This window comes from Azospirillum sp. (assembly GCF_035627195.1).
Lineage (GTDB): Bacteria > Pseudomonadota > Alphaproteobacteria > Azospirillales > Azospirillaceae > Azospirillum.
On record NZ_DASPMG010000193.1, the window covers coordinates 1 to 57,671 of the forward strand.

Annotated in this window: 48 protein-coding genes (1 of these 48 running past the window's edge); 34 read left to right on the top strand and 14 right to left on the bottom strand. The window is 70.6% G+C overall.

Translation table 11 applies throughout. From position 1 onward, the window contains the following. Window positions 1-243, bottom strand: a 243-nt coding sequence (locus VED21_RS17635; protein WP_324884349.1) for a ParB N-terminal domain-containing protein, incomplete at its 3' end; no start/stop codon positions are given. A gap of 340 nt (window positions 244-583) precedes the next feature. Between VED21_RS17635 and VED21_RS17640 the strand changes: the two genes are divergently transcribed. From VED21_RS17640 to VED21_RS17675, 8 genes are all read left to right on the top strand, one after another. After that, window positions 584-1,084 (top strand): gamma-glutamylcyclotransferase family protein, encoded by a 501-nt coding sequence (locus tag VED21_RS17640; RefSeq protein ID WP_324884351.1) that lies wholly within the window; start codon window positions 584-586, stop codon window positions 1,082-1,084. Between the two features lie 124 nt (window positions 1,085-1,208). After that, window positions 1,209-2,111: an ABC transporter substrate-binding protein gene (locus VED21_RS17645; RefSeq protein ID WP_324884353.1), complete on the top strand. Its 903-nt coding sequence runs from the start codon at window positions 1,209-1,211 to the stop codon at window positions 2,109-2,111. Between the two features lie 95 nt (window positions 2,112-2,206). Beyond that, the gene (locus VED21_RS17650; protein WP_324884355.1) at window positions 2,207-2,962 is read left to right on the top strand and encodes an amino acid ABC transporter permease; all 756 of its coding nucleotides are present in this window, start codon (window positions 2,207-2,209) and stop codon (window positions 2,960-2,962) included. Window positions 2,963-2,968: 6 nt separating this feature from the next. Then, a complete protein-coding gene (locus tag VED21_RS17655) occupies window positions 2,969-3,748 on the top strand; it encodes an amino acid ABC transporter ATP-binding protein (RefSeq protein ID WP_324884357.1) in 780 nt (259 codons plus the stop codon). A 14-nt stretch (window positions 3,749-3,762) separates the two neighbouring features. Continuing rightward, complete coding sequence (locus tag VED21_RS17660) at window positions 3,763-4,443, top strand: GntR family transcriptional regulator (protein WP_324884359.1); 681 nt, start codon at window positions 3,763-3,765, stop codon at window positions 4,441-4,443. A 10-nt stretch (window positions 4,444-4,453) separates the two neighbouring features. Further along, on the top strand, window positions 4,454-4,744 hold the full coding sequence (locus VED21_RS17665) for a hypothetical protein (protein ID WP_324884361.1): 291 nt from the start codon (window positions 4,454-4,456) through the stop codon (window positions 4,742-4,744). Window positions 4,745-4,922: 178 nt separating this feature from the next. Beyond that, window positions 4,923-5,813, top strand: coding sequence for a DMT family transporter (locus tag VED21_RS17670; RefSeq protein ID WP_324884363.1), 891 nt, complete (start codon window positions 4,923-4,925; stop codon window positions 5,811-5,813). Between the two features lie 66 nt (window positions 5,814-5,879). Further along, window positions 5,880-6,323: a VOC family protein gene (locus VED21_RS17675; protein ID WP_324884365.1), complete on the top strand. Its 444-nt coding sequence runs from the start codon at window positions 5,880-5,882 to the stop codon at window positions 6,321-6,323. Between the two features lie 12 nt (window positions 6,324-6,335). Here the strand turns inward: VED21_RS17675 and VED21_RS17680 are convergent, their stop codons facing one another. Further along, window positions 6,336-6,983 carry a GntR family transcriptional regulator gene (locus VED21_RS17680; RefSeq protein ID WP_324884367.1) on the bottom strand — a complete coding sequence of 216 codons (648 nt, stop codon included), beginning with the start codon at window positions 6,981-6,983 and terminating at the stop codon, window positions 6,336-6,338. Between the two features lie 338 nt (window positions 6,984-7,321). Here VED21_RS17680 and VED21_RS17685 point away from each other — a divergent pair, with 338 nt between their 5' ends. The 4 genes from VED21_RS17685 to VED21_RS17700 all read left to right on the top strand — a co-directional run bounded on the left by VED21_RS17685 (window position 7,322) and on the right by VED21_RS17700 (window position 13,929). After that, window positions 7,322-8,581: a Glu/Leu/Phe/Val dehydrogenase gene (locus VED21_RS17685; RefSeq protein ID WP_324884369.1), complete on the top strand. Its 1,260-nt coding sequence runs from the start codon at window positions 7,322-7,324 to the stop codon at window positions 8,579-8,581. Between the two features lie 17 nt (window positions 8,582-8,598). Continuing rightward, a complete protein-coding gene (gene proC, locus VED21_RS17690; protein ID WP_324884371.1) occupies window positions 8,599-9,432 on the top strand; it encodes a pyrroline-5-carboxylate reductase in 834 nt (277 codons plus the stop codon). Then, complete coding sequence (gene putA / locus VED21_RS17695; RefSeq protein ID WP_324884373.1) at window positions 9,429-13,157, top strand: trifunctional transcriptional regulator/proline dehydrogenase/L-glutamate gamma-semialdehyde dehydrogenase; 3,729 nt, start codon at window positions 9,429-9,431, stop codon at window positions 13,155-13,157. The genes proC and putA overlap by 4 nt, the downstream gene beginning before the upstream one ends. Before the next feature lie 115 nt (window positions 13,158-13,272). Further along, complete coding sequence (locus VED21_RS17700) at window positions 13,273-13,929, top strand: MarC family protein (RefSeq protein WP_324884375.1); 657 nt, start codon at window positions 13,273-13,275, stop codon at window positions 13,927-13,929. A 7-nt stretch (window positions 13,930-13,936) separates the two neighbouring features. Here VED21_RS17700 and VED21_RS17705 read toward each other — a convergent pair whose 3' ends face one another. Both VED21_RS17705 and VED21_RS17710 read right to left on the bottom strand, forming a co-directional pair. Next, window positions 13,937-15,907, bottom strand: a complete 1,971-nt coding sequence (locus VED21_RS17705) for a methyl-accepting chemotaxis protein (RefSeq protein WP_324884377.1) — start codon at window positions 15,905-15,907, stop codon at window positions 13,937-13,939. A gap of 423 nt (window positions 15,908-16,330) precedes the next feature. Beyond that, window positions 16,331-18,004: a long-chain fatty acid--CoA ligase gene (locus tag VED21_RS17710; protein WP_324884379.1), complete on the bottom strand. Its 1,674-nt coding sequence runs from the start codon at window positions 18,002-18,004 to the stop codon at window positions 16,331-16,333. Between the two features lie 622 nt (window positions 18,005-18,626). Between VED21_RS17710 and VED21_RS17715 the strand changes: the two genes are divergently transcribed. From VED21_RS17715 to VED21_RS17740, 6 genes are all read left to right on the top strand, one after another. Beyond that, a complete protein-coding gene (locus VED21_RS17715) occupies window positions 18,627-20,480 on the top strand; it encodes a DUF1302 domain-containing protein (RefSeq protein WP_324884381.1) in 1,854 nt (617 codons plus the stop codon). A gap of 14 nt (window positions 20,481-20,494) precedes the next feature. After that, window positions 20,495-21,847, top strand: a complete 1,353-nt coding sequence (locus VED21_RS17720) for a DUF1329 domain-containing protein (protein ID WP_324884382.1) — start codon at window positions 20,495-20,497, stop codon at window positions 21,845-21,847. Between the two features lie 76 nt (window positions 21,848-21,923). Next, on the top strand, window positions 21,924-23,048 hold the full coding sequence (locus tag VED21_RS17725; RefSeq protein WP_324884384.1) for a WD40/YVTN/BNR-like repeat-containing protein: 1,125 nt from the start codon (window positions 21,924-21,926) through the stop codon (window positions 23,046-23,048). A gap of 16 nt (window positions 23,049-23,064) precedes the next feature. Further along, window positions 23,065-25,488, top strand: a complete 2,424-nt coding sequence (locus tag VED21_RS17730) for an efflux RND transporter permease subunit (RefSeq protein WP_324884386.1) — start codon at window positions 23,065-23,067, stop codon at window positions 25,486-25,488. 40 nt (window positions 25,489-25,528) lie between these two features. Next, window positions 25,529-26,959, top strand: coding sequence for an NAD-dependent succinate-semialdehyde dehydrogenase (locus VED21_RS17735; protein ID WP_324884388.1), 1,431 nt, complete (start codon window positions 25,529-25,531; stop codon window positions 26,957-26,959). 15 nt (window positions 26,960-26,974) lie between these two features. Further along, on the top strand, window positions 26,975-28,594 hold the full coding sequence (locus tag VED21_RS17740) for a GMC family oxidoreductase (protein ID WP_324884390.1): 1,620 nt from the start codon (window positions 26,975-26,977) through the stop codon (window positions 28,592-28,594). A 51-nt stretch (window positions 28,595-28,645) separates the two neighbouring features. Here the strand turns inward: VED21_RS17740 and VED21_RS17745 are convergent, their stop codons facing one another. Continuing rightward, window positions 28,646-29,959 (bottom strand): replication initiation protein, encoded by a 1,314-nt coding sequence (locus VED21_RS17745; RefSeq protein ID WP_324884392.1) that lies wholly within the window; start codon window positions 29,957-29,959, stop codon window positions 28,646-28,648. A 694-nt stretch (window positions 29,960-30,653) separates the two neighbouring features. Beyond that, complete coding sequence (locus tag VED21_RS17750; protein WP_324884394.1) at window positions 30,654-31,607, bottom strand: LysR family transcriptional regulator; 954 nt, start codon at window positions 31,605-31,607, stop codon at window positions 30,654-30,656. Window positions 31,608-31,709: 102 nt separating this feature from the next. Between VED21_RS17750 and VED21_RS17755 the strand changes: the two genes are divergently transcribed. Continuing rightward, the gene (locus VED21_RS17755) at window positions 31,710-32,711 is read left to right on the top strand and encodes an aldo/keto reductase (RefSeq protein WP_324884396.1); all 1,002 of its coding nucleotides are present in this window, start codon (window positions 31,710-31,712) and stop codon (window positions 32,709-32,711) included. A gap of 7 nt (window positions 32,712-32,718) precedes the next feature. Here VED21_RS17755 and VED21_RS17760 read toward each other — a convergent pair whose 3' ends face one another. From VED21_RS17760 to VED21_RS17770, 3 genes are read right to left on the bottom strand one after another with little or no spacing between them, the layout of a single operon-like run. Next, window positions 32,719-32,904 (bottom strand): hypothetical protein, encoded by a 186-nt coding sequence (locus VED21_RS17760; RefSeq protein WP_324884398.1) that lies wholly within the window; start codon window positions 32,902-32,904, stop codon window positions 32,719-32,721. A gap of 3 nt (window positions 32,905-32,907) precedes the next feature. Further along, window positions 32,908-34,815 carry a ferrous iron transport protein B gene (feoB, locus tag VED21_RS17765; protein ID WP_324884400.1) on the bottom strand — a complete coding sequence of 636 codons (1,908 nt, stop codon included), beginning with the start codon at window positions 34,813-34,815 and terminating at the stop codon, window positions 32,908-32,910. A 29-nt stretch (window positions 34,816-34,844) separates the two neighbouring features. Next, entirely contained in the window at window positions 34,845-35,126 is a 282-nt protein-coding gene (locus VED21_RS17770) for a FeoA family protein (RefSeq protein WP_324884402.1), read from the bottom strand. Window positions 35,127-35,351: 225 nt separating this feature from the next. On the opposite strand from VED21_RS17770, the gene VED21_RS17775 reads away from it, so the two are divergent. The 9 genes from VED21_RS17775 (at window position 35,352) to VED21_RS17815 (ending at window position 45,298) form a co-directional block, all read left to right on the top strand. Then, on the top strand, window positions 35,352-36,110 hold the full coding sequence (locus VED21_RS17775; RefSeq protein ID WP_324884405.1) for an IclR family transcriptional regulator: 759 nt from the start codon (window positions 35,352-35,354) through the stop codon (window positions 36,108-36,110). Between the two features lie 119 nt (window positions 36,111-36,229). Beyond that, the gene (locus VED21_RS17780) at window positions 36,230-36,796 is read left to right on the top strand and encodes a TRAP transporter small permease (RefSeq protein ID WP_324884407.1); all 567 of its coding nucleotides are present in this window, start codon (window positions 36,230-36,232) and stop codon (window positions 36,794-36,796) included. Further along, window positions 36,796-38,085, top strand: coding sequence for a TRAP transporter large permease (locus VED21_RS17785; RefSeq protein ID WP_324884409.1), 1,290 nt, complete (start codon window positions 36,796-36,798; stop codon window positions 38,083-38,085). Before VED21_RS17780 ends, VED21_RS17785 begins: the two co-directional genes overlap by 1 nt. A gap of 26 nt (window positions 38,086-38,111) precedes the next feature. Further along, on the top strand, window positions 38,112-39,134 hold the full coding sequence (gene dctP, locus VED21_RS17790) for a TRAP transporter substrate-binding protein DctP (protein WP_324884410.1): 1,023 nt from the start codon (window positions 38,112-38,114) through the stop codon (window positions 39,132-39,134). 169 nt (window positions 39,135-39,303) lie between these two features. After that, window positions 39,304-40,491, top strand: a complete 1,188-nt coding sequence (locus VED21_RS17795) for a CoA transferase (RefSeq protein WP_324884412.1) — start codon at window positions 39,304-39,306, stop codon at window positions 40,489-40,491. Beyond that, window positions 40,488-41,690, top strand: coding sequence for a CoA transferase (locus VED21_RS17800; protein WP_324884414.1), 1,203 nt, complete (start codon window positions 40,488-40,490; stop codon window positions 41,688-41,690). The genes VED21_RS17795 and VED21_RS17800 overlap by 4 nt, the downstream gene beginning before the upstream one ends. Beyond that, window positions 41,690-42,856 carry an acyl-CoA dehydrogenase family protein gene (locus VED21_RS17805; protein ID WP_324884416.1) on the top strand — a complete coding sequence of 389 codons (1,167 nt, stop codon included), beginning with the start codon at window positions 41,690-41,692 and terminating at the stop codon, window positions 42,854-42,856. The genes VED21_RS17800 and VED21_RS17805 overlap by 1 nt, the downstream gene beginning before the upstream one ends. 10 nt (window positions 42,857-42,866) lie before the next feature. Further along, window positions 42,867-44,132 carry an MFS transporter gene (locus VED21_RS17810; RefSeq protein WP_324884418.1) on the top strand — a complete coding sequence of 422 codons (1,266 nt, stop codon included), beginning with the start codon at window positions 42,867-42,869 and terminating at the stop codon, window positions 44,130-44,132. Window positions 44,133-44,137: 5 nt separating this feature from the next. Beyond that, the gene (locus VED21_RS17815) at window positions 44,138-45,298 is read left to right on the top strand and encodes an acyl-CoA dehydrogenase family protein (protein ID WP_324884420.1); all 1,161 of its coding nucleotides are present in this window, start codon (window positions 44,138-44,140) and stop codon (window positions 45,296-45,298) included. A gap of 211 nt (window positions 45,299-45,509) precedes the next feature. Here VED21_RS17815 and VED21_RS17820 read toward each other — a convergent pair whose 3' ends face one another. From VED21_RS17820 to VED21_RS17830, 3 genes are all read right to left on the bottom strand, one after another. Further along, window positions 45,510-46,334, bottom strand: coding sequence for an IclR family transcriptional regulator (locus VED21_RS17820; RefSeq protein WP_324884447.1), 825 nt, complete (start codon window positions 46,332-46,334; stop codon window positions 45,510-45,512). Between the two features lie 175 nt (window positions 46,335-46,509). Next, on the bottom strand, window positions 46,510-47,622 hold the full coding sequence (locus VED21_RS17825) for a lipoate--protein ligase family protein (RefSeq protein WP_324884422.1): 1,113 nt from the start codon (window positions 47,620-47,622) through the stop codon (window positions 46,510-46,512). A 5-nt stretch (window positions 47,623-47,627) separates the two neighbouring features. Continuing rightward, window positions 47,628-48,800 carry a phenylacetate--CoA ligase family protein gene (locus tag VED21_RS17830; RefSeq protein WP_324884424.1) on the bottom strand — a complete coding sequence of 391 codons (1,173 nt, stop codon included), beginning with the start codon at window positions 48,798-48,800 and terminating at the stop codon, window positions 47,628-47,630. A gap of 413 nt (window positions 48,801-49,213) precedes the next feature. On the opposite strand from VED21_RS17830, the gene VED21_RS17835 reads away from it, so the two are divergent. The 6 genes from VED21_RS17835 to VED21_RS17860 all read left to right on the top strand — a co-directional run bounded on the left by VED21_RS17835 (window position 49,214) and on the right by VED21_RS17860 (window position 55,503). After that, complete coding sequence (locus VED21_RS17835) at window positions 49,214-50,410, top strand: ABC transporter substrate-binding protein (RefSeq protein WP_324884426.1); 1,197 nt, start codon at window positions 49,214-49,216, stop codon at window positions 50,408-50,410. Window positions 50,411-50,483: 73 nt separating this feature from the next. Continuing rightward, window positions 50,484-51,236 carry a 3-oxoacyl-ACP reductase FabG gene (locus VED21_RS17840; RefSeq protein WP_324884428.1) on the top strand — a complete coding sequence of 251 codons (753 nt, stop codon included), beginning with the start codon at window positions 50,484-50,486 and terminating at the stop codon, window positions 51,234-51,236. Between the two features lie 35 nt (window positions 51,237-51,271). Then, entirely contained in the window at window positions 51,272-52,153 is an 882-nt protein-coding gene (locus VED21_RS17845; protein ID WP_324884430.1) for a branched-chain amino acid ABC transporter permease, read from the top strand. After that, on the top strand, window positions 52,150-53,166 hold the full coding sequence (locus VED21_RS17850) for a branched-chain amino acid ABC transporter permease (protein WP_324884433.1): 1,017 nt from the start codon (window positions 52,150-52,152) through the stop codon (window positions 53,164-53,166). The genes VED21_RS17845 and VED21_RS17850 overlap by 4 nt, the downstream gene beginning before the upstream one ends. 14 nt (window positions 53,167-53,180) lie before the next feature. After that, entirely contained in the window at window positions 53,181-54,377 is a 1,197-nt protein-coding gene (locus tag VED21_RS17855; protein ID WP_324884435.1) for an acetyl-CoA C-acetyltransferase, read from the top strand. A 4-nt stretch (window positions 54,378-54,381) separates the two neighbouring features. Then, the gene (locus tag VED21_RS17860; RefSeq protein WP_324884437.1) at window positions 54,382-55,503 is read left to right on the top strand and encodes a lipoyl protein ligase domain-containing protein; all 1,122 of its coding nucleotides are present in this window, start codon (window positions 54,382-54,384) and stop codon (window positions 55,501-55,503) included. Between the two features lie 48 nt (window positions 55,504-55,551). On the opposite strand, the gene VED21_RS17865 is transcribed toward VED21_RS17860, so the two are convergent. Together VED21_RS17865 and VED21_RS17870 are read right to left on the bottom strand one after the other, a co-directional pair. Then, window positions 55,552-56,748 (bottom strand): ABC transporter substrate-binding protein, encoded by a 1,197-nt coding sequence (locus tag VED21_RS17865; protein ID WP_324884439.1) that lies wholly within the window; start codon window positions 56,746-56,748, stop codon window positions 55,552-55,554. Between the two features lie 84 nt (window positions 56,749-56,832). Then, window positions 56,833-57,671, bottom strand: partial view of an alcohol dehydrogenase gene (locus VED21_RS17870; RefSeq protein WP_324884441.1) — the 3' portion only. It continues 223 nt past the right edge of the window; 839 of the gene's 1,062 nt are visible here — the last part of the coding sequence; its start codon lies off the right edge, out of view; the stop codon is at window positions 56,833-56,835.

Genomic DNA, 57,671 nt, shown 5'->3' on the forward strand with positions numbered 1-57,671 from the left:
GTGGCCCAGGTGCTGGAAGGCCAGCAGCCGGCGCTCGCCGGCCAGCAGCTCGTAGCGCTGGCGGGCGGTCCGGCGCACCACGATGGGCTGGAGCAGCCCGAATTCCCGGATGGAAGTGGTGAGCGCCTCCAGCTCCGGCTCATAGACGCGGCGGCGCGGCCGGCCGTAGGCGGGCTCGATCTCGATGAGCGGGAGCAGGGCGACGTCGGGCAGCGCCACAAGCCCGTCGGCGGTGGTCATCATGGCTGGCTCGTGTGCAGGGGAGGGGAGGGGAGGCGCGGGCGCACTTCGCCCGCGATCGCCGCCAGGATGCCAGTCGATAGGAATATTGTCAATATCGCCGGCGCGCGCCCCGTTTCCACGCTGCGCCACCCGCCCGCGGATTTTCCTTTGCAGCCATATGCAGCGTCGTATATGGTCGTGTATACGAACTGGCCGGCACCGTGTGGAGCCGCCGGCCGGGAACGAAGCGCCGGGCAGGGACCGCGCCGACATGGACCGGTGCGGGCCGCGCCGGCCCCCGCCCGGACCGCGACACCCGAAGACACACGTCGAAAGACAGCACACCCCAACAGAGGACGACATGTATTATTTCGGATATTGCACGTGGCTGAACCCGCCGGAGCTGCACCGGTACTTCCCGGAAGCCAAGGTGATCACCAAGGGCTACGTCGCCAACCACAAGCTGGAGTTCCACGCCGCCGCCGGGCGCGAGGACCGCGGCTGGTGCCACCTGTCCAACACCGGCCGGGCATGGGGCAACAACGCGCTGGGCATCATCGTCCAGCACCCCGAGCACCACTTCGAAGAGGACTACGACGACTTCGAGCGCTGCTTCGTCACGGCGCGCGGCAACGACGGCAAGGTCTACGACTGCTGGACCTACCGCATGACCAACCCCGGCATCGCGATGCGCCCGCCCAACTTCTATTGGGATCACATCCCCGCCGGCCTGAAGCACTGGGAGTTCCCGGAAGACTACGTCCGCTCCGTCCTGGAGATGTACGAGGCGGCGGCGCCGTGCCCGCGCGCCGACCGGCCGAACCCGTCGGCCAAGCCCGGCCGCTCGGCCGACACGCGCTGATCCGGTGACGCGGCGCGGGGGTCCGCCGGCAATCCGTCCGGGGGGAACGGGGCTCCGCGCCGTGGACGGCGCCACTTTTCAAAACCGCGACCTACAATAAAAGACCGAACAGAGGAGACTTTCGATGCGCCTGCTCCGTAGCGCCACCCGTGGCGCCATGCGCGGTCCGCTCGCGGCCGTGGCCGCCTGCGTGCTCTCCCTTTCGCTGGCCGGCGCCGCCCGGGCGCAGACCGACGCGGCCGCCGCCGCCCTGGTGCCGAAGCCGGTCCGCGACGCCGGCACCCTGCGCGTCGGCTCCCAGCAGACCTTCCCGCCGGTCGAATTCCGCATGGACGGCAAGACCGAACCGGTGGGCGTCAGCGTCGACCTGCTGAACGAGATCGGCAAGCGCCTGGGCCTGACCATCACCTTCGTGCACGGCGAGTACGCCGCCCTCATCCCCGGCCTGGAGGCCGGCCGCTTCGACGTCGCGTCCGGCGGCATCAGCGACACGGAGGAGCGCGAGCAGAAGGTCGACTTCGTCAACTACATGGTATCGGGCGGCAGCATCCTGGTGCGCGCGGCCGACGCGCCGAAGTACTCCACGCTGGCCGATTTCTGCGGCAAGTCTGTGGCCACGCTGCTGGGCAGCCGCGTCATCATGGCCGCGGTAGAGAAGGCGTCGGAGGCCTGCACCGCCGGCGGCAAGGGCGCCATCACCGCCAACCAGCTGCCGGCCGCCCCGGACGCCCGCATGCAGCTCGACCTCGGCCGGGTCGACGGCTACCTGGGCGACTTTCCGGCGCTGGTCTACATGAAGAGCCAGATGCCCGGCAAATACGCCATCGCCGGTGAGAACCACATCCTGACGCCCTATATCACCTCCTGGGGTTTCCCGAAGACCTCGACGCTGAAGGACGCCGTCCAGAAGGCGGCGCAGGGGATGCTGGCCGACGGCAGCTACAAGGCCATCCTGGCCAAATGGAACCTGGAGGGCGGCGCCCTGCCGGAGATCACCATCAACCTGCCCGCCAGCAAGAGGAAGTGACGGTGGTCGCGAGCGCCATGGCCGAACCGCGGGCTGTTCGAGTTGTGCACCGGTGGCGTTGGGGAGCCTGGCTCCTCAGCGCGATCGTCCTCCTGATGGTGTCGCTGATCCTCGCCGCCGCGATCCGCGCGAAGATCATGAACCTGGAGGTGTTCTTCACCTACCTGACCAGCGAGCAGGTGCTGATCGGCGCCCGCAACGCCCTCGTCCTCGGCACGCTGGCGCTGGCGGTGGCCAGCGTCATCGGCCTGATCGTCGCCCTGATGCGGGTCAGCGGCAACCCCATCCTGGCGGCGCTGTCGGCGACCTACGTCTATTTCTTCCGCGGCACGCCGATGCTGATCCAGCTGCTGTTCTGGTTCAACGCCGTGCCCACCATGTTCCAGCGCGTGCACCTGGCGATCCCCTTCACCGACGTGGTGCTGGTGGACGCGCCGACCACGGCGGTGATCACGCCGTTCGTGGCGGCGCTGGCCGGCCTCGGCCTCGCCGAAGGGGCCTACATGGCGGAGATCATCCGCGCCGGCATCCTGGCGGTGGACAAGGGCCAGCGCGCCGCCGCCCGCGCCATCGGCATGACGGAATACCAGGTGCTGCGCCACATCGTCATCCCGCAGGCCGGGCGCATCATCATCCCGGCCGGCGGCAACCAGTACATCATGCTTCTGAAGTCCACTTCGCTGGCGTCTGCAATCGGCTTCCTGGAGCTGCTGCGCATCGCCACGGACATCTACTCGTCCAACTTCATGGTGGTCGAGCTGCTGGCCGTGGCCGCGTTCTGGTACCTGGTGATGACGGCCTTCGCCACCGCCGTGCAGACCACGCTCGAAAAAACCTTCCCGCAGAGGTGATCGCCGATGGGCACCCACGTTAAGGCTGCGGCCGTCGTTCTCGACGCGGTGTCGAAGTCCTACGGCAAGGTCGAGATCCTGAAGAACGTCTCGCTGTCGATCACGCCGGGGGAGGTGGTCACCCTTCTCGGCCCCTCGGGCGCGGGCAAGTCCACCCTGCTGCGCTGCGTCAACCACCTGGAGACGATCAGCGCCGGGCGCATCTACGTGCACGGCAAGCTGATCGGCTACCGCGAGGAGGGCGACGCGCTGCACGAGCTGTCCGACCGCGAGATCAGCGCCCAGCGCCGCTCCATCGGCATGGTGTTCCAAAGCTTCAACCTGTTCCGCCACATGACGGTGCTGCAGAACGTCATGTCCGGCCCCATCCACGTGCTGCGCCAGCCCAAGGGGCAGGCGGAGGACCTGGCGCGCGAGCTGCTGGCCAAGGTCGGCCTGCCCGACAAGGCCGACCGCTACCCGTCGGAGCTGTCGGGCGGGCAGCAGCAGCGCGTCGCCATCGCCCGGGCACTCGCGCTGTCGCCCAGCGTCATGCTGCTGGACGAGCCGACCAGCGCCCTCGACCCCGAGTTGTCGCAGGAGGTGATCCTGACCATCCGCGCCCTGGCGGAGCAGGGGTACACCATGCTCATCGCCACGCACGAGATGGCCATCGCCAAGGAGTTCGCCGACCGCGTGATCTTCATGGTGCATGGCGAGGTGGTGGAGGACGTGCCGGCGCGCACCTTCTTCGCCTCCCCCCGGCACGAGCGCAGCCGGCAGTTCGTCGCCCGGCACGCCGGCTGACAAGGGGGGCGGGCATGCTCGACGACCTCGAACAGACGGGCGCCGGCCGCGCCCGGAAGCGGGTCGGCACCGACCTGCTGGCGGCCGACGTCCACGCGCGGCTGCGCAGCCGGATCCTGACCTTCGAGATCAAGCCCGGCACGCGGCTGGTGGAGGACGAGATCTCCGCCGCCATGAACGTCGGCCGCACCCCGGTGCGCGAGGCGCTGCTGCGCCTGCAGGGCGAGGGGCTGGTCAGCCGGGAGCGTGGCTGGGTGGTGGAGAGCACCGACGCGGCGACCATCGACCGCGTCTTCGAAAGCCGCGTGGCGATCGAAGGCTACGCCACCCGCGTCGCCGCCGGCCGCGCCGGACCGGACGACGTGCGGGAGCTGCAAGGGCTGGTCGACGCCATGGACGGCTTCGAGAGCATGAGCCGCACGGCGCTGAACCAGCTGAACCGGCGCTTCCACGAACGCATCGTCGGCCTGTCCGGCAACCCCTTCTTCGTGGAGATGCACGAGCGCACGCAGTTCCATTACTGGAACATGCGCCTGCCCGTGCTCTTCACGCGCGAGCAGGCGCAGCTGACCAACGACCAGCACCGCCGCATCCTGGCGGCGCTCGCCGCCGGCGACGCCGACGCGGCCGAACGCCATGCGCGCGCGCACATCGAGACGACCCACCGGATCGTCCGCGACGCCCTGGAAGAATGAAGCGGGAAGGATGACGGCACCGCTCACCCTCGACGCGGCCGGCACGCACCTCTACCCGGGGGCGCGCGGCACGGTCCGCGACGGCCTGCCGCCAGAGGCGGTGGGTGCGCCGCTGCCCTGCATGGTCGTGTTCACGGACGGGGCCTTCGCCTTGGGAACCCTGGCGTGGCGCGGCGATGGATGGGAGCTGGCGGCGGGGGCCTACGCCACCGCCCGCGGCACGGCCATCCCGGCGAAGCGCTGGCGCATCGGGTTCGACGGCGCGGCGTTCCGGGTCGGGGCGCGGCTGCCGGGCGGTTGAAGAGGGCGCGCCGGACGCCCCCTCCCGGCTTCGCTTGTGCTCAGCCACCCTCCCCCTCTTCGAGGTGGAGGGTTGGTCGGCTGACGGCGGCAGTCCCCTCCACCGCGCAGCGGGGGAGGGTTAGGGAGGGGGCAAGAGTCTGCCGCGGCGAACACTCCCACACACGAAGGACACCCCCATGCCGCGCCCCGCGCACGCCTCCGCCGGGTGGGGCATCGCCCTGATCGTCGGGTCGATGCTGCTGTTCACCCTGTCCGACGTCTTCGCCAAGCAGCTGGCGCACGCCATGCACCCGGTCCAGGTGGCGTGGCTGCGCTGCCTGGGCGCGGTCCTGCTGCTGGCGCCCGTCGCCGGCGCGCGCCCGGCCCTGCTGCGCACGGCGAAGCCGCGCCTCCAGATCCTGCGCGGACTGTGCCTGCTGGCGTCGACGACGCTGCTGGTGGCAGCCCTGCGCACGCTGGGGCTGGCGGAGGCGACGGTGCTGGTCTTCATGTCGCCGTTCTTCCTGACGGTGCTGTCGGCGCTGCTGTTCGGCGACCGGGTGTCGCGCGGCCACTGGGCGGCGGTGGCGGTCGGCTTCGCCGGGGTGGCGGTGGTAGTGCGGCCGGGCGCGGAGGGGCTTGGAGATGAAAGGCTGGGCCTTGCCGTGCTGCTGCCGATCCTGTCGTCGCTGTGCTGGGCGGCCGGCATGATCTGCACGCGCCGCATCGGCAGCGGGGAGTCCCCGGTGACGACGCTGGTCTGGTCGGTCGTCGCCGGCTTCGCCGCCGCCAGCCTCGCCATGCCGTTCCACTTCAGCGCGCTGGACACCGCCCAGTTGGGCGTGGCCGCCGGCATGGCCGTGGCCTGGACGGCGGCGCACTTCTGCATCGTGGTGGCCTACCGCGCCTATCCGGCGTGGCAGCTGGCGCCCTTCTCCTACTCGCAGGTCGTCTGGTCGGTGATCCTCGGCTATGCCGTGTTCGCCGAGCTGCCGGACGCGGCGACCTTCGTCGGCTCCGCCCTGATCCTGTCGGGCGGCCTGCTCGCCGCCATCCCGCGCCGCACGGCGCGGCAGCGCGAAGCCTGATGGACTTCGTATATGAAGTCATATACGATAAATCACACAACAACGAGACCCCTTAAGGGACAAGCGATGCCAAGCATCTTCAACACCCTGCATCACGTCTGCATCGTCGTGCACGATCTGGAAAAGGCGGTCGCCGCCTATGAGGCGCTGGGCGTCGGCCCCTGGTACGACTACCCGAAGGCCGGCCCGTACGTGGAGTTCGAGGTGCCGAACGAGGCCGCCTCCAAGGCCATGCGCTACAAGTGCGTCGACCTCGCCAACGTCCAAATCCAGCTGTGCGATCCCGGCCCGCTGGACTCGCCCCAGCGCCGTTTCCTGGACGCGTTCGGGGAGGGCGTCTACCACCTGGGATTCGAGGTGCCGGACCGCGACGCGGCCGAGGCCGAGGGCCGCGGCCTGGGCCTGGGCGTCATCGCGCGCGGGCGCCGCGCCGACGGGTCGGGCTTCTGCTATTTCGACACGCGCAAGGACACCGGCGTGGTGCTGGAGATCCGCAAGTCGGCGCCGTGAGCCCGACCGGCTTCAGAACCCTTCCAGCGCGTCCCTGACGATGGCGAAGGTGGTGCGGACGTGCTCGCGCGCGGCCTCCTCCGCCTCCGCCTCGCGGCGGGCGGTGAGGGCCGTCAGGATCACCTTGTGCTGTTCGTTCGCCGCCTGTGTCTGCTCCTTCGTGAAGATGACGGGCAGGCGCATGTTCCAATAGTGAAACAGCGTCTTCTCATGCATGTCCACGAACAGCGGGTTGCCGGACATCTCGATGATCCGGCGGTGGAAGGCGCGGTTGAGCTGGTTCAGCTGGGCGCGGTTCATCGCCTCGAACCGATCCATTTCGGCCACCAGCGCCTCCAGTTCCGTCACGTCCGCCGATGTCACGCGCGTGGCGGCGAGGCGGGTGGCGTAGCCCTCGATGGCGATGCGGCTTTCGAAGATGGCCTGCATGTTGGACGGGTCGGTGCTCTCCACCACCCAGCCCTTCTCCCGGCTGACCAACCCCTCGCCCTGCAGGCGCAGCAGCGCCTCGCGCACCGGCGTGCGGCCGACGTTCATGGTGGCGGAGATCTCGTCCTCCACCAGCCGCGAGCCCGGCTTGATCTCGAACGACAGGATCCTGGCGCGCAGCCGCGCGTGGACGTCGGCCGCCAGGAGATCCGTGCCAACCCGCTTGGTCATGAATCCCGTTCCTCCCCTCAGCATTTCCCTTGAAGCATAAAGACCGCGCGCTTGGCAAACCCTCACGCGGCCTGCGGCGTCCCGCCGCCCGCCGCCGGTCCCACGCCGCACCGACCCTGCATCGCAGTGAAGTGACGGCCGATTGCTCGCCAGTCCGGTACTTCCACGGCCAACAGGCCGGATAGCCGGAAGAACTGCGGCGAAATCCAGAATTCGTCTATGGAACCACGCCCGCCTTCCCCATAGGCTGAGAACACCGGCCGGGAAAGAAAACGCCAAGTCAAAACGCGCGGCCACGGCGGACGATCCAAGAAACCATACGATACAAGGGAGCCAGAGTGACCATCTACACGGGACCCGTGTTCGAGATGTGCCGGCAACAGTTCACGGCCATCGCGGACCACCTCGCCATTCCGGAAGACGAGCGCGACCGGCTGCTGTACCCGAAGCGGGCCATCACCATCTCCTGCCCGATCCACCGGGATGACGGGTCGGTGGCCGTCTTCCAGGGCTACCGGGTGCAGCACCACCTGTCGCTGGGGCCGACGAAGGGCGGCACGCGCTTCTCCACCAGCGTCGACATCGGCGAGGTGGCGGCGCTGGCCGTCTGGATGAGCTGGAAATGCGCGCTGGCCGGCCTGCCCTACGGCGGCGCCAAGGGCGGCGTGACCGTCGATCCGGCAGCGCTCTCCCGGCGTGAGCTGGAGGCGCTGTCGCGCCGCTACATGCAGGAGATGATCCCCTTCGTCGGCCCGCACACCGACGTGATGGCGCCCGACATGGGCACGAACGAGCAGGTGATGGCCTGGTTCATGGACACCTATTCCATGTACCAGGGCCGCACGGTGACGGAGATCGTCACCGGCAAGCCGGTCGCCACCGGCGGCACCGAGGGCCGGCGCGAGGCCACCGGTCTGGGCGTCGTGCATCTGGTCGGCAGCGCGCTGGAAAAACTGGGCATCAGCCCGGCGCGGGCGACCGCCATCGTGCAGGGCTTCGGCAACGTCGGCAGCGTCGCGGCCGAGGCGCTGTACGCCCGCGGCGTGCGGGTGCTGGGCGTCAGCGACCACACCGCCGCCTATTACGACCCGAAGGGGCTGAACGTCCCCGCCCTGCTGCGCCATGTGGCGGAGCACGGCGTGCTGGCCGGCTTCTCGCGCGAGCTGGCCTGCGACCCGGACGAGCTGCTGTTCCAGCGCTGCGACATCCTGGTGCCGGCGGCCATGGAGCAGGTCATCACCGGCGCCAACGCCGCCCGCCTGCAGTGCCGCATCCTGGCCGAGGGCGCCAACGGCCCCACCACGCCGGAGGCCGACCACGTGCTGGCCGAGCGCGGCGACGAGGTGTTCGTCATCCCCGACATCCTGTGCAATTCGGGCGGCGTCATCGTCAGCTACTTCGAGTGGGTGCAGGACCTCCAGCAGTTCTTCTGGGGCCGGGACGAGGTGATCGGGCGCCTTTACGGCCACCTCGACCGCGTCTTCCACCAGGTCACCGAGCGCGCGGCGCGCGAGCGCGTGCCGAACCGCGTCGCCGCCATGGCGATCGGCGTCGCCAAGGTGCGCGACGCCCGCAAGACGCGCGGCCTCTTCCCCTGACCCGCAGCAGGCTTTCCATGACCACCACCCCCACTTCCGATGGCGCGATTCTCCTTCTCGGCGCCGGCCGCATGGGATCGGCGCTGCTGCACGGCTGGCTCGCGCAGGGGATCCCGGCCGATGCCGTCACCGTGCTCGACCCCAGTCCGGGGCCGGAGCTGCAGCGCCTTGCCGCCCAATCCGGCTTGCGCTTGAACCCGTCCGAAGCCGGGCGGGCCGACGTCCTCGTCGTCGCGGTGAAGCCGCAGGCGGTGGAGGCGGTGGCGCCCGGCATCCAGGCGTGGCTGGCGCCGGAAAGCCTCGTCGTCTCCATCATGGCTGGCAAGACGCTGGCCGACCTGCGGCGGCTGTTCCCGGCCGCCGGTTCCTTCGTGCGCGCCATGCCGAACCTGCCGGCGGCGGTGGGACGCGGGGCGACGGTGGCGGTCGCCGACCCGCTGTGCCCGCCGGCACACGCGGAGCGCGCCGGCCGCCTGCTGGGCGCCGTCGGCGCCCTGGAATGGCTGGCGGAGGAGGCGCTGATGGACGTGGCGACCGCCGTCTCCGGCTCCGGACCCGCCTACGTCTTCTATCTGGTGGAGTGCCTGACCCAGGTCGCCACCGAGGCCGGCCTGCCGCCCGACGTGGCGGAGCGGCTGTCGCGCGCCACGGTGGAGGGGGCGGGCGAGTTGATGCGCGCCACCGGCCTGCCGGCGGCCGAGCTGCGCGCCAACGTCACCTCGCCCGGCGGCACAACGGCGGCCGGCCTGTCGGTGCTGACGGGCGGCGGGCGCCTGCACGCGCTGCTGGCCGCCACCGTGCTCGCCGCCACCCGCCGCGCCCGCGAACTGGGCGGCGCTCCGCCCGCATGACCGCAAACGCCCACAGCCTCAGCGAACCCACAGGCCGAACCATGACGATTCTGAACGCCCAGCCCCATCCCTTCCGCGACTTCGCCGGGCCGGCGCGCACCCCGGCTGCGCTGCGCGCGGCCATCACGGCGGCCTATCGGCGGCCGGAGACGGAATGCCTGCCCGATCTGATCGCCCAGGCCACCCTGCCGCCGGACATCGCGGCGGCGGCCGAGGCGACGGCGCGCCAGCTGGTCGCCGCGCTGCGCGCCAAGCCGCTGGGGCGCGGCGTCGACGGCCTGATCCACGAGTTCGCCCTGTCCAGCCGCGAGGGCGTGGCGCTGATGTGCCTCGCCGAGGCGCTGCTGCGCATCCCCGACGCCGCCACGCGCGATGCGCTGATCCGCGACAAGATCGCCGGGGGCGACTGGCGCGCCCACCTGGGCAACAGCCCCTCCCTGTTCGTCAACGCCGCCACCTGGGGCCTGCTGATCACCGGCAAGCTGACGACGGCCGCCGGCGAGCAGGCGCTATCTTCCGCGCTCACCCGCCTGATCGCGCGCGGCGGCGAGCCGCTGATCCGGCGCGGCGTGGACTTCGCCATCCGGCTGATGGGCGAGCGTTTCGTCACCGGCCAGACGATCGCGGAAGCGCTCGCCAACAGCCGCAGGATGGAAGCGGAAGGCTTCCGCTATTCCTACGACATGCTGGGCGAGGCGGCGGTGACGGCCGAAGACGCCGCGCGCTACTTCGCCGACTACGAGCACGCCATCCACGCCATCGGCGCGGCGTCGGCCGGGCGCGGCATCCACGAGGGGCCGGGCATCTCCATCAAGCTGTCCGCCCTGCACCCCCGCTATTCCCGCGCCCAGGCCGAACGCGTGATGGCGGAGCTGCTGCCGCGCGTGAAGGCGCTGGCGGCGCTGGCCAGGCGCTACGACATCGGCCTCAACATCGACGCGGAGGAGGCGGACCGCCTGGAACTCTCCCTCGACCTGGTGGAGGCCTTGTGCTTCGACCCCGATCTGGCGGGGTGGGACGGCATCGGCTTCGTCGTGCAGGCCTACGGCAAGCGCTGCCCGGCGGTCATCGACTTTCTCGTCGATCTGGCGCGGCGCAGCGGCCACCGGCTGATGGTCCGCCTCGTCAAAGGCGCCTACTGGGACGCGGAGATCAAGCGCGCCCAGGTGGACGGGCTGGACGGCTTTCCCGTCTACACCCGCAAGGTCCACACCGACGTGTCCTACATCGCCTGCGCGCGCCGGCTGCTGGCCGCCCCGGACGCGGTGTTCCCGCAGTTCGCCACGCACAACGCGCAGACGCTGGCGACCATCTACCGCATGGCCGGTTCCGCCTTCCACGTCGGCCAGTACGAGTTCCAATGCCTGCACGGCATGGGGGAGCCGCTGTACGCCGAGGTGGTCGGCCCGCTGAAGCGCCCCTGCCGCATCTACGCCCCGGTCGGCACGCACGAGACGCTGCTGGCCTATCTGGTCCGCCGCCTGCTGGAGAACGGCGCCAACAGCTCCTTCGTCAACCGCATCGCCGACACGGCGGTGCCCGTCGACGACCTCGTCGCCGATCCGGTGGCGGTGGCCGGGAGCTTCTCGCCGGTGGGCGCGCCGCATCCGCTGATCGCGCTGCCGCGCGACCTGTTCGGGGCGGAGCGGCCGAACTCCGCCGGCATCGACCTGTCCAATGAGGATGAGCTGGCCGCGCTGTCGGCGGCGCTGGCGGAAAGCGTCCAGGTCGCCTGGACGGCCGCCCCGCTGCTGGCCGACGGGGAGCGCGCGGGCGCCGGGCAGCCCGTGCGCAACCCGGCCGACCGGCGCGTCGTGGTGGGCACCGTCATCGACGCCACGCCCGACGCCGTCGACGCCGCCTTCCGCCACGCCGTGGAGGAGGGGCCGGCCTGGGCCGCCACGCCCGCCCCGGTGCGCGCCGCCGCGCTGCTGCGCGCCGCCAACCTGATGGAAGCGCGCATGCCGGTGCTGATCGGCCTGATCGTGCGCGAGGCCGGCAAGTCGGCGCCCAACGCCATCGCCGAGGTGCGCGAGGCGGTCGACTTCCTGCGCTATTACGGCGCGCAGGTGCGCGACGGCTTCGACAACGCCACGCACCGCCCGCTGGGGCCGGTGGTGTGCATCAGCCCGTGGAACTTCCCGCTGGCGATCTTCACCGGGCAGGTCGCCGCCGCCCTCGCCGCCGGCAACCCGGTGCTGGCCAAGCCGGCGGAGGAGACGCCGCTGATCGCGGCGGAGGGCGTGCGCATCCTGCGCGCCGCCGGCATTCCGGCGGGTGCGCTGCAGCTGCTGCCCGGCGCCGGGGAGGTCGGGGCGGCACTGGCCGGCCATCCGGAGACGCGCGGCGTGATGTTCACCGGCTCCACCGAGGTGGCGCGGCTGATCCAGCGCCAGCTGGCCGGCCGGCTGTCGCCGGACGGCGCGCCGATCCCGCTGATCGCCGAGACCGGCGGGCAGAACGCCATGATCGTCGACTCCTCGGCCTTGGCCGAGCAGGTGGTGGGCGACGTGATCGCGTCGGCCTTCGACAGCGCGGGGCAGCGCTGCTCGGCCCTGCGCATCCTGTGTCTGCAGGACGACGTGGCGGAGCGCACGCTGGCCATGCTGAAGGGCGCCACGCGGGAGCTGCGCATCGGCAACCCCGACCGGCTGTCCACCGACATCGGCCCGGTCATCACCGCCGAGGCGCAGGCCGCCATCACCCGCCACGTGGAGGCGATGCGCGCCAAGGGCTGCCGGGTGGAGGCGCTGGACCTGCCGGCCGAGGCGCGGCACGGCACCTTCGTGGCGCCGACGCTGATCGAGATCGACCGCATCGACCAGCTGGAGCGCGAGGTGTTCGGCCCGGTGCTGCACGTGCTGCGCTTCCGCCGGGACGAGCTGGACGCGCTGGTGGACCGCGTCAACGCCACCGGCTACGGCCTGACCTTCGGCCTGCACACGCGCATCGACGCCACCGTCGCCCGGGTGACGGAGCGCGTCCGGGCGGGCAACGTCTACGTCAACCGCAACGTCATCGGCGCGGTGGTCGGCGTGCAGCCGTTCGGCGGCTCCGGCCTGTCGGGCACCGGGCCGAAGGCCGGGGGGCCGCTGTACCTCACCCGCCTGCTCGGCCGCCGTCCGCACGCGGTGCTGCCCGCCCGCGGGCCGGACGCCGAACGGGCACCGGCGCGCGCCTACGCCGACTGGCTGCGCGCGGCGGGCCGCGTGGCGGAGGGGCAGCGCTGCGACGCCTACATCCACCGCTCGGCCCTGGGGGCGTCCATGGAGCTGGCCGGCCCGGTGGGGGAGCGGAACCTCTACGCGCTGCACCGGCGCGGCACGCTGCTCCTGCTGCCGCGAACGGAGAGCGGGCTGCTGATCCAGCTGGGTGCCGTGTTCGCCACCGGCAACGACGCGGTGGTCGACGCGCCGGACGCGCTGACCGCCGTCCTGCGCACGCTGCCGCCCGCGCTGGCCGCGCGCGTGCGGGCCGGCGGCCGCTGGAACGCGGCGGAGCCCTTCGCCGGTGTCCTGGCCGAGGGCGACGGCGAGCGCCTGATCGCCGCCGGCCGCCGCGCAGCCGACCTGCCTGGCCCGATCGTCGCCGTCCAGGGCGCCACGCCCGAGGGCCTGGCCGCCGGCCGCGAGGACTACGTCCTCGAATGGCTGCTGGAGGAGCGCACGGTCAGCATCAACACCACCGCCGCCGGCGGCAACGCCAGCCTCGTGGCGCTGAGCTGAGCATGTTTAAGCCATCCCACCGGCGGGGCCGGGGGAGGGGGTTCCTGCGGGCTGGCCGCGCCGGTGGCGCTGACGCTATGGTGCACCCCATCGCCACGACGGACGGCCACAGCCCATGCTGGACAGCTTCCTGCTCGCCTTCACCGCCCTGTTCTCGATCGTCAACCCGGTCGCCATGGCGCTGATCTTCAGCCAGGTGACCGCCGGCCGCAGCCCGCGCGAGCGCGCGCAGCTCGCCGGGCTGGTCGGCGTCTATTCGGCGGTGGTGATGCTGACGGCGCTGTGGGCGGGGGCCTACGTGCTGAACTTCTTCGGCATCTCGCTGGCGGCGCTGCGGATCGCCGGCGGCTTCGTGGTGGCGGAACGCGCCTGGGCGCTGCTCTCCGCCCCCGAGGCGCACGAGGCCCGCAAGCAGGAGCAGGCGGCCCCGGCCGGCGACGTCCAGGAATCCGCCTTCTTCCCGCTGACCATCCCGTTCACCACCGGCCCGGGCACCATCTCCGTCGCCATCGCGCTGGGCGCCACGCGGCCGGCCGATGCCGCGGTGCTTGGCCCGTTCTTCCTGGGCGTGTCGGCGGCGGCGGTGGCCATCGCCGTGCTGGTGTGGCTGGCCTACCGCTCGGCCGACCGGCTGGTCGCGCTGCTGGGCCAGACGCGGGCGCGGGTGCTGACGCGGCTGTTCGCCTTCCTGCTGTTCTGCGTCGGCGTGCAGATCCTGCTGAACGGCGTGCTCGACGCGCTCGGGCCCCTGTTCGCCCAGCGCCCGCGCTGATCCGGCATCACACCGCCCGGATCTGGCCCAGGAAGCGCTCGACCTCCTGGCGCAGGCGGACGGACTGGTTCGACAGGTCGTCGGAGGCGTGCAGCACCCGGCCGGCCGCCGTGCCGGTTTCGCTGACCGCCACGGTCAGCGTGGCGCTGTGCGAAGACAAGCGGTTGGTGCCGGACGCCGCCTCCTGAATGTTCCTGGCGATCTCCTGCGTCGCCGCCCCCTGCTGCTCGACGGCGGCGGCGATGCTCTCGGCCACGCGGTCGACGTCGGACACCATGGCGGTGATGGCGGAAATGGCGTCCACCGTGCCGGCGGTGGCCTGCTGGATCTGGGCGATCTGCTGGGCGATCTCCTCGGTCGCGTGCGCCGTCTGGTTGGCGAGGTTCTTCACCTCGCTCGCCACCACGGCGAAGCCCTTGCCCGCCTCGCCCGCGCGCGCCGCCTCGATGGTGGCGTTCAGCGCCAGCAGGTTCGTCTGGTGGGCGACGCGGTTGATCAGGTCCACCACCTTGCCGATGGTCTGTGCCGAGTTGGACAGCGCCTGCACCATGTCGTTGGTGCGGCCGGCCTCGGCCACCGCGCGGCGCGCCATGGCGGTGGACTGGCCGACCTGCCGGCCGATCTCGCCGACGGACGCCGACAGCTGCTCCGCCGCCGCGGCCACCTGCTGCACGTTGTGCGCCGTGTGCTCCGAGGTGGAGGAGAAGGATTCCAGCCGGCGCGTCGCGTCCTCCGCCGTGCCGGCCATGCCGGTGGCGGCGGAGTGCAGTTCGACCGCGGAGGAGGAAACGGCGTCCACCACGTGCTGCACGCTGGCCTTGAAGCCGTCGGCCAGTTCGGCCATCAGGCGGCCCTTCTCGCGCTCGGCCTCGCGCTTGCCGCGCTCCTGCTCCTCCTGGATGCGCTCCATCGCCAGCGCGTTGTCCTTGAAGACCTGTACGGCGCGCGCCATGGCGCCGATCTCGTCACGGGCGGCCAGCGCCGGGATCTCGACCGCCTTGTCGCCGGCCGCCAGCGCCTCCATGGTGCCGGTGATGTTGCGCACCGGGCGGATGATGCTGCGCGCGATCACCCAGGCCAGCACGAGGCCGGCCAGTTCGCCAACCACGGCCAGCGCCACGAGGATGCCCTCCAGCCGGCTCATGGTCTGCTCGTTCTCGGCCTGCAGGCGGGTCATGCCGGCCATCGCCGCCTCGCGCACCGCCTGCCCGCCGGCGTGCAGGTTGCGGCCGGTGACGCGCAGCATGCTGTCGATGATGGTGTCGGCCTCCTCGGTCGCGGCGACCACCGCGTCGAAGCGCTGGCGCAGCGTCTCCAGCCAGGATCCCACGTGCTCGGCCGGGGCGGCGGTGGCCGGGTTGGCGGCCAGCCCTTTGAGGATTGAGCCCATGTCGGTCAGGTTCTTGCGGATCGCCGCCGCGTCGTCCTCCATGGGCGAGGACTCATAGCGCTCCAGCAGCGGCGGGATGCGGCCCAGGCGCCCGCGCACCACCTCGGCGATCGCCGTGGCGCCGGCCTGCGTGCCGCCCTGGGCGGCGCGGACCAGCGCCGCGATGCGCTGCTCCGCCTCCGCCATGGCGGGCTTCATCTCCTCGGCCAGCACGGTCTGGCGGCGCGCCTTGGCGGCGACGAGGCGGGCGAACTCCCCGTCGAACTGGCCGCGGGCGGCGGCCAGGCCGTCCAGCGCGGCGATCAGGTCGGTGGCGCCGCCGCCCTTGGCCTGGGTCTGCTGGCGGGTGCGGGCGACGTTGGCGTCCAGGCGCTGACCCACGGTTTCCGTCGTCGTCCGTTCGATGTCGCGGCCCGACGCGGCGAACTCCTGCGCGGCGCGCATCAGGATGCCGGTGTCGGTCTGCAGCTCCATCGCGGTGATGGCGATGCCCGCCCCCTCCCCGAACGACGCGAAGTGCCCGCGGGTCCTCTCGAACCCGACGATCCCCGCCGCCCCCATGGCGGCCAGCAGGACCAATACCGACACGAAACCCGCGAAGATGCGCGTGGAAATCCGGAAGTTCGCGAGGGAAAGCCGCGCCCGCAGGGGGCCAGGTTCACTGTGGGTCATGGTTCGCTGCTTGCAAGCAAAGTGGGGGCTGCGCCCCGGCGAATGCCGGTGCGGACGGGGATTCCGGGACTGTTCCGGATTGGGAGCCGGTGCGAACGGTCAGGGTTCGCCGGGTGGTCCGTCCTTCATGATGTCTCTTCCCTGTTCGTTGTCGGGCCTGTTGTCGGCCCTGCTGTTGGCTGCGGCTTTTTGCCGGCTTTCGTTGTGGTGAACTGTCCCAACAATCAGAAACGCTGTCAATAACGCGGATTATATTTCTGCAAAGCGGAATTATTGAGGCGGCGCGGCCCGTGGCGGCGGCCCTGCGCCATGGGGCCGCCGGCCGGCGCGGCGTCGTGCCTACAGACCCTTCTCCTTGTCCTGCAGCTCGCGCCACTGCAGCTTGCCGGTGGCGGAGCGGGGCAGGGCGTCGCGGATCTCCACCTTGGAGGGGCACTTGTAGGCGGCCATGTTGTCGCGGCACCACGCGATGATGTCCTGCTCCGTCACCGCGTCGCGGTGCGATTCGCGCAGCACCACGCAGGCCTTCACCGTCTCGCCGCGCCGCGGGTCGGGGGAGGCGATGATGCACACCTCGGCGATGGCCGGATGGCGCAGCATCAGCCCCTCCACCTCCGTCGGCCACACCTTGAAGCCCGACGCGTTGATCATCCGCTTCACCCGGTCGACGATGAAGAAGTAGCCGTCCTCGTCGTAGTAGCCGAGGTCGCCGGTGCGGAAGAAGCGCTTGCCGTCCAGCTCCATGAAGGCGTCGGCCGTGCCCTTGGGGTCGTTCCAGTAGCCCTTGAAGACCTGCGGGCCGTGGATGACGATCTCGCCCACCTCGCCGGGCGGCAGCTCGCGCCCGTCCTCCACGGCGATGACGCGGCTGTCCACGTCGAAGATCGGGATGCCCAGGCACTGGCGCTTGGGGTTGTCGATGGGGTTGATGTGCGTGCTGGCGATGGTCTCCGACAGGCCGTAGCCCTCGATGTAGTCGAGCCCCGTCAGGTCGCGCAGGCGGTCGGCGATCACCTCGGGCATGGCGGCGCCGCCGCCGCCGATGGTCTCCAGGCTGGAGAGGTCGACGGTGCGGATCTCCGGGTCGTTGACGAAGTCGATGGCCATGGTGGTGATGCTGCGCCAGCGCGCCACGCGGTACCGCTCGATCAGCAGGGCGGCGGTGCGGCGGTCCCAGCGGGTCATCACCACCATGGTGCCGCCCATGTAGATGGGCGCGTTCATCGCCGTCTGCATGCCGGTCACGTGGAACAGCGGCAGCGTGACGAGGTGCGTCGAATCGGCGGACATCGGGCTCCACACGATGGTGGCGAGCATCGTCGTCATCACCGTGCGGTGGGTGTGGATGCAGCCCTTCGGGTTGCCCGTGGTGCCGGAGCTGTAGGGGAACACCGCCCAGTCGTCCGGCGCCGCCGTTGACGGTGCCGCCGTCTCGCCGGCGGCCAGCGCGTCGCGCCACAGGACCGCACCCGTGCCCAGGTCGGCCCCCAGATCGGTGCGCGTCGGCGCCTTGGCGGCGTCGGGAACGGGCAGGTCGAAGGCCGGGTCGGCGTATTCGGCGTAGTTCGCCACCACGGCGTGCTGTAGGCCCCCCTTCCCCAGCAGCGGCTGGATGACCGGGAACAGCTCCTGCCCCAGCAGCGCCACGCGCGCGCCGGTGTCGGCGACGAAGTGCTCCATCTCCGTCGTGCGGTTCATCGGGTTGACGGGCACGACGACGGCGTCGGCGCGCAGGATGGCGTAGTAGCCGATCATGAACTGCGGGCTGTTCTGCATGTACAGCAGCACCCGCTCGCCCTTCGCCACGCCCAGACTGTGTTGGAGATAGCCGGCCAGCCGCTCCACCTGATCGTGCAGGTCGGCGTAGCTCAGCTCCCGCCCGTAATAGACGATGGCCGCGCGGTCCGGGAAGCGGCGCGCCGAGACCTCCAGGTTGTAGGGGAGGGTGGTTTCCGGGACGCTCAGGTGGCGCGCGGTGCGGCGCGGCCAGACCTTGAAGTGACGATCGAACATTCTTGGACTTCTCCTCCTGGCGGGGCGCGGTTCCCCGCCGCGTTCCCCCTGCTTACCGGCCCCGGCCTTCCGGCGGTGCGGCGCCACTGTAGCAGAGGCGTTTGCGGAATCAAGTTCAGTGGAATTTATTTTCGCATGGCGAAACCCATAGGCCCGCGCCCGTGCCTGTTCCGCCAATGTTCTACCGCAGCGCAGCAAAACCCACCGTCCATACGCCGCCGGATTGTGAACATGTCGTGGGAGGGACGGAATGTTTCCCCTTGACGCCCATCTCACAATCCAACTAGCTTCTGCGGAATTAAATTCCGCATATGGGCATTGCCCGAAAATGCGGAGCGGCCGAGCCTGGGGGGACAATGCCGCAGCAGCACGTCGCGTGGCCGGAAGGCCACCGCCACGGGGGGTGGCGGCAGCACGCACGAAGGAAGGGGGCAGGGCCGTCGCGGGCCGGCACCCGGACCCGCTCTTCGCATCCCGTCCCCGATCACCAGCGCCTCGTCCGTCCCAAGGAACGGCGGCCCGTCATGCCCGTCCGCGCGCCGGCCGCCCGGCCGGGCCGACACGCCGCCGCCCAAGAAACGCGACGCGATGACACAGGCGAGGAAACGCAAGGAGGTCTCTGGTGAGAAAGACATTTGAACGGGCGGGCGCGGCGAACCACGGCACGGTGCGGCGCAAAGCATGTCAGCTGACGGCGGGCCTGCTGCTCGGCTCCGCGCTGGGCGTGGCGGGCACGCTGGGCCTGTCCGGGCCGGCGCATGCCGAATCCTTCGAACTCGGCGGCGGGTGGGAGGCGAAGACCCTCATCGACCTGTCGTTCGGCACGGCGCTGCGTACCCGCAACCCTGACCCGCTGCTGGTCGCGCGCGGCAACGGCGGCCGGGGCGACGGCACCACCGTCGACGACGGCGACCTGAACTACAAGGCCGGCGACTTCTACTCGGCCATCGGCAAGGTCCTGGGCGAGGTGCAGGTGGCCAAGGACGGCTTCGGCGCCTTCGTCCGCGGCAAGGCGTGGTACGACGCCATCCCCGAGCACAACGGCGTGGACTTCGGCCACTCGGCCAACGGCTACCGCCCGGGCGCCACGCTGAACGACAGCGACTTCTACCCGCTGTCGAAGTTCAAGGGTGCGGCCCTGCTCGACGCCTACGTCTTCGGCGGCTTCGACCTGCCGGGCGAGCGCACGGTGTCGTTCAAGGCCGGCAACCACGTGGTGAACTGGGGCGAGAGCCTCTTCATCTCCGGCGTCAACCAGTACAACATCGTCGACGGCAGCGCCGCGCGCCGCCCCGGCGCGCAGATCAAGGAGATCCTGCTCCCCGTCCCGCAGGTGTCGGTCAACGTCGGCCTGGGCGGCGGCTTCAGCGCCGAGGCCTTCTACCAGCTGGCGTGGCGCCACTCGACGTTCGAGGGCTGCGGCACCTTCTGGGGCACCACCGACATGCTGAACTGCTCGGACGTCGGGACCAACATGGTGCCGGCCCCGAACGGCGACCGCCTGGGCTATTCCGGCCTGCCGGCGCTGCGCGGCCTCAATGGCCGCATCAGCAACGCCGGCCGCGACAAGCCCAGCAACGGCGGGCAGTTCGGCCTCGCCGGCCGCTACTTCGCTTCGGCCATCGGCACCGACTTCGGCGTCTACTACGCCCAATACCACGCGCGCACGCCGATCTTCAGCCTGAAGCGCTCGCCCACCACCATCCGCGGCTCGCTCTACGGCCTGCCGACCAGCCCGGCGCAGTACTTCGAGGACTTCTCGGCCGAACGCATCAAAGTCTACGGCGCCAGCGCCGCCACCGAGATCGGCGGCTGGAGCGTCGGGGCCGAGGTCAGCCTGTCGAAGGACGTGCCGGTGCAGATCAACACCAGCGACCTCGCCGGCGGCGTGGTCAGCGGCGTGGGTCCGCTGGCCTACCTGAAGGGCCTGCCGCTGGGCAGCGTCATCCGCGGCTACGACCGCAAGGACAAGACGCAGATCCAGCTCTCCACCATCAAGACCTTCGCCAACGTGGCCGGTGCGGAAACCTTCCGCTTCCTGGGCGAGGTGGCGTTCCAGCACTGGAACGGCATCGGCGACCCGAACACGTCCACGCGCTACGGCCGCTCCACGCTGTACGGCCGCGCCGCCAGCGCCACCACGCCCTGCGGCACCACCATGGCCGACTACTGCGCGCCGGACGGCTTCGCCACCTCGAACTCCTGGGGCCTGCGCACCCAGCTGTCGCTGACCTACCCCGACGTGTTCGCCGGCGTGAACCTGACGCCGCGCCTGTCCATCGCCTGGGACGTCGACGGCGTGTCGCCGGACGGCACCTTCGTCAAGGACCGCGTCAACGTCGGCTTCGGCGTCCGCGCCGACCTGCTGCAGCGCTACTACGCCGACCTGACCTACAGCACCTACAACCACAAGGCCAAGTACGATCCCCAGCGCGATCGCGACTTCGTGGCGCTTGTGGTCGGCATGACCTTCTAAGGAGACGACGAGCAATGCCGCACACCGCGACCCTCAAGGCGCCCGTCCTCGCGTCCCTCATCGTCCTCGCCGCCGGTTCGGCCCATGCCGAGATGTCGCCGCAGGACCTGGCCCGCCTGGGCAAGGACCTCACCCCCGTCGGCGCCGAAACGGCCGGCAACAAGGACGGCAGCATCCCGGCCTGGACCGGCGGCCTGACCAAGCCGCCGGCCGGCCACGACCCGGCCAAGGGCTTCGTCGATCCCTTCGCCGCCGACCAGCCGCTCTACGTCATCACCGGCGCCAACGCCGACCAGTACAAGGACAAGCTGGCGCCGGGCCAGATCGCGCTGTTGAAGCGCTACCCGACCTACAAGATGAAGGTCTACCCGACGCGCCGCAGCGCAGCACTGCCGCAGAAGGAATACGACGTCATCAAGGCCGAGGCGGGTGCGGCCAAGCTGGCCGAGGGCGGCAACGGCGTGCAGAACATCAGCGCCACCGCCGTGCCGTTCCCGATGCCGAAGGCGGGTGTGGAGCCGATCTGGAACCACATCATGCATTACCGCGGCGGCACCTATCAGCGCTACGGCACGGAGTTCCCGGTCCACACCAACGGCAACTTCACGCCGCTGCGCCGCACGGAATGGTACGCGCGCGCCAGCGAGCTGGGCAACCCGGAGCCCAACCGCCTGTCCTACTACCTGAACCTCGTCACGGCACCCTCCAGCATCGCGGGCGAGGCCATCCTGTCGCACGACCCGCTGGACCAGGTGAAGGAATCGCGCCTCGCCTGGACCTACAATCCCGGCCAGCGGCGCGTGCTGCGCGCCCCGTCCGTGTCGTACGACAGCCCGGGTACCGGCACCGACGGCCTGCGCACCATGGACGACTACGACGGGTTCAACGGCGCCCCCGACCGCTTCGACTGGAAGCTGGTCGGCAAGAAGGAAATGATCATCCCGTACAACAACTACAAGCTCACCGACAAGGGCTTGAAGTACGGCAGCATCATCAAGGAAGGCCACGTCGACCAGGACCTCGTCCGTTATGAGCTGCACCGCGTGTGGGTGGTGCAGGCGACGGTGAAGTCGGGCTTCCGGCACCTGTACGCCAAGCGCGATTTCTTCATCGACGAGGATTCCTGGATCATCGCGCACAAGGACCAGTACGACGGCCGCGGCGAGCTGTGGCGCGTGCACGAGTTCTTCCTGATCCAGGACTACGATCAGGTCATGCCGCACTACGCCGGCAACGTGCAGTACGACCTGCAGGCACGGCGCTACCTCGTCCACCAGCTGACCAACGAGGAGAAGCCGACAAAGTACGGCATGAACTACGAGCTGAGCCGGTTCTCGCCGGACTCCCTGCGCCGCATCAGCAACTGACGACACGCGGGCATCGCGCGGCGGGCTTCCTTCCGGGGAGGCCCGCCGACGGCGCCCGTGCGTCCGGGAGTCCCGTATGGACCGTTCCTTCACCTCTTCTCGTCTGTCCCGGCGCGCTCTCCTGGCCGGGTTCGCGGCGGCGGTCGCCGCGCCTTCGGCGGCCCGCGCCGGCAAGGACCTGCTGGACACCCCCGCCTTCAAATCCGACCGCGCGGCGCGCGCACTGCTGCTGGGCGTCACGCTGGCCGGGACGCGCGTGGTGGCGGTGGGCGAGCGCGGGATCATCGTCACCTCCGACGACCAGGGGTCGACGTGGCGGCAGGCCGCCGTGCCCGTGTCGGTGACGCTCACCGCCGTGCATTTCCCCACAGCGAAAACGGGCTGGGCCGTCGGCCACGACGGCGTGGTGCTGCACAGCGCCGACGGTGGTGCGAGCTGGACCCGGCAGTTCGACGGCAACCAGGCCAACACGCTGATGCTGGCCGACGCCAAGCAGCGCGTGGACGCCCTGCGCGCCGACCCCAACGCCGACAAGGCCGCTTTGGAAGCGGCAGAGATGGCCGCCGAGGACGCCGTGGCCGGGGCCGAATTCGGCCCGTCGCGCCCGCTGCTCGGCGTGTGGTTCCGCGACGAGGCGACGGGCTTCGCCGTCGGCTCCTACGGCCAGATCTTCCGCACCCGCGACGGCGGGCGGAACTGGCAGTCGCTGGGCCGCGCCACCGACAACCTGGACGGCCTGCACTTCAACGCCATCGCGCCGGCCCCGTCGGGCGCGCTGCTGATCGCCGGCGAAGGCGGGCGCGTCTACCGCTCCACCGACGGCGGCGAGCATTGGGAAACCCACGACCTCGGCACCCAGGCGCAGATCTACGGCGTGCGGGCGCTGCCGGGCGACGGCGGGGCGGAGGCGCTGCTGGCCTTCGGCTTCGGCGGCAAGGTCTTCCGCTGTGAGGACGGGCAGAACTGGCAGGCGCTGCCGCCGCCCACCCCGCGCTCCCTGGTCGGCTCCGCCATGCTGGGCACGGCGCTGCTGCTGGTCGATCAGGCCGGCGCCGGCTTCGTCAGCGACGACGGCGGCCGGACGTTCCGGGCGCACGGCCGGCCGGCCGCTATGGCGGTGACGGGCGTGGCGGGCCTGAGCGACGGCAAATGGATCCTCGTGGGCATGGGCGGCGCGCGCGTCGCCGCAACGGCGGCGTAAGGACGACCACATCATCATGAGCAAGAAGCACAAGCCGGCCGGCGCGCTGCGCGACGTCGACCTCGACCATCACAAGGGCGTGCGCTCGATCGAGGCGGTGATCGAGAGACGGCTGTTCGGGCACCGCATCCCGGTGCTGATCGTCTTCGCCATCGTCTCCGTCTTCCTGGCGTGGCACGCGGTGCAGCTGCGGCCCACCGCCAGCTTCGAGAAGATGGTGCCGGCGCGGCATCCGTACGTGGCCAACTACCTCGCCTACGAATCGCAGCTGCGCCCGCTCAACAACCTCGTGCGCATCGCCGTCGAGAACACGAAGGGCGACATCTACGACCCCGCCTTCCTGGAAACGCTGAAGAAGATCACCGACGAGGTGTTCTACATCCCCGGCGTGGACCGCGGGAACCTGCAGTCGCTGTGGACCTCCAACGTCCAGTGGTACGAGGTGACGGAGGACGGGCTGCGCAGCGGCACCGTCATCCCCGCGACCTTCGACGGATCGCCGGAGAAGGTGCGTGAAGTAAGGACGAACGTCGTCCGATCCAACCGCATCGGCAGCCTCGTCGCGTCCGACCACCGCTCGGCCGCCGTGCTGGCGCCGTTGCTGGAGGTGGACCCGCAGACGGGCGAGAAGCTGGACTACGGCCTGTTCGCCCAGCGCCTGGAAACCCTGGTGCGCGACAAGTACCAGAGCGACACTGTGCGCATCCACATCACCGGCTTCGCCAAGATCGTCGGCGACCTGATCGACGGCATCGTCGACATCGCCGCCTTCTTCGCGCTGACCTTCGTGCTGACCGCCGTCCTGCTCTACTGGTACTCGCGCTGCTGGCGGGGCACGCTGTCCACGCTGTTCTGCTGCTCGCTGGCGGTGGTCTGGCAGCTGGGCATTCTCGATTTGCTGGGCCTGGGGCTCGACCCCTATTCCGTGCTGGTGCCGTTCCTCACCTTCGCCATCGGCGTCAGCCACGCGGTGCAGAACATCAACACCATGGCGGCGGAGCGCGCGCAGGGCCGCCCGGTGATGGACGCAGCAAAGGCCACCTTCCGGCTGCTGTTCATCCCCGGCACCATCGCGCTGGTGTGCGACGCGGTGGGCTTCTCCACGCTGATGGTCATCGACATCGGCGTGATCCAGGAACTGGCCATCAACGCCAGCGTCGGCGTGGCGGTGATCATCGTCACCAAGATGTTCCTGCTGCCCATCATCATGTCCTACGCCGGCACCGCCCCCCGCGCGGTCGAGCATTACCGCGCCCGCATGCGGCCGGAACGCCAGGCGCTCGCCCGCGTCCTGTCGCGCTTCGCCGAGCCGCGCTGGGCGGCCGGCGGTGTCGCCTGTGGGCTGGCGCTGCTGGCCGTCGCCTACTGGCAGAGCCGCGATCTGAAGATCGGCGACTTGGATCCCGGCGCGCCGGAGCTGCGGCTGGACAGCCGCTACAACCAGGACGTCCAGTTCTTCCTGCGCAACTACTCCACCAGCCCGGACGTCTTCGCCGTCATCGTGAAGACCCCGGCGGGCGAGTGCGGATCCTACCCCGTGGCGGCCAAGGTGGACCAGTTCCAGTGGCGCATGGAGAACGTGGGCGGCGTGGAGGCCACCAGCTCGCTGTTCGGGCCGATGAAGCGCGCCATCGCCGGCACCAACGGCGGCGACCTGCGCTGGTACGCCGTCACGCGCAACCGCTTCATCTCCAACGCCGCGCACAAGCGCGTGCCGGCCGACTTCTACAACACCGACTGCTCGATGCTGCCGGTCCTGCTGTTCCTGGCCGACCACAAGGCGGAGACGCTGTCGCGCGTCGTCGCCGCGGTGGAGTCCTTCGCCAAGGAGAACAACGGCGACGGCGTGGAATTCCTGCTGGCCGCCGGCAACGCCGGCATCGAGGCGGCGACCAACACCGTCATCAAGGAGGCGGAAGCCTTCATGCTGGTGCTGGTCTACGGCATCGTGGCGCTTCTGGTGTTGTGGGAGTTCAAGTCCTGGCGCGTCACCGTGGCGCTGATGGTGCCACTGTTCATCACCTCCATGCTGTGCGAGGCGATCATGGCGCGCCTGGGCGTGGGCGTGAAAGTGGCGACCCTGCCCGTGGTGGCGCTGGGTGTCGGCATCGGCGTCGACTACGGCATCTACATCTACAACCGCCTGGAACAGTACCTGGAGCAGGGGCTGCGCCTGCGCGAGGCGTACCTAGAGACGTTGAAGACCACCGGCTCGGCGGTCGCCGTCACCGGCGTCACGCTGGCGCTGGGCGTCATGACCTGGACCTTCTCCTCCATCAAGTTCCAGGCGGACATGGGGCTGCTGCTGACCTTCATGTTCCTGTGGAACATGGTGGGGGCCGTGGTGATGATCCCCGCCCTCATCACCCTCCTGATGCCCGAACTGCGCCGCAACGCCCCGGCCGCGCACAAGCGCCCCGTGCCCGTGCACCAGGGCTGACGCCGGCCGCTGACCGAATTTCCCCGACGAGGACCCGAGCATGTACGAGGATCTGGCACTCTATATCGATGGCGAGTGGCTGCGCGGTGACGGCCGGACGGAGCAGCCGGTGGTCAATCCCGCCACCGGCGAGGTGATCGGCACGCTGCCCCACGCCACCCGCGCCGACCTGGACCGCGCCCTGGCGGCGGCCGAGCGCGCCTTCGCCACGTGGCGCCATTCCGCCCCCACGGAGCGCAGCAAGATCCTGCGCCACGTGGCCGAGCTGACGCGCGAGCGCGCCCGGGACATCGCCCGCAACATCACGCTGGACCAGGGCAAGCCGCTGGCCGAGGCGGTGGGCGAGGTGATGGGCTGCGCCGACCACGCTGACTGGCACGCCGAGGAATGCCGGCGCATCTACGGCCGCGTCATCCCGGCCAAAGCGCCCAACATCCGCCAGATGGTGGTGCGGGAGCCGGTGGGCGTGTGCGCCGCCTTCACGCCGTGGAACTTCCCCTTCAACCAGGCGATCCGCAAGATCTGCGCGGCCATCGGTGCCGGCTGCACCATGGTGCTGAAGGGGCCGGAGGACGCGCCGTCGGCCGTCGTGGCGCTGGCCCGCCTGTTCCACGACGCCGGCCTGCCGCCGGGCTGCCTGAACATCGTCTGGGGCGTCCCGGCCGAGGTGTCGGAACACCTGATCGCCTCCCCCATCGTGCGCAAGGTGTCCTTCACCGGCTCGGTCCCCGTGGGCAAGCACATCGCCGCCCTCGCCGGCCAGCACATGAAGCGCGCGACCATGGAGCTGGGCGGCCACGCCCCGGTGATCGTCTTCGACGACGCGGAGGTCGACCGCGCCGCCGGCATGATGGCGCACATCAAGACGATCAACGCCGGCCAGATGTGCGTGTCGCCCACCCGCTTCTACGTGCAGGAGAAGAGCTACGCGCGCTTCCTGCAGGTGTTCGCCGGCGTGTTCGGCAGCATGAAGGTCGGCAACGGCCTGGAGGACGGCGTCAAGATGGGCCCGCTGCTGCACCGCCGCCGGGTCGAGGCGATGGAGGGCTTCGTCGCCGACGCCCGCGCGCGCGGCGGCCGCATCGTCGCGGGTGGGGAGCGCATCGGCAACACCGGCAATTTCTTCGCCCCCACCGTGGTGACCGACCTGCCGGACGACGCCAAGCTGATGGTGGAGGAGCCGTTCGGCCCCATCGCCGCCGTCACCCCTTTCGCGACGTTCGACGAAGTGGTCGCGCGCGCCAACGCGCTGCCCTACGGCCTCGCCGCCTTCGCCTTCACCGGATCGTCGAAGACCGCGCAGGCCGTCTCGCACGCGCTGGAGTCCGGCATGGTCAACATCAACCACGTCGGCATGGCCACGCCCGAAACGCCGTTCGGCGGCATCAAGGACAGCGGCTATGGCAGCGAGGGCGGGGCGGAGACCTTCGACGGCTACCTGAATACCAAGCTGATCACCCAACTGGACTGAGCGGGACCGGACCCCATGACCGATACCACGACCGACACATTCGACGTCATCGTCGTCGGCGCCGGCCCGGCCGGCTGCGCCGTGGCATCGCGCCTCGCCGACGCGCGCCCCGACCTCTCCGTAGCGCTGCTGGAGAGCGGCCCCGGCAGCCATCCGGCGGTGGTGCACACCCCCTTCGGCATCGCCGCCACCGTGCCCCGCCGGTCGGAGCGCAACTACGCCTTCCGCACCGTGCCGCAGGCGGAGCTGGGCGGGCGCTGCGGCTACCAGCCGCGCGGGCGCGGCGTGGGCGGCAGCAGCCTGATCAATGCCATGGTCTACATCCGCGGCCAGAAGGAGGATTACGATTCCTGGGCCGCGGCCGGCTGCACCGGCTGGGGCTGGGACGACGTGCTTCCCTGCTTCAAGCGGTCGGAAAACAACGAGCGCGGCGGCGACGCCCTGCACGGCACCGGCGGCCCGCTGAACGTCGCCGACCCGGTGGACCCCAGCCCCTTCTCCCGCCTGTTCGTCCGCGCGGCGGAGGAGGCCGGCTTCCCCGCCAACCCCGACTTCAACGGCCCCACGCAGGAAGGTGTCGGCCTCTACCAGGTGTTCGAGAAGGGCGGCGAGCGCTGGAACGCGTCGCGTGCCTACCTGGAGAGCCGGGAGCGCCACAACCTGACCATCCTGGCCGAGACGCAGACCCTGCGCCTGACCTTCCAGGGTAAGCGCGCCACCGGCGTGGTGGTGCGCACCCCGGATGGCGAGCGCACGCTGCAGGTCCGGCGGGAGGTGGTGCTGTCGGCCGGCGCCTTCGGTTCCCCGCAGTTGCTGATGTGCTCCGGCATCGGGCCGGCGGAGCATCTGCGCGGGCACGGCATCGATGTGCTGCACGATTCGCCGGACGTCGGCGGAAACCTGCAGGACCACCTGGACTACACGGTGGCGCGCCTTGCCACCTCGCGCGACCTGATCGGCGTGACGCCGGGCTTCGTGCTCCAGTTCCTCGGCGCCATCCGCCGCTACAAGAAGGAGCGGCGCGGCCTGCTGACCAGCAACATCTCCGAGGCCGGCGGCTTCCTGAAGAGCCGGCCGGACCTCGACCGGCCGGACCTGCAGCTGCACGTCTGCATCAGCCCGGTGGACGACCACGGCCGCAAGCGGCACTACAGCCGCGGCTTCTCCGTGCACGTCTGCGGCCTGCGGCCGGAAAGCCGCGGCACCGTGCGCCTCGCCGGCCCCAGCGCCATGGACGCGCCGCTGATCGACCCGCGCTACCTCAGCGCGCCGGCCGACCTGGACACGCTGGTGAACGGCGTGCGCCTCGTCCACCGCATCCTGGCGGCGCCATCGTTCGCGAAGATCCCCGCCAAGCCGCTGTACGACACCAGCACCGAGGACGACGCGACCCTGCGCGCGCTGATCCGGGCGCGGGCCGACACGATCTACCACCCCGTCGGCACCTGCCGCATGGGCGGGGACGAACGCTCCGTCGTCGACGCCAGCCTGCGCGTGCGCGGCGTGGAGGGCCTGCGCGTGGCGGATGCCTCGATCATGCCGACGCTGGTCAGCGGCAACACCCAGGCCCCCAGCGCCATGATCGGCGAAAAGGCGTCCGACCTGATCCTGGCCGACATGATGGCGATGGCGTGACCATAAAGCCCTCCCCTGGCGGGGCTGGGGGAGGGGCCTTCTCGCCCATCCTTACTTCTTGGGGGCGCGGGCCGGCTTCTCGAAGGCGACGTCGCCGATCAGGCCGTTGGTCAGGGAGGCCAGTGCCGACTTGAACGTCGGCCAGTGGTTCATGCCCGCCATGTCCGCCGCCGCCGCGGTGCGCGCCTGCAGCACCAGCCGGCGCACGCCCTGCGGTGCGTCCTCCACGCGCAGCGGCTCAAGGTCCTTCAGCAGCGGGGCCGGCACCTTGCCCTTCAGCGCGTGCAGCGCCGCCGCCCACAGCGCGTTCACGTCGTCGGCGTCGGGCAGCGGGCCGGGATCGGCCGCTTCCGTCGTCTCCGGCGCCGTCAGCTTCTCCACCGTGCCGGAACGGCGGGCGCGGCGGCCGGCGCTGTGGCGCTCGCGCTCCAGGAAGGTCTCGGCCGCCTCCTCCTCGTCCTTGGCGGAGAATTCCAGCGTCACCGCCTCCACCTTGCGGCCACGGCGCTTCATCTTCTCCTCGGGCATGGAGACGCGGAAGGGGGCGAGCTGGTTCACCTCGGCAATGGCGCGGTCGATGGTGCGGGTGCGCAGGATGCCGAAGTCCTTGTAGGCCCCCTCCGGCACGTTCAGCAGCTTGCGCAGCGTGTCGATGTCCAGCTCCAGCGACGGGTAGTCCATCTGGTAGCGCTGCATGCCGATCTCGTAGAGCTTCAGCGCGTAGGTGCTGGTGACCTTGACCATCGCCGGGCCGGACAGCTTGGCCCACAGCTGCGAGGTGCGCTGGATCTCCAGGAAGGCGTCGGTGAACTGGAAGTGGATATCGGCGGCGTCGCTGTCCTCCTCCTCCTCCGGGCGGACGTAGCTGGACAGGATGCGCAACTCGGCGCGCGACCGGCGGCCGCGGAAGGGGCCGATCACCACCAGGCTGGAATCGAAGATCTCCTTCAGCGCGTCGAAAATGCGCTCGTTGCCCTTGTGGTTGCCGCGCACCACGCGTTTGGGCAGCCGGTAGAGCTTGTTGGCGAAGTTCTGGCTGCCGGCCAGGTGGATCATGAAGTTCAGCATCTTCTGCGCCGGCAGCGACAGCCGCGCCCCGTTGGCGGGATAGCTGTACACCGCCTCCGCCGCCTTGATCAGGTGGCGGTAGCCCTCGCGCTCGAACGTGGCGCCGGCCACGCGGGCGGTGAGGCCCAGCGAGGCTTCCTCGGTGACGGCGGGCAGGGACGGCGTGGCGGGCGCAGCCCCGTCCGGCTCCGCGTCGATGACGGTGACGCCGGTCAGCTCGTCAGGAGTCATCACGACGACCTCGCCGCCGGTCGCCGCCGCTGCCTCCTTCTTCGTCTTGCGCCGTGCCGCCGGCATGAACCACCCTTACGTCGCGATGAACGGGGTAAGCTAGTCCAATCCTTACACCGGAAACAAGTAAGGAAAGGTTTTGTTCAGCGAGGAATCCGCATCCTTACCGCGTGGGGGAGAGACCCTTACGCCCTGGGGCGTGGGCGTGGCGCCCCCGTCCGGTAAGCGTGCCTCCCCCAATTGGTAAGGATGATTCCTTCCGACTCGCGATCCCGCCTGGATTTGCGCGTCCCTGAATCTTTTTTGAATCGGAACAGACTCCAAAAGCGGTTTTCGAGGGGGTTTTGCGGGTGGTCCGCAGAGGCGCCGGCCGGAGAGCGGACCGGGTGGCCCAGCGCCGAATCACCCCTTGGGCCGCGAATCGGACACCCTTCGATCCTTACCGCTTGGGGGCACACGGCCCCGGCCGGCCTCTGCAGACTCCCATCCTTACCGCTTGGGGGCGCCGGCCGTGCCCGAACCGCCCCCGAGCGGTAAGGATACAGGGCGCAGACCAGCCCGCTGATTCGCCGTGACACCGCCGGAGTCGCGCCGGAGTCGCCGCGAACGGCGTTCGCCCGGCGTGACGCCCCCAAGCCGTAAGGATGGACGCGCCGCAACGCCCCCACGCGGTAAGGATGCAGGGGTGTGTGCCCCCAAGCGGTAAGGATGGGCGGTCCACCGCGCCCCCAGGACGTAAGGATTCAGGATTCCCGCGGAGTCACGCGCCCCCAGGCGGTAAGGATGGCGGGCTCCCCGCCGCCCGTTCCCGGCGCCACCGCGCGACGAAGGCGACGAACGCGGCCAGGGCCGGCGGCGGTTGACGGCGGCTGGGGTAGTAGAGGAACGGCCCCGGAAACGGCTGGCACCAGTCGTCCAGCACGGCGACCAGCAGCCCGCGTTCGATGAACGGCCGGGCGAAGCCCTCGAACGTCGTCAGGAAGCCCAGGCCGCCGACGGCCGCCTGCAGCTGCAGGTCCGTGTTCATGGCCACCAGCCGGGCCGGCGGGGTGAGGCGCACGGCGCGCCCGTCCTTCTCGAACTCCCAGGGCGGGGTGTAGCCGCTGGGGAAGCGGGTCAGGATGGCCGGGCGGTCCAGCAGGTCCTCCGGCCGCTCCGGCACGCCGTGCGCCGCCAGGAGCGCTGGGGAGGCGACGACGACGTAGCGCTCCGGCGGGCCCAGCGGCACGGCGATCATGTCCTGCGCCAGCGTCTCCTCATAGCGCACGCCAGCGTCGAAGCCGTCGGCGACGATGTCGATCAGCGATGGCTCGACCGCGATTTCCATCTCGATCTTCGGGTGCTGCAGCAGGAACGGCGCCACCATGGGCGCCAGCACCAGCTGCACGGCCGGCGCCGGGGCGTTGATGCGCAGCCGGCCCGACGGCTCCCCCTGCAGCCCCCGCACGTGGGCCAGCGCGTCGGCCACCTCGCGCAGGGCCGGGGCGACGCGCTGCAGAAGCTGCTCGCCGGCCTGGGTCAGGGCGACGCTGCGCGTGGTGCGGTTGAACAGGCGCACGCCCAGCCGCTCCTCCAGGTCGCGCAGGCGCTGGCTGAGACTCGACACCGACACGCGCTGTTCCAGGGCGGCGCGGCGGAAGTTCCCGTGCCGGGCGACGGCGGCGAAGGCCGCCAGATCGCGCAGATCGAGGTCGCGCAGGTCAAGGTCGCTCATTGTTCACTCCGGCGAACAGCGTGTGCGGGATTGTCCAGCTTATCGCACGGCGGGGAGCGGGCCTATGGTTGCGGCACGCAAGACAGTCAGGAGGGACAGGACATGGAACAGCGCACGCTCGGCACCACCGGGCCGGAGGTTTCGGCCATCGGGCTCGGCTGCATGGGGATGTCGGACTTCTACGGCCCGGCCGACCGGGCCGAGAGCATCGCCACCATCCACGCGGCCCTCGAGGCCGGCATCACGCTGCTGGACACCGGCGACTTCTACGGCATGGGCCACAACGAGATGCTGATCCGTGAGGCGCTGCAGGGCCGCGACCGCGACCGCGCGCTGATCAGCGTGAAGTTCGGCGCGCTGCGCGACCCGGACCGCGGCTGGGCCGGCTACGACTCGCGCCCGGCCGCGGTCCGGAACTTCCTCGCCTATTCGCTGCAGAGGCTGGGTGTCGACCACATCGACGTCTACCGCCCGGCCCGCCTGGACCCGGCGGTGCCGATCGAGGAGACCATCGGCGCCATGGCCGACATGGTGAAGGCCGGCTATATCCGCCACATCGGCCTGTCGGAGGTGGGGGCGGACACCATCCGCCGCGCTCACGCCGTGCACCCGATCAGCGACCTGCAGATCGAATACTCGCTGATTTCCCGCGGCATCGAGGACGAGATCCTGCCGACCTGCCGCGAACTGGGCATCGGCGTCACCGCTTACGGCGTGCTGTCGCGCGGCCTGATCAGCGGCCACTGGTCGAAGGACCGCGACACCGGCAAGGATTTCCGCAGCGTGAGCCCGCGCTTCCAGGGCGAGAACCTGGAGCACAACCTGGAACTGGTCGAACGGCTGCGCGCGGTGGCGGAGGGGATGGGGGCGTCGGTGGCGCAGGTGGCCATCGCCTGGGTGCTGGCGCGCGGCCGCGACATCGTCCCGCTGGTCGGCGCGCGCCGCCGCGACCGCCTGGCGGAGGCGCTGGGGGCGCTGGACCTGACGCTGTCCAACGCCGACCTCGCGGCCCTGGACAGCGCCGTGCCGAAGGGTGCGGCGGCCGGGGAGCGCTATCCCGCCGCACAGCTCGCCCACATGGACAGCGAGAGGCCGCGGGGGTAAGTGCCCGTCAACGCGGGGGGCGGCGCTCGCCGTCCCCGCAGCACCCCGTACAGCCGCCGCACCCCGTGGCCGGCGGCGCCGGGCGGCCGGCGCGGCGGCGCAGGCGGTCGCGCACCCCGGCCGGCAGCAGCAGGGTCCACGCCACCCAGGCGAAGGCGGCGGCGACGATCGGGATCACCAGCAGGTCCTGCATGGCTCAGCCCCCCAGGATGGCGCCGGAGACGCGGAAGGTGACGAAGGCGGCGGCGTAGGCCAGCACCGTCATGTAGGCGATCATCGCCGCCATCCAGAACCAGGAGTTGGTCTCGCGCCGCACCACCGCCAGCGTCGACACGCACTGCGGCGCGAAGACGTACCACGCCAGCAGCGCCAACGCCGTGGGCAGCCCCCAGTCCGCCGCCAGCACCCCGGCCAGCGAGCTTTCCAGCGCACCGCCCGTCTCGCTGAGCGCGTAGACGGTGCCCAGCGCCGCCACCGCCACCTCGCGCGCGGCGATGCCGGGGACCAGCGCGATGGCGATCTGCCAGTTGAAGCCGATGGGGGCCAGCAGCGGCGCCAGCGCGTGCCCCAGCATGCCGGCGAGGCTGTAGTGGATCGCCGGCTCCGCCGCCCCTTCCGGCGCGCCGGGGAAGGAGGCCAGGAACCACACCAGCACCATGATGGAGAAGATGATCGTGCCGGCGCGGGTCAGGAAGATCCGGGCGCGCTCGAACAGGCCGATCGCCACGTTGCGCGGGCTGGGCAGGCGGTAGGCCGGCAGTTCCATCAGCAGCGGCTCGCGCGCACCCTTGAACAGCGTGCGCTTCAAAACGAAGGCGACGGCCAGCGCCGACAGGATGCCGGCGGCGTACAGCGCGAACATCACCAGCCCCGGCAGGCCCACCATGCCGCCGAACACCGCCCGGTCGGGCACGAAGGCGGCGATCAGCAGCGTGTAGACCGGCAGGCGCGCCGAGCAGGTCATCAGTGGTGCTATCATGATGGTGGCCAGCCGGTCGGCGCGGTTCTCGATGGTGCGCGCCGCCATGATGCCGGGCACCGCGCAGGCGAAACTGGAGAGCAGCGGGATGAACGCCCGCCCGTGCAGCCCCACCCCGCCCATCAGCCGGTCCAGCAGGAAGGCGGCCCGCGCCAGATAGCCCGTGTCCTCCAGCACCTGGATGAAGAAGAACAGCACCAGGATCTGCGGCAGGAAGATGACGACGCTGCCCACCCCGGCGATGATGCCGTCGGTCAGCAGGCTGCGCAGCGCGCCGTCCGGCAACGCCGCGGCGACCGCGCCGTTGAGCGCGGTGATGGCGCCGTCGATCAGCTCCATCGGCGCCTCGGCCCAGGCGAACACCGCCTGGAACATCAAGAACAGCACCAGGAACAGGAAGCCCAGGCCGAACAGCGGGTGCAGCAGCAGCGCGTCGACCCGCCGGGTCATCAGCGGCGGCCGGCCGGCGTCGCGCAGGCTGCGCGCCAGGATCGATTCCACCTCCTGGTGGTAGGCGCGCAGGTCGTGCGAGGACGGCTCGCTCCAGCCGCAGGGGGCCGGGGCCTCGGCGTGCGCCACGGCGATGGTGCGGTCGATCTGGTCCAGCAACGCCCGCACGCCGCCGCGCCGCACCGCCACCGTCGGCACCACCGGCACGCCCAGTGCGGCCGACAGCGCCGCCGCGTCGATGCGGCAGCCGCGCCTGTCGGCCACATCCATCATGTTGAGCGCCAGGACGATCGGCCGGCCGAGCCGCTTCAGCTCGATCACCAGGCGCAGGTTGAGGCGCAGGTTGGTGGCGTCGGCCACGCAGACCAGCACGTCCGGGCTGTCCTCGTGCGCGAAGCGGCCGAGCACGACGTCGCGCGTCACCTCTTCATCGGGCGATCGGGCGCGCAGGCTGTAGGTGCCGGGCAGGTCGATGACCTGCACGCGCCGGCCGCCGGGGCTGAGGACATGGCCGACCTTGCGCTCCACCGTCACGCCGGGGTAGTTCGCCACCTTCTGGCGCGAGCCGGTCAGCGCGTTGAACAGCGCGGTCTTGCCGCAATTGGGATTGCCCACCAGCGCGATGCGCGGCGGCACGGCGCCGTCCGCGAGGACCGACGCGTCCAGGACCGACATGGCCGGTCTCCTTTTTCTTTTTAAAACTTTTAAAGAGGCGCCACGCGGACGGCGCGCGCCTCGGCGCGGCGCATGGCGATGGTGTGCTCGTTGACGCGGACGGCGATGGGGTCGCGGCCGGGGAAGCCCTCGTGCAGGATCTCGATGCGCGCCCCTTCGACGAGGCCCATCTCGATCATGCGGCGTTCCAGCTCTCCGGCGGGCAGGGTCGTGGCGACCGCGCCTTCGTCGACCCCGGTCACGTGCGCGCGCTGTCCCTTGCGCAGCGACGCCAGCCGGATGTCCTCCGGCGGGGCGGGATCCTTGGTCATGTCTGCACCTTGCGGTGGCGGTGGCTGCCGGCGGGTGCGCCGGGTTGCTGCCGAATGATGATGCGAGTGAGTCGCATTTGCCTATGAGGCGAAGCGTCGCATCCCGACGATTTTGCTGGGACATTTCGGCCCCGAAAAACGGGGCTTGACAGGAATTGCTTTGTAAACTGACAATCAGTTCGTATTCGTGAACGTCTCTTCACATATGTGAACGAGTGGCCGTGAATGAGCGACCGGACGTCCGCCTTCCCCTCGGTCAAGAGCGCCGGTCGCACGATCGAGCTGTTCGAGGAGTTCGCGCGCGCCAAGCGGCCCATGTCGCTGTCGGAGATCGCGGCGGCGCTGAAGATGCCGATGTCCAGCTGTTCCGGCCTCGTGCGCACGCTGGAGGCGGCGGGCTACATCTACGCGCTGCGCCAGCGCAGCGGCTTCTACCCCACCAAGCGGCTGCTGGAGGTCGCCACCGCCATCGCCGCCAACGATCCCCTGCTGGAGCGCGCCCGGCCGCTTTTGAGCGCGCTGCGCGACGAAACGGGGGAGACCGTGCTGTTCGGCAAGCGGCAGGACACGCGCATCGTCTATCTGGAGGCGTTCGATTCGCCGCACCGCATCCGCTACAGCGCCCAGGCGGGCGAACTGCGCGACCTGCATTCCAACTCCATGGGCAAGGCGCTGCTGGCCCGGATGCCGACGGCGGAGCGCGCGGCCCTGCTGGCGCGCCTGACCTTCCAGGCGCACACGCCGGACACGCTGACCGACGCGCAAGCGCTGGAGCGCAGCATCGTCGAGGGGCAGGCGCGCGGCTGGTTCCTGAACCGGGCGGAAAGCGTGGCCGACGTCATGGCGCTGGGCGCCGCGGTGGTGCTGAACGGCGAACCGTACGGCGTGTCGCTGGTCGGACCCATCCAGCGCATGGAACCGCAGACCGAGCACCACGTGGCGGCGCTGCGCCGTGCCTGCGCGCTTTTGGAGGAGCAACGCTGACCGCCTAACGCCGACCGCCTGAACCCGCCACCCCAAAGCCAGCCGAGCAAGCGCCCATCCAACGAGGCCGCCGGCACCCGGACGATCAGGCCAGACGATCAGGGAGGATCGCCGCAATCATGGGAGTCATCGACCGGTTCGGCCGTCTGCTCGACGGCATCGACAGGGCCTTCGCCGCGGTGTCGGGTGCGTGCATGTTCGCCATCATGCTGGTCGTGGTGGCGGACGTGGCGCTGCGCTACCTGTTCAACCGCCCGCTGGCGTGGTCGTACGACCTCATCTCGCTGTACCTGATGGTCGGCATGTTCTTCTTCGGCGTGTCCGACACGCTGCGCAACCACGGCCACGTCGCCATCGACCTGATGCAGAAGCGCATGTCCCCCGCTGGCCGCCATGCGGGCGAGAGCGTGGGCTATGCCCTCACCACCATCGTCGCGGCGGTGATCACGGCGCAGGCCTTCGGCCGGCTGACGGAATCCTGGGCGGCGGAGGAGGTGATGGCCGGCGCCTACGACTGGCCCACGTGGCTGGCCATGGCGCCGGTGGTGGCGGGGGCGGCGATGCTGACCGTGCGCGCCGCCTTCCGCGCGATCGGGCACGCGCTGTCGGTGCTCACGCCCAAGCCGCTGATCGAACTGCCGCCGCTGTCCGACACGGCGCTCACCGCCACCGAGGAGGGCGTGTGATGGTCACGCTGACGGGTGTTTCGCTGCTGTTCGCGCTGCTGGCGATCGGCACGCCGGTGGCCTTCGCCATGGCCGCCGCCGGGGCCACGGGGCTGGCCATGATCGGCGGGCCGGCCATGGTGCTGGGCATTCTGAAAACGGCGCCGTTCTCGGTCGCCAACTCCTATGAAATCATCACAGTGCCGATGTTCATCCTGATGGCGGAGTTCGTCATCCTCTCCGGTGTGGCCGACGACCTGTTCCGCGCCGCCACCGCCTGGGTGGGCCGGGTGCCGGGCGGATTGGGCATGGCGACGGCGCTGGCCGGCGCCGGGTTCGGCGCCATCTCCGGCTCCAGCACGGCCGCGGCGGCGACGCTGTCCAGCACCTCCATCCCCGCCATGCTGAAGCAGGGGTACGAGCCGCGGCTGGCCGGCGGGGTGGTCGCCATCTCCGGCACGCTGGCCATGCTGATCCCGCCGTCCATCGCGCTGGTGCTGTACGGCATCATCGCCGACGTCAGCATCGGCGCGCTGCTGGTGGCCGGCGTCGTCCCGGGCCTGCTGGTGACGGCCACCATCATGCTGACCGTCTACCTGCTGGTCCGCCTGGACCCGACGCGCGCGCCGGCCGGCCGCGCCTACACCCTGCGGGAGAAGTTCGCCTCGCTCAGCGTCGCCGGGCCCATGCTGGTGCTGTTCATGGCGGTGACGGGCAGCATCTACCTGGGTCTGGCGACACCGACGGAAGCGTCGGGCATCGGCGCCTTCGGGGCGTTCCTGCTGGCGGCGAAGGCCGGACGGCTGAGCCGCGAGGGGGTGGCGAAGGCGCTGACCCATGCCGTGCACGCCACCTGCATGATCCTGATGATCATCCTGGGCGCCAGCATCTTCGGCTACTTCTTCACGCTGACGCAGACGACGCAGGCGCTGGTGGCGTGGGTGGGTGCGCTGGACACCTCGCCCTGGGTGATCATGGCGCTGATCCTGTTCGGCTACGTCATCCTGGGCTGCTTCATGGACCAGATCGCCATCCTGATCCTGACGGTGCCGGTGGTGCTGCCGGTGGTGGTGGCGCTGGGCTTCGATCCCGTGTGGTTCGGCGTCATCGTCGTGGTGACGGCCGAAGTCGGCATGGTGACGCCGCCCATGGGGCTGAACGTCTTCGTCGTCGCCCGCTACACCCGCCGCCCGCTGTCCGAGATCTTCGAAGGCGTGATGCCGCACGTCATCGCCCACGTCCTGCTCATCGCGCTGCTGACGGCCTTCCCGCAGATCATCCTGTGGCTGCCGTCCACCATGAACATGTGAGCACAAGAAACCAGGGAGGAACCACCATGAAGACGTCCGCTGTCATCCTCGCCGCCGCCCTGCTTGCCGCCGCGACCCAGGATGCCTCCGCCCAACAGGTGAAGCTGCGCATTGCCGACTCCTTCCCCGCCGGCCATTACATCGTCGAATACGGCACCAAGCTGTGGATGGAGGAGGTGAAGAACGCGTCGGGCGGCAAGGCGGCGTTCGAATACTACCCGGCCGAACAGCTGGGCAAGGCGAAGGACCTCCTGTCGCTGACCCAGTCGGGGGTGGTGGACATCGGCTACGTCGCCCCGTCCTTCGTCACCGACAAGCTGCCGCTGGGCGCCGTGGCGGAGCTGCCGGAATCCTTCACCACGGCCTGCGCCGGCACCATGGCCTACTGGAAGCTGGCGCGCCCCGGCGGCCTTCTGGCGCAGCGGGAGTTCGAACCGGCCGGCATGCGCGTCCTGTGGGCGCTCGTCCTCACGCCCTACCAGCTCTACATGGCGAAGGAGCCGATCACCACGCTGAAGGCGCTGGAGGGGCGCAAGATCCGCACGTCGGGTGCCGCCAAGGAGCTGGCGATCCGCAAGCTGGGCGCCATCCCCGTGCAGATCCCCACCCCCGACGTGATGGAGGCGCTGACCCGCGGCACGGTCGACGGCATGCTGTTCCCGCACTCCAGCATCCTGTCCTACGACCTGCAGGGCCGCGCCAAGCACGCCACCGTGGGCGAGAACCTGGGCAGCTTCGTCGTCACCTACATGATCAGCAACAAGCGCTTCAACGAGCTGCCGCCGGAGGTCCGCAAGGCGATGGACGACGTGGCGGACAAGGTGGTGCGCAATGCGTGCGAGAACACCGACCGCGACGAGGCCCGCGACATCGAGCGCATCAAGGCCGCCGGCGTCACCATGACGAAGCTGCCGGAATCCGAGCACAAGGCGCTGGAGGCCATGATGTCGTCGGTCGGGCGCGAGTGGGCGGCCAACCTGGACAAGCGCAACAAGCCCGGCAGCGAGATCCTCGCCGCCTTCCAGGAAGCGCTGAAGACGGCGAAGTGACCAAAGCCCCTCCCCCTCGACGGGGGAGGGGTTGGGGAGAGGGTGGTTGCGGGCGGATGCCCGGACAATGGCCTTCTCCCGGGGCCTTCTCCCGGCTGCCGCCGGTAATTCCCCCTCTCCCCAAACCCCTCTCCCGCGAGGGGAGAGGGGCTTCGAGAACCTCCAGGCCATGACCAATCCCCATTCTCCCCCTCCACCCTGGCAGCCGCTGGCCGGCCTGCGGGTGGTGGACTTCACGGCCCTGCTGCCGGGGCCGTTCCTCACCGCCATGCTGGCCGACCTCGGCGCCGAGGTGGTGAAGGTCGAGCCGCCGGGCGGTGAGTCCGGGCGCCGCTACCAGCCGGACATGTTCCGCGCCGTCAACCGCGGCAAGCGCAGCGTGGCCCTGGACCTGAAGACGCAGGCCGGGCAAACGGTCGCCCACCGGCTGGCGGCGAACGCCGACGTCGCGGTGGAGAGCAGCCGGCCCGGCGTCGCCGCCCGGCTGGGCATCGGCTGGGCGGATCTTCGGGCGATCAACCCGCGCCTCGTCTACTGCTCCCTGTCCAGCTATGGGCAGGACGGGCCGTGGCGCGACCACCCGGCGCACGACATCAACATCGTCGCGGCGTCCGGCGGGCTGGGCCTGCCGGGGCACTGGAACCGGCCGCCGTCGCGCCTCAGCATGCCGTTCGCCGACTTCGCCGCCGGCTCCATGGCCGCCACGGCGATCCTGGCGGCGCTGCGCGAGCGCGACCGGACCGGGCAGGGCACATACCTGGACCTCGGCCTGTTCGAGGCGGCCTTGTACTGCGCCGCCATGCGCCACGGTGCCGAAGAGCCGGCCGACCCGCGCGGCCACCTCAGCCCGGTCAACGACAGCTTCGAGACGGCCGACGGTCGCTGGATCGCGCTGGGCCTGCTGGAGGACCATTTCTGGGCGCGCTTCCGCGACGCGGTGAAGGACGACGCGCCGGACCTCGCCGACCCCGCGTTCGACACAAACGAGGGGCGGCGCGCCGCGGGCGACCGGCTGTCGGCGCGCGTGGCGGCGGTGATGCGCGCCCGCACGCTGGCCGACTGGCTGAGGCGGCTGCGCGCCGCCGACCTGCCGGCCGAGCCCTGCCTGACCCCGGCGGAGGCGGTGGCGTCGGAGCAGGCGGCGGCGCGCGGGCTGGTGACGCGCACGGCGGACGGGGCGGTGCACGTGGCCTTTCCGGCGCGCGCCGGCGGACGCCTCGCCCGCGTGCAGGGGCCGCCGCCGGCCGTGGGCGCGGACGCCGAAACGGTGCTGGAAGCGCTGGGCTACGCCCCCGGCGACATCGACGCGCTGCGCGCCGCCGGCGCGTTCGGCGCCATGGGAGGACGGAAGCCATGAGCGGTCCGCTGAACGGGGTTCGCATCCTCGACCTCACCACCGTGCTGATGGGTCCCTACGCCACGCAGATCCTGGGCGAGCTGGGGGCCGACGTGATCAAGGTGGAGCCGCCGCAGGGCGACACGGTGCGCGGCATCGGCCCGATGCGCCATCCCGGCATGGGGGCGATCTTCCTGCACGCCAACCGGGGCAAGCGGTCCATCGTCCTCGACCTCAAGCAGCCGGAGGGGCGGCAAGCGCTGCTCGACCTCGCGCGGACAGCGGACGTGCTGATTTACAACGTGCGCCCGCAGGCCATGGCGCGGCTGGGCCTGTCGTACGCGGAGGTCGCGGAGGCCAACCCGCGCATCGTCTACGTGGGCCTGTTCGGCTATGGGCAGGACGGCCCCTATGCCGCGAAGCCCGCCTACGACGACCTGATCCAGGGGGCGGTGGCGATCCCCACGCTGTTCGCCGCCTCCACCGGGGGCGAGCCGCGCTACGTGCCGGCCACCATGGTGGACCGCACGGTGGGTCTGCACGCCGTCTACGCCGTCACCGCCGCGCTGTTTCACCGTGAGCGCACCGGAGAGGGCCAGGCGGTGGACGTGCCGATGTTCGAGACGATGACCCACTTCGTCCAGGGCGACCACATGGGCGGCGCCACCTTCGAACCGGCGGAGGGGCCGACCGGCTACCCGCGCCTGCTGGCCCCGCAGCGCCGGCCGTACCGGACCAGCGACGGTCACATCTGCGCGCTGATCTACAACGACAAGCAGTGGCGCAGCTTCTTCGACCTGATCGGCCGGCCGGACATCCTGGATTCCGATCCCCGCTTCGCCGACATGGACAGCCGCACCCGCCACATCGACGAGCTGTACGGCTTCGTCGCCGAACACCTCGCCACCCGCACCACGGCGGAGTGGATGGAGGCGCTGACCCGCGCCGACATCCCGGTGATGCGCCTGCACACGCTGGACAGCCTGCTGGAGGACCCGCACCTGACGGCCACCGGTTTCTTCCAGGTGGTCGAGCACCCGCGCGAGGGGCCGATCCGCAGCATGGCGGTGCCCACCCGCTGGTCCGCCACGCCCCCCGCCGTCGAACGTCAGGCCCCCGCGCTGGGCGAGCACAGCGCCGAGGTGCTGCGCGAGGCCGGCTACGACGACGCCACCATCGCCGCACTGGCCGAACGCGGCGTGATCCGGGAGGCCCGCTGATGGACTTCGCGCACACGCCCGAGCAGGAGGCGATCGTCGAGGCGGTGGGCAAGGTCTGCGCCCGCTTCGACGCCGAATACTGGCGCCGCAAGGACGCCGAGGGCGGCTTCCCGCACGACTTCCACAAGGCGATGGCGGACGCCGGCTGGCTTGGCATCTGCATCCCGCCGGAATACGGCGGTTCGGGCCTGGGCATCACGGAAGCGGCGCTGATGATGCGCACCGTCGCCGCGTCCGGCGCCGGTATGAGCGGGGCGTCGGCCGTGCACCTCAACATCTTCGGGCTGAACCCGGTGGTGGTCTTCGGCACGGAGGAGCAGAAGCGCCGCATGCTGCCGCCGCTTGTGGCGGGGCGCGAAAAAGCCTGCTTCATGGTGACGGAGCCGGACGCCGGCCTGAACACCGGCGCCATCAAGACGCGGGCCGAGCGGGCGGGCGACCATTACGTGCTGCACGGGGCCAAGGTGTGGATCTCCACCGCCCAGGTGGCCGACCGCATGCTGATCCTCGCCCGCACCACGCCGGCCGACCGGGTCAAGCGGCCGACCGACGGGCTGTCGCTGTTCTACACCGCGCTGGACCGCAACCACGTGGAGGTGCGGGAGATCCCCAAGATGGGCCGCAAGCCCGTGGACTCCAACCAGGTGTTCATCGACGGGCTGCGCGTGCCGGTGGAGGACCGCATCGGCGCGGAGGGGGAGGGGTTCCGCTCCATCCTGCACGGCCTCAACCCCGAACGCATCCTGATCGCGGCGGAGGCGGTGGGCATCGGCCGCGCCGCGCTGGACCGGGCAGCCAAGTACGCGCGCGAGCGCGTCGTCTTCGACCGCCCCATCGGCCAGAACCAAGCGATCCAACTGCCCCTGGCCGAGCGCTGGGCGGAGCTGGAGGCCGCCAACCTGATGATGCTGCAGGCGGCCTGGGCCTACGACCGGGGCCAGAACTGCGGCCCGCAGGCCAACGCCGCCAAGTTCCTGGCGGCGGAGGCCGGCTACCGCGCCTGCGAGACCGCCGTGATGACGCACGGCGGCTACGGCTACGCCAAGGAGTACGACGTCGAACGCCTGCTGCGCGAGGTGATGATCTGCCGCATCGCCCCGGTCAGCCCGCAGCTGGCGCTGTGCCACATCGCCGAGAAGGTGCTCGGCATGCCCAAGTCCTATTGAGGGGGCGGGCGTGACGGAGGACGGCGTTCCGGGACTGTGGCGGCGGCCGACGACGCTGGCGGCGCTGGTGGTGGCGCTGGGCTTCCTGTTCAACTTCCTCGCCCGCGGCGTGGCCGACGCCTACACCGTCTTCCTGGTGGCGATCGAGGCGGAGTACGGCTGGCCGCGCTCCGCGCTCACCAGCGTCTACGCGCTGTACATGCTCACCCAAGGGCTGGCGGCGCCGGTCAGCGGCATGCTGTTCGAACGGCTGGGGCCGCGCGCCGTATACGCCATCGGCCTGGGCCTGCTGGGCACCGCGACGTTCGGGGCGGGGGCACTGGTGGAGGCGCGCTGGCAGCTGCACCTGCTGCTGGGCGTGGTGGCGGGGCTGGGCGTGTCGGCCATGGGGATGGTGCCGGCGGCGGCGCTGATCGGCCGCTGGTACCGGCGGAACATGAGCACGGCGCTGGGCATCGCCTACGCCGGCTTCGGGTCGGGCATCCTGGTTATAGCACCGCTGGCGCAGTTCCTCATCGAACGGCTGGGCTGGCGCGGCGGCTATCAGGCGATCGGGCTGGCGCTGCTGACGCTGGTGCCGGTCACGCTGCTGCTGCCCTGGCGCACGCTGGCGGCCGGGCATCCGGACATGGCGGAGCTGCGCCGTGCGGGTGCCGGCGGCGGCATGCGGCTGCCGCAGGCGGTGCGCACCGGACCGTTCTGGGCGCTGGTGCAGGTGTTCTTCTTCACGGCGCTGGGCATGTACGTGGTGATCGCCCAGGCGGTGGCGCTGCTGGTGGACGCCGGCTACGCGCCCATGGACGCGGCGGCCGCCTTCGGCGTGGCCGGCATGCTGTCGGTGCTGGGGGTGGTGGCGTCGGGCTGGCTGGGCGACCGGCTGGGCTTCCGCGCCACGGCGACGCTCAGCTTCGCCAGCACCTTCGCTGGCGTGCTCTGCCTGATCGGCCTGTCGCAGGGGGCGAACCCGGTGCTGCTGGCCGGCTACACGCTGCTGTTCGGCATCGCCCAGGGGGCGCGCGGCCCCATCGTCTCGACCCTGACCAACCGCATCTTCGCCGGGGCCGGGGTGGGGACGATCTACGGCTCCATCTTCGCGACCATGTCGCTGGGGGCCGCACTCGGCTCCTGGCTGGCCGGGATGCTGCACGACCTGACGGGCGGCTACGCCGTCTCGCTGCTCTTCGCCGCCGGCTGCATCGTGCTGGCGGCCCTGCCTTTCTGGGTGTCGCCGGCCTTGGCCCGGCCGCAGCCCCTTCCCCTCAACCATCCGGGATGACGGACATGGACTTTGCATTGACCGAGGATCAGGAACGCCTGCGCGACACGGTGCGCCGCTTCGCCCAGGCCGAGCTTCCCGCACTCGCCCGCGAGATGGAGGAAACGGACGAGCCGGTGCCGCACGCGATGGTGAAGCGCTACGCCGAACTGGGCCTGCTCGGCGTCAACATCCCGCAGGATCTGGGCGGCGGCGGGCTGGGGGCGCTGGACGCCGTGCTGGTGCTGGAGGAGGTGGCGAAGATTTCCCCCTCCGTCGCCTTCCCGATCTTCGAAAGCTGCTTCGGCCCGGCGCTGGCCGTGGCCCATTTCGCGGGCGAGGATTTGAAGCGCCGCATCATCCCGCGCGTGTGCGCGGGCGACATGATCCTGGCGGTCAGCATGTCGGAACCGGACGCCGGCAGCGCGCTGACCGACCTGCGCACGCGCGCGGTGGTGACGGGCGACCGGGTGGTGATCAACGGGCAGAAGCGCTGGTGCTCCGGCGCCGGGCATGCCGACGCCTACGTCGTGTACTGTCGCATGTCCGACGATCCCGGCGCCAAGGGCATCGGCGCGGTGCTGGTGGAGAAGGGGACCAAGGGCTTCAGCTTCGGCAAGCGGGAGAAGCTGATGGGCTTCCGCGGCATCACCAGCGCCGACATGTACTTCGACGACGTCGAGGTGCCGGCGGAGAACGTCGTCGTCCCGGCCGGCGGCTTCAAGAAGCTGATGGAGGCCTTCGACCTGGAACGCTGCGGCAACGCCACCATGAGCCTCGCCATCGCCGCGTCCGCCTTCGAATACGTGCTGGACTACGTCCAGCAGCGCAAGCAGTTCGGCAAGCCGATCGTTGATTTCCAGGCGGTGCAGCTGCGGCTGGCCGAGATGGCGATGAAGACGGAGGCGGCGCGGCTGATGATCCACCGCGCCGTGGTCAACGCCGCCAGCGGCCTGCCGTCGGTCAAGGAAAGCTCCATGGCGAAGTGCTTCGCCAACGAGATCGTGCGCGAGGTGACGGGGGCGGCCATGCAGCTGATGGGCGGCTACGGCTACAGCCGCGAATACCCGATCGAGCAGAAGATGCGCGACGGCTGGGGCTGGGGCATCGCCGGCGGCGCCATCGACATCCAGAAGGTCAACATCGCCGCCGCCCTGGTGAACCGCCGCTTCGACCAGCGGCGGTGAGGAGGCATGAAAGCCCCTCTCCCTCGACGGGAGAGGGGTTGGGGAGAGGGTGGTTACGGGCGGACGCCCGGAAGAAAGACTGTCTTCCGCCCTTCCGGGCGTAAATCCCCCTCTCCCCAACCCCTCCCCCGCTCTCAGCGGATCCAAAGGATCCGCCTGTCGCGGCAGCCGGATCAAAGATCCGGCGAGAGCAAGGGGGGAGGGGCCTTTTTCAGCGCATCAGCACGCCCCGCCGCGTGGCGTCGGCCAGGACGTTGCGGGCCATGTCGACCAGACGCGGGCCGATGTCCTCGTACAGCCCCTCTTCCTTCAGCCAGTAGGAGGGGCCGCCGACGTTGAAGGCCACCACCGTCTGGTCCGGCAGGCGCAGCGCCACGCCCACGCCGTTGATGCCCGGCGTCCAGGTGCCGGCGCGCACGCAGAAGCCGCCCTTGGCGATCTCGCGCCCGGTGCGCTGCAGCTCCTCCTCGATCACCGGCCAGGTGCGTTGCGACTGGCGCTTGATCAGGGCGGTCAGCGCCTCGCGCTCGTCCGCGGCGACGGTGTGGAAATAGGCGTTGCCGATGGCGGTGGTGGCGATCGGCACGCGGGTGCCGGGGGCCTGCGGCACGCGCACGTGCTTCACGCCCCGGCAGATCTGCATGTAGACGATGTCCAGCCGGTCGCGCGTGCCCATCGCCACGGTGCCGCGGATGGTGTCGGCCAGCTCCTGCATGTGGGGCTGGGCGATCTCGGCGATGCCCGTGCTGTTGTGGAAGGCGCGCGCCAGCGCCAGCACCGTGGGCGCCAGCCGGTAGGCGCCGGATTTGGGCAGGTGCACCAGGAAGCCTTCGATCGTCAGCGTCCGCGTGATCCGCGACACCGTGGATTTCGGCAGGCCGGTGCAGGCGACGAGGTCCTGGTTGCTGAGCGGCGCGTTGCTTTCCTCGAAGGCGCGCAGGATCTCCAGCCCGCGCGACAGCGCGCCGATCAGGTGGCGGTCCTTGTCCTCTTCTTCGTCCGGCTTGACGAAGGCCGACAGCATTTCCTTGCGCATGCGCACCCGATCACTCCAAGGGTCGTTCTATTTGCTGGATGCCCGCGCCTTTGGCAAGCGGCATAGGACAGGGAATTTTTTGACACGGATGAACACGGATGCCGGCGGGGCCGGCCACGGATGGACGCGGATGATTTTCTATCCGTGGCCATCCGTGTCTCGAAGTCCTGTCTCCCTATTCCGCCGCTTTCAACCCCGCCAGGGCCTTGGCGCAGGCCGCCGTCAGGTCCTCCACCCGGACGCCGGCGAACTCGACGTCCGGGCGGGCGAGGAAGGCGGCGATGCGCTCCTCGACGGCGGCCGGTTCGGCGGCGGCGCCGATCAGCGTTTCCTCCAGCCACGCCACGCTTTCCAGGGGGCGGGGGTGCCAGTCGCCGTTGATGACAGCGCCGGCCACGTGGCCGGCGCGCACCAGAAGCGTGGCCCAGATCATGCCGCCCACCGCCTTCTCCCGGCCGTCGCCGATCCGGTCGCCCGGTTGCAGCAGCGGGCGCAGGCGCCGGTCGAAGGCGTTCTGGTACAGCCAGTCGTCGGATTCCAGCGTGCGCCGGAACTCCTCGGCCCAGTCCCGCTCCTGCGCCGTCAAGTCGCCGGGCTGCAGGGCGGGTTGCGCAAAGGCCTGCCCGGCGACGGCGGTCGCCAGCTGCGTCAGGTCGTCGAGCGTCACCGGCCGGCCGATCTCCCGCTCCAGCCACGTGTAGCGGGAGCCGAGGTCCTTGTGCACCTTGTCCTTCACCTTTTCCGGCGGCATCGGCAGGGCGCGGGCGGCGACATCGGTGTCGATGGCCTTGATGTTGAGCAGGATGCGGAAGGTGAGGACGCCGTTCTCCAGCTTCACCGAGGTGGGCATCAGCTTGCGCCCGTCGATCTCCACGTCGTTCAGCGGCCGGTAGCGCGCCGGGACGCCGTAGAGCCGCTGCAGAACGTCGGCGGTGGCGCCCAGCACGGCGGGGAAGGCGTCGGCGGCACTCTGCGGCACGCGCGGCTGGTCGGTCTTGAGGTAGAAGACCATGAAGGCGGAGCCGGCACCGGCGTAGATGGCGCCGCCGCCGTTCGGCCGGCGGCGGACGGTGACGCCGCGCTCCCGGCAGAACGGCAGGTCGAGCACCTGGTTGGGGTCCTCGTTGGCGCCGATGGTCACGGAATCGGTGCCGAACACGTCGATGAACACGGTGGACGGCGCGACGCCCAGTGCCACCGCCTTCTCGACGGCCGGGGAGACGGACACGGAGAAGTCCGCGTAGCTGTCCTGCCCGAAAACGAGGCGCCAGGGATTGGCGGAGGTCATGCGCGTCAGTTCCTGCGGTCGAGGGTGGCGGGGCCGTCGGGCAGGGCCGCGACGGCGGTCAGGTTGTCCAGGCCGATCAGGGTCTGGGTGGCGAAGCGGCGCTCCACCTGCTCGCGCCCGGCGTCGTCGAGCGTGCCTTCGACGGTCAGGTCCACGCGGTCGCCGCCGCCCGGCTTGCGGTCCACGGTCAGCCGGCAGCGGCCGGTCAGCCCGCCGACACCCAGCAGCACGGTGCGCAGCTCCGACGGGTAGAGCTTCACGCCCTTGACCTTGACCATCTCGTCGGTGCGGCCGAACACGACCTGCGGCAGGCACACGGTGCGCCCGTGCACCGGCGCCGTCGTCGTCCTGATGGTCAGGTCGCCGGTGCGGTAGCGCACCAGGGGCTGCGCCTCCTTGGCGAGGTGGGTCAGCACCAGCTCGCCGCGCTCGCCGTCGGGGACGGGCTGGCCGGACTGCGGGTCGATCACCTCGGCGTACAGCAGCTCGTCGAAAACGTGCACGCCCACGCTACCGGGAAAGGTGCGGGCGACCGGCAGGAATTCCGACAGCGAGAAGGAATCGACCAGCACCGTGTCCGGCATCGCCGCGCGCACCTGTGCGTACAGCGTGGCGTTGCCGGTGAAGGGCTCGCCGCCCGCGAAGAACACGCGCGGGGCCGGCATGCCGGCGGCCAGCAGCTTCAGCGCGAAGGTCGGGTTGCCGGCCAGGACCGTGACGCCCTCCCGCGCGCAGACCTCGGCCGCGCGCTCGCTCTCGCCCGGGCCCAGCGGGATGCAGGTGACGCCGTGCGCCTCCATCTGCGTCTGGTAGAACAGCCCGGCCACGAACATGTGGTAGCCGAAGGTCACCGCGCAGACGTCGCCGGGGCGGATGCCGCAGGCCGCCAGATGCGTGCGGCACGCCGTGGTCATGCGGTCGAGGTCGTTGCGGGTGTGCAGGATCGGCACCAGGGCGGGGCCCATCGGCGTCAGGTTCATGCGCACCGCGCCGGAGCTGCGGAAGGCGCCGTGGCCGGGCTTCGTCACCTCCGCCACGAACTGTGCCCGCGTCATCAGCGGGACGGTGCGGGCGAACTCCTCCGCGTCCGCCACCCGCGCGGGCAGCCGGCCGCCGTGGAAGGGGTGGGTGCGCAGGCGTTCCAGCGCCGCGTTGATCGCATCGGTCGGGAAGCTCACGGCCGGGCCTCCTTCAGCCGCACCTTCATGGCGCTCGTCTCCTCTCCCCGGGGGTCGTTTTTCTTCCATGCGCCGCAACAGGCATTCCGCATGGTGCGACACGCAGACTGAGCGCAGTTCCGCGTCCCACGCAACGGGAAAATCGCCGCGACGCGCATGGTGCGGCGCAAAAGCGGTGGAAAGCTCGCTGTTTACAAGGTCATAGAGCAATCCTGCCTGTGGGATTGGTTCTGCATTGTGGAACCAAGAACGCTTGCGTACCCACCAAAACTGTGCCAATTCTGGAACCGGGAAATCGGAAAAGAGCGGCGCGGCGACCAACGACCGCGCCCCGCATGGGGAGGACGGAAATGCGCGGAACGTCTCGCGGAAGGTCCCGGTGGCTGGCGGGCGCCCTGTCGGCGGTTGCGCTCATGGCGGCGGGCGGTGCCGCCCGGGACGCGGAAGCCCAGGACAAGGTGGTGCGGATCGGCGCCATCCAGCCGATGAGCGGCTCCTACGCCGCCTACGCGCAGGAGGGCCAGCCGGTCTTCGAGCACATGATCGCCAAGATCAACGCCGCCGGCGGCATCAAGAGCATGGGCGGGGCGAAGATCGAGGTGCTGCTGGCCGACGACGCCTCGCAGCCCGCCCGCACCGCCACCGAGGCGCGGCGGCTGGTGACGGAGGAGAAGGTCTCCCTGCTGATCGGCAGCATCCTCAGCGCCCAGATGCTGGCGCTCTCCCCGGTGCTGGACGAGCTGAAGGTGCCCACCCTGTCGCTGTGGGCGGCGGGGGCCAAGTCGCCCTACATGTATTCGATCGGCTTCCCCTACGACCGCGGCTACGCCCAGACGATGGCCGACTTCGCGGAGTGGCTGAACAAGGAAAAGGGCTACAAGCTCAGGACCGTCGCCATGGTCTATTCGAATTACGAGGCCGGGCAGCAGGTCAACCGGTTCCTCACCGAACGCCTGAAGGCCAAGGGGTTCGAGATCGTCGGCGAGGTGCCGCTGGACACCAAGGCGCAGGACCAGACGTCCGCCATGGTGCGGCTGCGCGCCATGAAGCCGGACTTCACCGCCGGCCTGCTCACCCCGCGCGACGGCCAGCTGCTGCTGCGCGCGCGGCAGAGCCTGAACTACCACGACACGCTGTTCATCGGCGGCACCGGCGGCTTCGCCGACATGTCGCTGTGGCGCGACCTGGGCGCGGATATCGCCACGCAGGTGCTGACCATAAGCCTGTTCGCCATGACCGCCTTCTCCGCCGACACCTCGGTGCCGGCGCTGCAGGGGATGGTGAAGGAGATCGCCGACGCCAAGCTGATCAAGGGCGACATCGGGCAGGCGGCGATCCAGGCGGCGCAGGCCGCCCGCGTCGTCCAGGCGGTGCTGGAGGAGGCGGGGTCGACCGATCCGGAGAAGATCCTGGCGGCCTTCAAGAAGGTCAACATCCCGGCCGGCGACCCGAACCTCTACCTGCTCAAGTCCGGCGGCCTGTCGTTCGCCGAGGACCGCATGCTCCAGGACGGCAGCGCGGTGATGATCCAGTGGACCGAGGACCGCCGGCAGGAGGTGATCTTCCCCGACCGCTTCGCCACCGCCCAGCCGCGCGCCCCCAGGAAGTAAGGCCCTCAAGAGGTAAGGAACGGGCCAAAGACTCAAGGAACAGGCCCAGGACTTAAGGAACAGGAAGGACATCATGGATCTGGGGTTGGAGAACAAGGTCGCCATCGTCACGGGTGCGGCGCGCGGCATCGGGGCGGCGACGGCCCGGCGGCTGGCGGCCGAGGGGGCGAGCGTGGTCATCGCCGACATCAACGGCGAGGGTGCGGCTGCCACCGCCGCCGCAATGCAGGCGGACGGCCTGAAGGCGCACGCCGTGGCCGGCGACATCACCGTGGCGGCCGACGTCGATCGCCTGATGGCGGAAACGCTGGAACGCTTCGGCGGCGTGCACATCCTGGTCAACAACGCTGGCTTCCCGCGCGACGGGCGGCTGACCAAGCTGACGGAGACCGACTGGGACCTCGTCGTCGACGTGATCCTCAAGGGCGCCTTCCTGGCGTCGAAGGCGGTGATGCCGCACATGATCGAGCAGCGCTGGGGCCGCATCGTCAACATTTCCTCGCGCGCCCATCTGGGCAATCCGGGGCAGGCCAACTATTCGGCGGCCAAGGCCGGCATCATCGGCCTGACCCGCGCGCTGTCGCTGGAAGAGGGCCGCTACGAGATCACCGTGAACGCCGTGGCGCCGGGCTTCATCGAGACGGAGATGGTGCAGGAGCTGCCGCACTATGCGCAAATCAAGGAACGGGTGGTGCGCGGCACGCCCATCCCGCGCGTCGGCCGGCCCGACGACATCGCCGACGCCGTCGCCTTCCTGGCGTCCGAGCGCGCGGGCTTCATCTCGGGCGAAACCCTGCACGTCACCGGCGGCCGCTACGCGAGCTGAACCGGGGCGCTGGCCTTCGGGGGAGGGGGCCGGACATGGACATCGGCATGGACATTCTCGCACAGACGCTGGCCCAGGGCCTGCTGATGGGCGGCACCTACGCGCTGATCGCGCTGGGCATGGGCCTGACCTTCAGCGTCAGCGGCGTGGTCAACTTCGCGCACGGCGACATCCTGTCGCTGGGCATGTTCCTGGCCTTCGCCTGCTTCAACGCCTTCGCGCTGGACCCCTACGTGTCGGTCGCCATCACGCTGCCGGTCATGCTGGGGCTGGGGGCGCTGCTGTACCGGGGGCTGCTGAAGCCGGTGGTGGGCTCGCACACGCTGATGGTCATCCAGCTGACGCTGGGCATCACCTTCGTGCTGCAGAACGGCCTGCTGATGACCTTCGGCGGCCTCACCCACCGCGTGCCCTCGATGATCGAGGCGGAGCTGATCCTGGTCGGCGACACGCTGGTGCTGCGCGCGGCCCTCGCCGTCGCCTTCGTCGTCTGCGTGGCGCTGGCCGGGCTCCTGTACTGGATGCTGATGCGCACCGACCTCGGCCGCTCCATCCGCGCGGTGCACCAGAACGCGCGGGCGGCGGCCCTGATGGGGGTGAACGTCAACCGCGTGCGCATGCTGACCTTCGCCATGGGCTGCGGCCTGCTGGCCATCGCCGCGGCGCTGCTGGTGCCGGGCACGCCGCTGCACCCGTCGCAGGGGCTGCGCTACACGGTCATCACGCTGATGGTCATGGTGCTGGGCGGCATGACGAACTTCCTGGGCATCCTGGTCGGCGGCCTGCTGTTCGGCATCACCGAGGCGCTGGGCACCGTCTACGTCTCCGGCACGTCGGGGATGATCGTGCCGTACGCGATGTTCGTGCTGGTCCTGCTGCTGCGCCCGGAAGGCCTGCTGAAGGGGAGGGCGGCATGAAGCCGGAATTCTTCAGCCTCATCCGCTCGCCATGGTTCTGGCTGGCCGTGGCGTTCGTCGCCACGGTGCCCACGTGGCTGCCGCCGTACTACCTGGGCATCGGCGTGCTGACGCTGATCTACATAGCGCTGGCGCTGGCGTGGCACATCGTCGGCGGGCTGGGCGGGCAGATCTCGCTGGCGCACAGCCTGTTCCTGGGCATCGGCGCGCTGCTGTCGTCGGCGCTGTTCCTCAAGCTGGGCGTGAACATGTGGGTGGGGGCGGCGCTGGCCGCCGCCTTCGCGGCGGTGATGGGGGCAGCCATCGCCTGGGTGGACTTCCGCTTCAAGCTGGGGCACCTGTCGTTTGCGCTGATCACCCTGGCGTTTGCCGAGATCGGCGAGCTGGTGGCGCTGGGGTGGGAGTTCCTGGGCGGGGCGTCGGGCCTCTACCTGCCGGCCGACAAGGGGGTGCTCTCGGCGTTCCAGTTCGGCGGGGCGAAGGGGTATTTCTGGCTGATGCTGGTGCTGGCCGTGGTCTGCTTCCTGGCCAACGTCGCCATCCTGAACAGCCCGCTGGGATACTATCTGCGCGCCATCCGCGACAACGAGAACGCGGCCCAGGCGGTGGGCATCGACATGCTGCGCAACAAGGCGCTGGCCATGGCGATCAGCGCGGCGCTGACGGCGCTGATCGGCACGGCGTACGCCCGCTATTCCTCCTTCGTCGACCCGTACCTGTTCGCCTCGCCCGCCGTGGTGATCGACGTGGTGCTGATCGCCACCATCGGCGGCCTGGGCACGCCCTACGGGCCGCTGGCCGCCGCCACGCTGCTGGTGCCGTTCGGCGAGATCATCCGCGGCAAGCTGGGCGGCGTGGCGCCGGGCCTGCATTACTTCATCTACGGCGCCCTGATCATCCTGGTCATCCGGACCATGCCGCGCGGCGTGGTGCCGACCTTGCAATCGCTGCTGACCCGGCGCCGCGCCAAGCGGCGTGCCGCCGCCCCGGCGGCGCCGCGCGTCACGGCCTGAAGGAGTTTCCCCCTATGAGGAGAGCGGCAATCGTCGCCCCCGTGCGCACGGCGGTGGGCACCTTCGGCGGCACGCTGCGGCCGGTCGGCGTCGAGCATCTGGCGGCGGCCGTGGTCACCGACGTGGTGCGGCGCAGCGGCATCGACCCCGCGCTGGTCGAGGACGTGGTCATGGCGCAGTCCTACGCCAACGGCGAGACGCCGTGCGTCGGCCGCTGGGCGGCGCTGCAGGCCGGCCTGCCGGTGGAGGTGCCGGGCATGCAGCTGGACCGGCGCTGCGGCGGCGGGCTGCAGGCCGTCGTCACCGCCGCCATGATGGTGGAGAGCGGGGCCGCCGACGTGGTCATCGCCGGCGGCGTCGAGAGCATGAGCAACGTCGAGTACTACACCACCGACATGCGCTGGGGTGCGCGCGCCGGTTCCACCCGCCTCCACGACCGGCTGGAGCGCGGGCGCGAGCGCTCGCAGCCGGTCGAGCGATTCGGCCGCATCTCCGGCATGATCGAGACGGCCGAGAATCTGGCGCGCGAGTACGGCATCACGCGGGAGGAGTCCGACCGCTACGCGGTGCAGAGCCACCGGCGCGCGGCCGCCGCGTGGGAGGCCGGCCGCTTCGACGAGGAGCTGGTTCCGCTGACCGTGCCGCAGCGCAAAGGCGACCCCCTGGTCTTCGCCCGTGACGAGGGCATCCGCGCCGACGCCTCGCTGGAGACGCTGGGCAAGCTGAAGCCGCTGATGAAGGACGGTGTCGTCACCGCCGGCAACGCCAGCCAGCAGAACGACGCCGCCGCCGCCTGCCTGATCGTGGCGGAGGACAAGCTGGCCGAGCTGGGCCTGACGCCCATGGGCACGCTGGTCGGCTGGGCGGCGGCGGGGTGCGAGCCGGCGACCATGGGCATCGGCCCGGTGCCGGCGGTTCGCAAGCTGCTGAAGCGCACCGGCCTGTCGCTGGCCCAAATGGACCTTGTGGAGTTGAACGAGGCCTTCGCCTGCCAGGTGCTGGCGGTGCTGAAGGGCTGGGACTGGCACGAGGAGGACAGGCTGAACGTCAACGGCTCCGGCATCTCGCTGGGGCACCCGATCGGCGCCACGGGGGTGCGCATCCTCGCCACGCTGCTGCACGAGCTTAAGCGGCGCCAGGGCCGCTATGGGCTGGAGACCATGTGCATCGGCGGCGGGCAGGGCATCGCCGCCATCTTCGAAAGGGCCTGAGATCATGACGCGTCATTGGCGTCTTCTGCGGACCACGGAAGGCTATCCGGAGTTCTCGCTGGGCACCCTGCCGGCCATCGAGGGCACGGTGGCGGCGGGCGCGGCGCCGGCCGTGATCCTCAACGTCTTCGGCCGCGACGGCGTCACCATCGGCTACAACGAGGATCCGGAGCAGATCCTCGACGTCGGCCTGTGCCGGGCGCTGGGCGTATCGTTCCGGCGGCGCATGAACGGCGGCGGCACCATCTACGCCGCCGCCGGGTCCTGCGTGATCGCCTTCGTCGTGCCGGAGGGGGCGGCGGGCCTGCCGTCCAACGTGGCGCAGCTGTTCGAGACGGTGCTGCCCAAGGTGGCGGCGGCGACCGAGCGGCGCTTCGGCATCCCCGCCCGCTGGCGCCCGATGAACGACATCGAGGTGGAGGGGCGCAAGCTGATGCCCACCTCCGTGCGGCTGGAGAACGGCGTCCTCACCTTCCGCATGATGGTCAACGTCAAGCCGATCGACACCGGCGTGGCCGCCCGCCTGATGCCCATGCCGCCGGAGAAGGTGCGCGACAAGGTGCACAAGGACCTCGGCTCCCGCTTCACCTGCCTGGAACGCGAACTGGGCCGCGACGTGGCGGCGGGAGAACTGCTGGCGCTGACGCGCGACGTGACCTCCGCCCTGTTCGGCGACGTCGCCCTGGTGGACGGCGAACCGACCGCGCGGGAGATGGGGGAGGCCGAGGCGCTGCTGGCCCGCACGGGCGCCGACGACTGGGCCTTCGGCCGGTCCGAGGCGGCGCTGTTCGGGCCGTTCCAGCGCGCGGGCGACGTGGTGGGCCGTGGCCGCGAGAAGGCGCCCGGCGGCATGATCTGGGCGGCCCTGCTGGTGCGGGGCGGGCGCATCGTCCGCGCCATCGTCAACGGCGACTTCCCGGCCCGTCCGGTGGACGCCCCGACCCGCCTGGAAGCGCTGCTGGAGGGAACGCCGGCCGGCGAGGAGAGCGTGCGGGCGATCATCGACGCCTTCATGGCCGACGATCGTTTCGAGCTGGCGGGCGTGAGCGCGGAGGCGTTGATGGTGGCCCTGGGCAAGGCACTGGACGCCGCGGCGACGGCGCAACGCCACCAGGGAAGGATCTGAGGGCGGCCTCCTCCCCCGGCCAAGCCGGGGGAGGGGGTGGGGAGACGCTCACCCCTTCTTCACCAGCGGGCACTCGCTGGCCGAGAGGGGCGTGAACAGCGGCTCGCCGGGCAGGGTGCCGATGATCTTGTAGTAGTCCTTGGCGTACTTGCTCTCGCCGGGCTTCTTCGCCTCGGCGATGAAGAAGTCCATGATGACGCGGCCGTCCTCGCGGACCTTGGCGTTGTCGACGAGCGGGGAGCGCACCGGCAGGGCCCGCATCTTGGCCTGCACCACCTCGCCCTTTTCCGTTCCGGCGGCCTGCACGGCGTCCAGGTAGTGCAGGACGGCCGTGTAGGTCATCGCCTGCACGGTGGTGGGCGCGCGGCCGCCGTGGCGTTCCATGAAGCGCTTGGACCACGCCCGCGTCTTCTCGGTGCGGTCCCAGTAGAAGACGTCCGCGAAGATCAGGCCGCCGGCGGTCTGCAGCCCCAGGCTGTCGAGGTCGGAGATGAAGGTGAGCGGGGCGACCAGCGCCTGCTTCAGCGCGAATTCGTGCGCCTGCTTGATCGAATTGATCATGTCGCCGCCGCCGTTGGCCAGGACGATGACGTCGGCGTTGGAGCTTTGCGCCTGCAGAAGGTGCGAGGAGAAGTCGTTGTTGTTCAGCGGGTGCTTCACGCTGCCCACCACCCGGCCGCCGGCCGCCACCACGGCGTCGGTCATGTCCTTCTGCATGGAATGGCCGAAGACGTAGTCGACGGTGATGAAGAAGAACGTCTTGTGGCCCTTGTCCACCAGCATCTTGGCGATGGCGTTGGCGAGCGCCGTGGTGTTGGGCGACCACTGCGTGCCGGTGGGCGAGCACGCCTTGCCGGTGAAGGCGGAGGCGTAGGCGCCGGAGATCAGCGCCAGCGCCCCCGTCTCCTGCGCGATCGAATAGCTGGCCAGCGACGTGGCGCTGCCGGCGCCGTCGGTGACGGCGCTGACCCCTTCCGCGTCGATCCACTTGCGGGTGAGGGCGGAGGCGATGTCGGCCTTGTTCTGGTTGTCGGCGGCCAGGATCTCGATGGGCCGGCCCAGCACCTTGCCGCCGAAATCCTCGGCCGCCATGCGGGCGGCCACCTCCGACCCGACGCCGCCGATGTCGGCGTAGAGGCCGGAGCGGTCGTTGTGCACGCCGATGCGCACCGGCTTGTCCTGCGCGAACGCCGCGCCGGCCGCCAGCGTCAGGGCCAGTCCGAGAAACACGCCGCGAGACGTCATGTGGTTTTCCTCCCTGTTGTGTTGCTTTGATTTCGTGTTTGAACGGCGGCCTGTTTGAATGGCGGCCTGTTTGAACGGTGGTCGTCAGAACGCCGGCACCAGCACCGTGCGGCCCACCACCTTGCCCTGCCGGAGGTCGTCGAGCGCCCGGCTGGCGTCGTGCAGCGCGCAGCGCTGCACCGGGATCGGCGGCACGTCTTCGCGCCGGACGAGGTCCAGCAGTTCGCGCAGGTCGTTCAGGCTGCCGACGTAGCTGCCCATGACCGTCGCCGACTTGATCGGGATGAGCGGCAGCGACCATGGGGCGGCCCCGCCGAACAGCCCGACGATGACCAGCGTCCCCGCCTTGCCCAGGCTGTCGAAGCCCAGGCGCGCGGTGTCCTCGCTGCCCACGAAGTCGATGGCCGCGCGCGCCGGGCCGCCCAGCGCGGCCGTCAGCTGGGCCTGCGCGTCGGGCGCGCGGCCGTCGACGGCGGCCAGCGCACCGGCCTCCAGCGCCGCCTGCCGCTTGGCCGGGTCGATGTCGACGACCACCGCGCCCACGCCGCCCATCGCCTTCAGCAGGCGCAGGCACATGAGGCCCAGCCCGCCGGCGCCGAAGAGGACGATCGGGCTGTGCGGCAGCACCGCGGCGACCTTCTTCAAGGCGCCGTAGGTGGTGAGGCCGGAGCAGGCGTAGGGCGCCGCCGTCACCGGATCGAGGCCGTCGAGGTCGAACAGGTAGCGCGGGTGCGGCACCAGGATGTGGTCGGCGTAGCCGCCGTCGCGGTAGACGCCCAGGAAGCGCGGCGTGGCGCACAGCTGCTCGCTGCCCTCCAGGCAGACCGGGCAGGTGCCGCAGCCCATCCACGGGTAGACGAGGTAGGTCTTGCCCGGCGTGACCAGGTCGGTCGCGTCGGGACCCGTGGCGACCACCTCGCCGA

Coding starts and splice junctions, on each gene's coding strand:
- VED21_RS17640 (WP_324884351.1), top strand. CDS start 584: ATGTATTATTTCGGATATTGCACGTGGCTGAACCCGCCGGAGCTGCAC.
- VED21_RS17645 (WP_324884353.1), top strand. CDS start 1,209: ATGCGCCTGCTCCGTAGCGCCACCCGTGGCGCCATGCGCGGTCCGCTC.
- VED21_RS17650 (WP_324884355.1), top strand. CDS start 2,207: ATGGTGTCGCTGATCCTCGCCGCCGCGATCCGCGCGAAGATCATGAAC.
- VED21_RS17655 (WP_324884357.1), top strand. CDS start 2,969: ATGGGCACCCACGTTAAGGCTGCGGCCGTCGTTCTCGACGCGGTGTCG.
- VED21_RS17660 (WP_324884359.1), top strand. CDS start 3,763: ATGCTCGACGACCTCGAACAGACGGGCGCCGGCCGCGCCCGGAAGCGG.
- VED21_RS17665 (WP_324884361.1), top strand. CDS start 4,454: ATGACGGCACCGCTCACCCTCGACGCGGCCGGCACGCACCTCTACCCG.
- VED21_RS17670 (WP_324884363.1), top strand. CDS start 4,923: ATGCCGCGCCCCGCGCACGCCTCCGCCGGGTGGGGCATCGCCCTGATC.
- VED21_RS17675 (WP_324884365.1), top strand. CDS start 5,880: ATGCCAAGCATCTTCAACACCCTGCATCACGTCTGCATCGTCGTGCAC.
- VED21_RS17680 (WP_324884367.1), bottom strand. CDS start 6,983: ATGACCAAGCGGGTTGGCACGGATCTCCTGGCGGCCGACGTCCACGCG.
- proC (WP_324884371.1), top strand. CDS start 8,599: ATGACCACCACCCCCACTTCCGATGGCGCGATTCTCCTTCTCGGCGCC.
- putA (WP_324884373.1), top strand. CDS start 9,429: ATGACCGCAAACGCCCACAGCCTCAGCGAACCCACAGGCCGAACCATG.
- VED21_RS17700 (WP_324884375.1), top strand. CDS start 13,273: ATGCTGGACAGCTTCCTGCTCGCCTTCACCGCCCTGTTCTCGATCGTC.
- VED21_RS17710 (WP_324884379.1), bottom strand. CDS start 18,004: ATGTTCGATCGTCACTTCAAGGTCTGGCCGCGCCGCACCGCGCGCCAC.
- VED21_RS17720 (WP_324884382.1), top strand. CDS start 20,495: ATGCCGCACACCGCGACCCTCAAGGCGCCCGTCCTCGCGTCCCTCATC.
- VED21_RS17725 (WP_324884384.1), top strand. CDS start 21,924: ATGGACCGTTCCTTCACCTCTTCTCGTCTGTCCCGGCGCGCTCTCCTG.
- VED21_RS17730 (WP_324884386.1), top strand. CDS start 23,065: ATGAGCAAGAAGCACAAGCCGGCCGGCGCGCTGCGCGACGTCGACCTC.
- VED21_RS17735 (WP_324884388.1), top strand. CDS start 25,529: ATGTACGAGGATCTGGCACTCTATATCGATGGCGAGTGGCTGCGCGGT.
- VED21_RS17740 (WP_324884390.1), top strand. CDS start 26,975: ATGACCGATACCACGACCGACACATTCGACGTCATCGTCGTCGGCGCC.
- VED21_RS17745 (WP_324884392.1), bottom strand. CDS start 29,959: ATGCCGGCGGCACGGCGCAAGACGAAGAAGGAGGCAGCGGCGGCGACC.
- VED21_RS17750 (WP_324884394.1), bottom strand. CDS start 31,607: ATGAGCGACCTTGACCTGCGCGACCTCGATCTGCGCGATCTGGCGGCC.
- VED21_RS17755 (WP_324884396.1), top strand. CDS start 31,710: ATGGAACAGCGCACGCTCGGCACCACCGGGCCGGAGGTTTCGGCCATC.
- VED21_RS17760 (WP_324884398.1), bottom strand. CDS start 32,904: ATGCAGGACCTGCTGGTGATCCCGATCGTCGCCGCCGCCTTCGCCTGG.
- feoB (WP_324884400.1), bottom strand. CDS start 34,815: ATGTCGGTCCTGGACGCGTCGGTCCTCGCGGACGGCGCCGTGCCGCCG.
- VED21_RS17770 (WP_324884402.1), bottom strand. CDS start 35,126: ATGACCAAGGATCCCGCCCCGCCGGAGGACATCCGGCTGGCGTCGCTG.
- VED21_RS17775 (WP_324884405.1), top strand. CDS start 35,352: ATGAGCGACCGGACGTCCGCCTTCCCCTCGGTCAAGAGCGCCGGTCGC.
- VED21_RS17780 (WP_324884407.1), top strand. CDS start 36,230: ATGGGAGTCATCGACCGGTTCGGCCGTCTGCTCGACGGCATCGACAGG.
- VED21_RS17785 (WP_324884409.1), top strand. CDS start 36,796: ATGGTCACGCTGACGGGTGTTTCGCTGCTGTTCGCGCTGCTGGCGATC.
- dctP (WP_324884410.1), top strand. CDS start 38,112: ATGAAGACGTCCGCTGTCATCCTCGCCGCCGCCCTGCTTGCCGCCGCG.
- VED21_RS17795 (WP_324884412.1), top strand. CDS start 39,304: ATGACCAATCCCCATTCTCCCCCTCCACCCTGGCAGCCGCTGGCCGGC.
- VED21_RS17800 (WP_324884414.1), top strand. CDS start 40,488: ATGAGCGGTCCGCTGAACGGGGTTCGCATCCTCGACCTCACCACCGTG.
- VED21_RS17805 (WP_324884416.1), top strand. CDS start 41,690: ATGGACTTCGCGCACACGCCCGAGCAGGAGGCGATCGTCGAGGCGGTG.
- VED21_RS17815 (WP_324884420.1), top strand. CDS start 44,138: ATGGACTTTGCATTGACCGAGGATCAGGAACGCCTGCGCGACACGGTG.
- VED21_RS17820 (WP_324884447.1), bottom strand. CDS start 46,334: ATGCGCAAGGAAATGCTGTCGGCCTTCGTCAAGCCGGACGAAGAAGAG.
- VED21_RS17825 (WP_324884422.1), bottom strand. CDS start 47,622: ATGACCTCCGCCAATCCCTGGCGCCTCGTTTTCGGGCAGGACAGCTAC.
- VED21_RS17835 (WP_324884426.1), top strand. CDS start 49,214: ATGGCGGCGGGCGGTGCCGCCCGGGACGCGGAAGCCCAGGACAAGGTG.
- VED21_RS17840 (WP_324884428.1), top strand. CDS start 50,484: ATGGATCTGGGGTTGGAGAACAAGGTCGCCATCGTCACGGGTGCGGCG.
- VED21_RS17845 (WP_324884430.1), top strand. CDS start 51,272: ATGGACATCGGCATGGACATTCTCGCACAGACGCTGGCCCAGGGCCTG.
- VED21_RS17850 (WP_324884433.1), top strand. CDS start 52,150: ATGAAGCCGGAATTCTTCAGCCTCATCCGCTCGCCATGGTTCTGGCTG.
- VED21_RS17855 (WP_324884435.1), top strand. CDS start 53,181: ATGAGGAGAGCGGCAATCGTCGCCCCCGTGCGCACGGCGGTGGGCACC.
- VED21_RS17860 (WP_324884437.1), top strand. CDS start 54,382: ATGACGCGTCATTGGCGTCTTCTGCGGACCACGGAAGGCTATCCGGAG.
- VED21_RS17865 (WP_324884439.1), bottom strand. CDS start 56,748: ATGACGTCTCGCGGCGTGTTTCTCGGACTGGCCCTGACGCTGGCGGCC.